This is a genomic window from Alicycliphilus sp. T452 (assembly GCF_054512775.1).
In genome coordinates this window covers 1-54,811 of record NZ_JBTNEH010000018.1, presented here as the reverse complement: position 1 = coordinate 54,811, position 54,811 = coordinate 1, and the positions used below count along the sequence as shown (strand labels likewise).

Sequence of the window (54,811 nt, the reverse complement as noted above, 5' to 3'; positions counted from 1 at the left end):
CAGTGAAATAGAGTATTCCAAAGTCTATCGGCGGAGGCAGGTGCGCGCACCCACCGTCTGGCGGCCCAAGATCCAGTCGACGACGCCGGTAGGCATCCGCGGTGCGGGCCACCCTTCGATACAGCCCGGAGATTGCGAAAAAGGCTCCAGAGGGCCGGGAAGAAGTGCATGTCCTCCCGGCGTACCTCACTTCTTGGCGACGAGCGGGCAACCTCCTTCGGCCATAGGGCGGAAGGCTTCCTCGGCCGGAATGCTCACCAGCTTCTTGTAGTAGTCATAGGGGCCTGTTGACTCGCTGGGCTTCTTTACTTCGAACAGATGGACCGGGTGGGTTTTGCGCCCATCCTCCCGGACCTTGCCCTTGCCGAAGAGCGGATCGTCGGTCGGCAGTTCCTTCATTTTGGCAACCACCTTGGCCCCATCGTCGGTCTTGACAGCTTCGACCGACTTCAGGTAGTGCAGCACGGAGGAATAGACGGCTGCGTGGTCCGCACTCGGGTACTTTCCGCCGTTCAGCGGAGCAAAGCGGGCGGTCCAGGCACGCGTCTCGTCGTTCAGGTCCCAGTAGAAGGATTCTGCGATGTTCAGGCCCTGCGCTCGTTGCAGCCCCAGGCTATGTACGTCGGGAAGAAAGATCAACAGGCCGGCCAGCCGCTGCCCGCCCTTCACGATTCCAAACTCTGCGGCTTGCTTGACCGCGTTGATGGTGTCGCCGCCCGCGTTGGCCAGGCCAATGACCTTGGCTTTCGACGCTTGCGCCTGCAGCAGGAAGGACGAGAAGTCCGGCGTGTTCATCGGTGCCTTGACGCTCCCGATCACCTTGCCGCCCGAAGCCTTCACCACGTTGGCGGTGTCGCGCTCGAGCGCGTGGCCGAACGCATAGTCGGCGGTCAGGAAGAACCACGTGTCGCCACCGCTCTTGACCACCGCGCGCCCGGTACTGTGGGCCAGCATCCAGGTGTCGAAGAGCCAGTGCACGGTGGTTGGCGAGCAGTCCTTGCCAGTGAGATCGGGGCTGCCGGCGCCCGTGTTGATGTAGGCCTTGCCTTTTTCACGTGCGACCTGGTTGACGGCCAGGGCGACCGACGAAACGGGCACGTCGACGATCATGTCGACGCCGTCGGTGTCGAACCACTTGCGCGCGGTGACCGCACCCACGTCGGGCTTGTTCTGGTGGTTGGCCGAAACCACTTCTACCTTGAGGCCCGATTTGCTGGCCCTGAGAAAATCCTCTGCGGCCATCTTTGCGGCCACGACCGAGCCTGGTCCGGCAATTTCGGAGAACGGACCGGACATGTCGTTCATGACTCCGATGCGGATCACGTTGTCCGATATCTGGGCCTGGACGGTGCTCAGGCTCAGCATGCCAACCGCGGCCAGTGCCGCGCAGATCATCTTTTGCTTCATCGTTGAGTCTCCTTCGGTTAGAGCGGATCAAAAAAAGAATCGGGAAATTTGCGCGTCGCCTCGAAAGACGATGGTGCATGTGCCGTCGGCGTCGTGGACCTATACGCTCAGGCAAACAGGGGAGTGGAGCCGGTCAGCCGTCTTCATAACGAGGTGCGCGCTTCTCGGCGAACGCGCGGATGCCTTCGTCGGCGTCGTGCGACAACAGAACGTCGGCGAACGCCCGGCGTTCGTCGGCCAATGCGTCCTGGAGTTCGTCATAGCGCGCGCGGCGGAGCAGTGCCGTGCTGGCGCGCACCGATTTGGGCGCCCGGCTCGCCACGGCGGCGGCGATTTCCAGTGCGCGGGGAATCAGTGCGTCGGGCTCCGTGATCTGGCTGATCAGCCCTGCCTCCAGCGCACGCGTCGCGCCAATGGGCTCGCCAGTGAGGATCATCTCTGCAGCCAGGGCGACCGGAATGGTTCTCGGCAGGCGGGTGCAACCTCCGCCCCCTGCCAGCACACCGACCTTGATCTCAGGCAGACCGAAGCGGGCGCTGCTCGAGGCGATGCGCATGTCGCAGGCCAAGGCGATCTCCAGGCCGCCGCCCAACGCCACACCGTTGATCGCAGCCAGAATGGGCTTGGACGTCGCAATGCGATGGGTGATGCCGCAGAACTGCGGGTCGTCGCGCTGGGCCGCCATGTTGCGCTTGAGGTGGGGAAGCAATTCGGGAATGTCGGCTCCTGCGCAGAAGGCCCGGTTGCCTGCGCCCGTTACCACGATGCAGCGCACGCCTGCGTCTGCGTCGAGCTCGGCAAAGGCCTGCGCCATCTTGCGGTCGGTCGCCGGATCGATGGCGTTGTGTTTCTCAGGACGCGAAATCGTCAGAAGCCCGACACCGGGGGCAGGCCTCGTGATCTCGATGGAGTCTTGCATGGGGGAATTCCTTTGGCTGTTTGCCTTGAGAGTCATTCGTAGGCATGCTAGCATAAACGGACGGACGACCGTATTGTGATCAATCATGAGAGAGCAACCATGAGTGCTAACCCCGAAACCATCTCGTTCAGCGCGATCGAGACTCAGCCCTGGGATGTCCTGCAGCGCGGCCAGGAAGTGCTGCTCCGGCAGCAGTTGAAGTACCTCGTCGATCATTCCGATTTCTATCAGGCCAAGATGCAGGCGGCCGGCGTCGATCTCGCTTCGGTTCTGACTCTGGCGGACATGGCCCGCGTGCCCTTCACTTACAAGCAGGAACTGCGCGAGAGCCTCGCTGCAGCGCCTTTGCTGGGCCTGCACCGGGCGGCGCCCATGTCCGAAATCGTTCAGATCCAGGCTTCGTCGGGCACGACGGGCAGTCCGGCCTACGTCGGCCTCACCCGTTCCGACCGGGCAGCCTGGTCGGAGGTCACCGCGCGCGGCTTGTTTGCCTGTGGCGTGCGCCCGCATGACCTGGTGCTTCACGCCTTCTCGATGAGCAAGGGCTTTGTCGGCGGCATTCCCATCTACCAGGGCGTGACACAGGTTGGCGCCATCGACATCCCCATCGGCGCCGATGGCGGGGCGGACCGGCTGCTGATCGCGGCGCGTGATGCACGGCCGCGCTGCATTGTCGGCACGCCCAACTTCCTTCTTTATCTGGCCGGCATTGCCAAGGACGTGGTGGGCCTGACGGCCAGCGAGCTCGGGGTCGAGCGTCTGATCGTTGGTGGCGAGCCTGGCGGCGGCAACCCGGCCATCCGAGCCGCGCTCGAGGAAGCGTGGGGTGCTACCTGCTGCGAACTGATGGGCGGTACCGATCTCGGATGCGTCTACTGGGCGGAGTCGGATGATCAGAAGGGGATGTACTTCGTCGCCCCCGATCACATTCTGGTCGAACTGGTGGACCCTGAAAGCCTGGCGCCGCTGCCCTGGACCGAAGGGGCGACGGGAGAACTGGTCTATACCTCGTTGCAGCGCCAGGCTTCGCCCGTCCTGCGCTTCCGTTCGGGCGACCACGTCACGGTCACCGCCATGGGCGGTCCCGGCGGACGCACCACGCCGGCGATTCGCTGCTTCGGGCGCACCGACGACATGCTGATCGTCCGCGGGGTCAACATCTTCCCGTCGGCCGTGCAGGACATCGTTTCGGCGATGGCGCCTCTGGTCGGTGGTGCGGTGCGGGTGCTCGCGGACTTCGAGGGGCATACGACCCAGGGCAACCTCAAGCTGCTGGTCGAGCGTGCATCGGGGCAAGGTGCCGAAGCCGATGCCCAGACGGCGCGCCAGGTCGAGGTGCGCGTGCGCAATGCGCTGTCGGTCAAGGCCGAGGTGCACATGGTGCGCCACGGCTTCTTCGCGGCACCCGGCGCGCAGAAGGTCGCGCTGACGCTGCGGCAAATGCCGGACATCAATGGCTGAGAGTGGATCGGAGCAAGCTGTGGAAACCAAGGACAGTGACGTGAATGCCCAGGCCTATCGCCTGCTGATCGAGGATCTTGCCGAGGCGCGCCAGCGTGCCTGGCTCGGCGGCAGCGAAAGCGCGCGCAAGAAACATCACGAGCGCAACCGCCTGCTGGTGCGCGAACGCATCGACCTGCTGCTGGACGAGGGCTCTCCGTTCGTGGAGCTTGCCGAGCTGGCTGGCGAAGGCATGTACGACGGCGTGGCTCCGGGCGCCGGCATCGTCACCGGCGTCGGGCTGATTCAGCAGCGCGCATGCATGGTGATTGCCAATGACCCCACGGTGAAAGGCGGGACTTACTTCGGCATGACGTGCCGCAAGCATGTTCGCGCACAGCAGTTCGCACTGCAGCACCGGCTGCCCTGCATCACGCTGGTGGACAGCGGCGGTGCCTTCTTGCCGGACCAGGCCAATATCTTTCCCGACGACGGCCTGTTCGGAAGCATCTTCCGCAACCAGGTCGAAATGTCCGCGCAGGGTATCGCGCAGATTGCCGTGGTGCTGGGTGCCTGCACGGCAGGCGGAGCCTACATTCCGTCGCTGTGCGATGAGATCGTGATCGTTCGCGGCAAGGGATTCATGTTCCTTGGCGGCCCGCAACTGGTTCAGGCGGCAACGGGCGAGGTGATCGACGCCGAACGTCTGGGCGGTGCCGAGATGCACAGCCGCGTCAGCGGCGTGACCGATCACATCGCCGAGAACGACGGCCAGGCCATGGCCATTGCGCGCCGGCTCGTGGGCGAGTTGCCGCCGATGCCCTCTCCCTTGCGTGACCGTATACCTGCGCAGGGGCCGGCACGCCCCGCGACCGACATCTATGAACTGGTGAGCGCCAATCCGAAGAAGCCGACGCCCACGCGCGAAGTGCTGCGCTGCCTGCTGGATGGCGGCGAGTTGACCGAATTCAAGGCCGAGTTCGGGCCGACGCTGATCACCGGCTTCGCGCGCATCGGCGGATGGCAGGTCGGCGTGCTGGCGAACGATGGCGTGCTCTTCACCGAGAGCGCCGTCAAGGCCACCCACTTCATCGACCTGTGCTGCAAGCGGAACATTCCCTTGCTTTTTCTTGCGGACGTCGCCGGCTTCATGGTCGGTGTGGAGGCTGAACAGGGCGGTATTGCCAAGGCCGGCGCACGGTTCATCACCGCGATGAGTTCGGCCAAGGTGCCGAAGTTCACCGTCATCACCGGCGGCTCCTACGGTGCGGGCAACCTCGCCATGTGTGGACGAGCGTTCCGGCCCAATGCCATGTTCATGTGGCCCAACGGGCGTGCGGCCATCATGGGGCCCGAGCAGGCGGCCACCACGCTGGCGATGGTCAAGAGGCAGAACCTGCAGGCGAAGGGAGTGGACTGGAGTGCCGAGGAAGAGGAGGCTTTCAAGGCACCGATCCGGCAGCAGTATGAAAGCTTTGCCGCGGCCCGCAATTTCGCGCGGCATCTGTGGGTCGACGGCATTCTGGACCCGGTGGAGACCCGCGACACCCTGACGCTGCTGCTCGACCTGGCAGCCAGAGTGCCAGCCGAGAGCACGCAGTTCGGTGTGTTTCGCATGTGAGGACGAAGATGTTCAGCAAAGTCTTGATTGCCAATCGCGGCGAAATCGCCTGCCGCATCGCCCGCACCCTTCGGCGCATGGGCGTCGCAGTGGCCACCGTGCACTCCACCGCCGACGCCAATGCCCTGCATGTCCAGGAGATCGGCGAATCGGTATGGATCGGAGACGGGCCGGCGCGGCAGAGCTACCTCGATATCGATGCCGTGCTGAAGGCCGCGCAGGCCGTGGGCGCCGATGCCATTCACCCGGGCTTCGGCTTCCTGTCGGAGAACCCGCTGCTTGCGCGGCGTTGCGCCGAATTCGGCATCACCTTCATCGGTCCCACGCCTGAAACGCTCGAACTCTTCGGCGACAAGTCGGCGGCCAAGCTGGCCGCGCAGCGGCTGGGCATTCCTACCGCCGGCGGGCTGACCAATGCGACGGAGGAAGTCGAGCGGGTGATGAGCGCCATCAGCGATCTGCCCTTGCCCTGCGTGGTGAAGGCGGTTGCCGGGGGCGGCGGAAAGGGCATGCGTGTGATCCGCAGCATCGAGGCTGCGCGCGGAGCCGTCGAGGCGGCCATCCGTGAAGGCCGCTCCTCGTTTGGCGACGGGCGGGTGATCGTCGAGCGCTACCTGAACAAGCCGCGCCATGTCGAAGTTCAGATCCTGGGCGACGGAGCCGGCAATGTGGTGCACCTCTACGACCGCGAGTGCTCGCTGCAGCGCCGCCACCAGAAGGTGATCGAGGAGGCGCCGGTCTGCAGCATCTCCGACGAACTGAGGCGGCAGCTGTGGGCGCACTCTGTAGCGCTGGGCGAGGCCGCCAGGTACCTGGGCCTCGGCACGGTCGAGTTCGCCGTCACGCAGGACGCCGCCGTCTTCCTGGAGGTCAACCCCCGGCTGCAGGTCGAGCATCCGGTGACGGAGAGCGTGCTTGGCTTCGACCTGGTTGAGCTGCAGGTGCGCACGATCGCCGATCGCCGGCTGGCAGTGGAGCAGGCGCAGGTGCCTGCGCCTTGCGGCCATGCCGTGCAGGCCCGGTTGTACGCAGAAGACGCGGCGCAGGGTTTTTTGCCCTCCACCGGGCGGATCGAGTCATTCAGCGTCGGGTTGGGCGTGCGGGCCGATAACGGCGTCATCGCGGGTTGCGAGATCAGCCCGCATTACGACCCGATGATTGCCAAACTGATCGCGCACGACAGCACGCGGGAACGTGCGCTGAAACGGCTGCGCGAAGCGCTTCAGCAGACCACGGTGCTGGGCGTGACGAGCAACCGCGCGTTCCTGATCAGCCTGCTCGGCATGCCGCAGGTGGCGGCCAACACCGTCGACACCGAGACCATCGACGAATGGCTCGCCGCGCATGCGAAGTCGCGCGAGTCCGCTGGGCATGTCGCCGCGCTGATGGCTGTCTGGCGCCATGCGGTGCATCGCGCCAGTGCTGCATCGGGCGCGTGGGGCGATGCGGCGTTCACCGGCTGGCGCATGCGGCGCGATCCGGCGGGCAAGGCGGGCACGCTCTCGATCACGCCGCGCTACGACGTCTCGACGCCGTCGGGGCGCTGGCAGGTGGGCTTCGGCGCGACCCGGCCCGATGGCCTGTGGCCTGTTCGCATCGACGATGACTTGTTCGACGTCGGAGTTGGGCAGCCGCTGGCCGATGGAAGCTGGCTGGTGACGCTGGGCCGCCGGACGATGCGCATGTCTGCGCGGTGCCAGGCCGGGCGCGCTTGGGCCGATCTCGAGGACGCCCAGTTGGCGCTGGACATCAAGCCCTTGCACGCTGCGCAGGGGGGCGGGGGCGCGGATCATTCAGGCGTCGCAGTCGCGCCGATGATGGGCCTGATGGTCGCGATCCATGTGGAGGCGGGCCAGAGGGTCGCGGCTGGCGACCGTCTTGCGACGCTCGAGTCGATGAAGATGGAAATGCCTGTCGTGGCGGCTATCGACGGCGTGGTCCGCTGGGTCGGCTGCAGCGTGGGCGGCAAGGTGGAGCGGAATCAGGAACTGTTCCGCATCGCGGACGAGGCTTGAAGAAGGAGTGTTCCCATGAGTTTGCCCATACGCATCGAAATCCACGAAGAAGGCCCGCGCGAGGGCTTCCAGATCGAAAAGCCCGGTTTCAGCATTGCCGACCGTGCCAGTCTGGTGGAGGCGCTCGCGCAAGCCGGATTGCCTCAGATACAGGTCGCGTCCTTTGTAAATCCGATGAAAGTGCCTCAGATGGCGGACGCGCCTGAGCTCTTCCGTGCCATCCGCAAGCAGCCCGGTGTGCGCTATACGGGGCTCTGGCTGAACGAAAAGGGATTCGAGCGCGCGGTGGCCGTGCCGGAAGTGGACCTTGAAGGGGTGCTGTACTTCTACACCTCGGATGCCTTCTGCCGGCTCAACAATGGCGTATCGGCGCAGGCGCAGGCGCAGGACCAGCGGCGCTGGGTGGAGCGCTACGCCGCGCGTGGCGTACAGGTTCGCAAGGCCTACGTACTGACGGCCTTCGGCTGCAACTTCGAAGGCGCGATCCCGCAGGAGCGGCTCAAGGAGGTGCTGGCCGACATGGCATCGTTGCAGGACGAGCATCGGATCCGGCTGGACGAGGTGTACCTCGCGGATACGGTTGGCTGGGCCAACCCGCGGTCGGTGTCCGAGCGGGTCGAGCTTGCACGGCGCTTCTTCCCCCATGCCCGCATCGGCCTGCATCTGCACGATACCCGTGGAACCGGAATGGCCAACGCACTGGCGGGGCTGCAGGCGGGTGTCGATCTGTTCGACGCCTCCGTGGCGGGACTCGGCGGGTGCCCCTTCAGCGGCCATGCGCACGGAGGCGCCGCAGGCAACATCTGTACGGAAGACTTGGTCTTCATGTGCAACGAAATGGGGCTGGAGACCGGGATCGATCTGGAATGCCTCATCGAGGCCGCAAGGCTGGCCGAGCGCATCATCGGGCGGCGCCTGGATGGCCGCGTCATGCACAGCGGCAGCCTCAAGGCGTTCCCGACGCGCAGCCGCTGAGCCTTGTCCCTCACCCCGACCCAGTCCCATTCCGCATGCAGGAGTCTCCCATGAATGCCACGGCCGCAGCTTCCCAGCTGTGTTTGACGGATCTGTTCCTCAAGCGCGTGCAGATGCACCCCGACAAGCCGGCACTCAGCCATGCGGACCGGACTTTGAGTTACCGCGAGCTGGAAGCCCGGGTGCGGCGCTGGGCGGCGTTCCTGCAGGCGTGTGGATTGCGGCGTGGGCAGCGGATGGCCGTATGGTCCGAGAACCGGACCGAGTATCTGGAGTTGCAGCTTGCGGCAGCAAGGCTGGGTGTGATGATCGCCTGCCTGAATTGGCGTCTTCAGGGCGCAGAGCAGTTGCACTGCCTTCGACTCGTCGAGCCGGCCGTCGTCATCGTGTCCGCCCGTTACCGGGAGCAGCTCGACACCCTGGAGCACGGCGTTGCCCGGGTGATTGACCTGGATTCGCCGGATGCTTCTGAAGAGTCCATGCGGGCGTCGGAGGATCGCGATTTCCTCAGGCCCGAAGTGCATCCCGAAGATGGCTTCCTGATCCTCTACACGAGTGGAACGACGGGTCTTCCCAAGGGTGCCGTGATCAGTCAGCGGGCCAGCATTGCGCGCGCCATGGCCTATGCCTGCGAGTACGGGATCGGGTCCGAGGACGGATTCATCGCATGGTCGCCTTTCTTCCACATGGCCGCCACGGACCATTCGCTGGCCACACTCATGCTGGGCGGCCACGTGATCGTGCAGGATGGCTTTTCGGCGCCGGAGATCTGCAAGACGCTCGAGCGGGAGCGCATCGGCTGGCTGATGGCCATGCCTGGGGTCATTGAACCCCTGATCGATGCGCTGAAGTCGGCATCGCCCTTCCTTGCGCCAAGCATGGGCATGGTGGGCGCGATGGCCGATCTTGTGCCGCGTCAGCAGATCGCCGAACTCACCTCGCTGGTGGGTGCTCCGTACCTCAACAGTTTCGGCTCCACCGAAACGGGGCTGGCCCCGGCCTCGGGCGCGCTGCTGAAAGCCGGGCAGGTGCCCGAGAGCCTGTCGAAGCGCGAGTCCAGCTGGTGCCATGTGCGGCTGGTGGACGACGACAACCAGGACGTGCCGATCGGCACGCCCGGCAACATGCTCGTGCGTGGTCCTGGCCTGTTCTCGGGTTACTGGAGCAATGGCCGCATCGAAAGCGCAGAGCTAGCCGACGGCTGGTTCCATCTGGGCGACGTGTTCGTGCGCCATGCCGATGGGTCGCTCGATTTCGTGGATCGCAGCAAATACTTGATCAAGACCGGGGGCGAAAACGTCTATCCCGCCGAGATCGAGCGCATCCTGCTGGCCCACCCCGACGTGATCGAGGCGGCCGTGGTGCGCAGAAGCGACGATCGCTGGGGCGAAGTGCCGGTGGCCTTCATCGCCCTCAAGGATGAATCGCGCCCGCTCGACTTTCTGCAGGCGCACTGCCGGGAACACCTGGCGGGCTACAAGGTCCCCAAGGAGTTCCGCGTGATCTCTGCTGCAGCGTTTCCCCGCAACAGTACCGGGAAGATCCAGAAGCGCCAGGTCGAGGCATTGCTGCGCGGCTGAGCAATGGCCGCCCGGCAATGCGGCCGCAGCGCCGAGGAGCCGGTCAGGGGTTGCGCAGCATGCGCTCCACCATCAGCTGGTAGAGCTTCGTCAGGCGGGGCTGGGAAAGGCTGCCGTCCGGCCGGTACCAGTTGCTCACGCCGGTCAGCAGTGCCAGGATGGCCTTGGCCGTGATGCCCGGGTTCTCGATGGTCCACACGCCGAGCTTCTTGCCTTTGCTCAGGATCGCCGTCAGGTGCTTCTCATACTGCTTGCGCTTGGCTGCCACGCGCGCATATTGCTCTGGCGCGAGACTGCGCAGTTCCATGTTGCCGATGAACACCTCTTCCTTACGGGCCGTGTGCCATTGCACATGAAAGCTCACGAACTGCCGTAGTGCCTCCTGCGGATCCGAGACACCGGCCATATGCGTCTCGAAGTCGGCCAGCAACTCGGTCATGATTTCGTCGAGCAGGTTGGCGAGGAACTCCTGCTTCTGCGGGATGTAGTTGTGCAGTGAGCCCACGCGCAGCCCGACATCCGCCGCGAGGCCGCGCAGGTTCATCGCCTCATAGCCATGACGATAGATGCGCTGTATGGCCGCCGCACGAATGGCCTGCTTTGTATCGGCACCGCTTACGCCGGCAGGTCTAGCCATGTCCGCGGTCCTCCATGGATGGGGCCCTGTGGACCTCGTGTGCAAACCATTGCGGACCGAAGAAACAGAATTTGGTACTCGTCATGAGCCCAATGTTACTGAAGCCGGATAGCGGCCCGGCGGGTAGCCGCACACGCGTATGTCAGGCGCGCCACGGGGGCGCTGCCTTGTTGAGGAAGGCATCAAGTCCGGCGATGGCTTCCTTCTGGTTCCATGCGTCGACAAGGGCCTCGACTGCCAGCGCTGCGCTGCGCTCGTCGGGTACCGGAGAAGCCATCTGGCGAAAGAGTACCTTGGTCAGCCGTTGTGCGCCGGTGGCGGAGCACAGCAGCTCATGCAGCAACGAATCCACGGCTTCCGCTGTGCCGCCGGGAGCCGCCACATGAGTGGCCAGGCCCAGTTCCTTCGCCTCTTGCGCGTCGATCAGCGTTCCTGCCAACGCGAGGCGGTTGGCCCGGCGCACACCGAGTGCGGCAACCACATACGGCGAAATGGCGGCGGGCACGATCCCTAGCCTCGTTTCGCTCAGTGCAAACTTCGCCCGACTGTCTGCAACGACGAAATCAGCACAGCACACCAGGCCGAAGCCGCCTCCCATGGCGGCTCCCCTGACTTCAGCTACAAGAGGCTGGGGCAGGGCATGCACCGATCCAAGCATGTCCGAGACGGCCTGTGCCCGCTCGCGCTTCACCACCTGCGAAGCCGCCAGGGTTTCCTTCATCCACTCGATGTCGCCGCCCGCGCAGAAGTGACGGCCTGCGCCGCCGAGCACCACGACCCGTGTTTCGGGGTCCTTGGCGGCGTCTCTGAAGCTCTGGGAGATGGCTTGCATCATCTCGGCGTCGAACGCATTCTTGGCTTCGGGGCGATTCAGCGTAATGCGCCGGACGCCGCCGGGCAGGCGGGTATCAATGACCAGTTGCATGTGGCCATGATACATAGAATAACGGACATCCGTACGATTAATGGCGGATGGCATGCAGGGCCTGCTCCAGGGCTCCGGGCACGAAGCCCGTTCGCATCCAGGTGCCAACCTTCCGGCCGACGATGCGCCGCGAGAGCATGTCGATGGCGAAGGCCGCGTGCAGCCAGCCCTGCCAGGGCGCGACATGCGTGAAACCCGATGACCGGTTCTCCGCTGAATCTGCTCTTCTTCATGTCCGCCATTCTTCGGCGGTTGAAAAAGAAAAGGCCGCACGTTCTTGGAACTGTGCGGCCTTATATGTGGTGCCCGGGGCCGGAATCGAACCGGCACGCCTTGCGGCGGGGGATTTTGAGGGCGAGGATCAGGACTAGGATTTGACTGCGCTGGAGTTCGCAAGTACTTGCTGTGATTGGTTTTCTTGAAATCGGATCACGCCTAACCTTACGCCTTGACCAGACCAAAAACGGCTGAGTTTCCGTTGTCGTGGTCCTTGGCGGGCTCCTGCGTTGGAGCTCAAGGAAGGAGATTTCATGACAGTCACCAAGCTCACCAAATCCGTCGTCGATACGGCGCAACCCAGCAACAAGGACTATGAACTGAGGGACACGATTGTCCCCGGGTTCCTGTGCAAGGTCACGGCTTCGGGCCGCAAGATCTTCATGTTGCACTACCGAACGAATTCGGGCGAACGGCGCAAGCCGAGGATCGGCCGGTTCGGTGAACTGACCGTCGAGCAAGCGCGCTCGATCGCGCAGGACTGGATGGCCGATGTGCGCAAGGGCAGCGACCCCAGTACAGCCAAGCAGGCGGCACGCCAGGCTCCGACGGTCAAGGGACTGTGTGCGCAGTTCATTGAGGAGTACTCCAAGACACGCAACAAGCCCAGTACGGTGGCGACCTACCAAGAGCACATCAATCGGTACATCGTGCCCAAACTGGGCAGGGTCAAAGTGCCGGAACTGACCCGGATGGATGTGGCGGAGGTGATGCGGGACATGGCCAAGATTCCCTCCACGGCCAATCGGACTCTGTCCTGTTTGAGCAAGATGCTCAACATGGCTGAGGTTTGGGGCTACCGGCCAGATGGTTCCAATCCGTGCCGCCATGTTCCGAAGTACCCAGAGAGCGGTGAGACGAGGTTCATCACCGACAAGGAACTGACGCGTCTCTATGCCTACTTGAACCGTGCGGATGCCGAGGGGCTGGAACACCCCACGCTGACGCTGGGGATTCGCCTCCAGTTCGAATTCTCGGCGCGTATGTCGGAAATCCTGACGCTTGAATGGGCCTGGATCGATTTCGAGAACCGCCGTGTGACCTGGCCGGACAGCAAGACCGGTTGCATTTCCAAACCGATGAGCGAGGTCGCGCACCGGCTGCTTTCCAACGCCGAGCGCATCGAAGATTCGCCCTACGTGTGTCCCAGCATCTATGACCCCAACCTTCCGCTGCCCACTGGGACCTACTACAACTCCTGGCGGCGAATCCTGCAGCGTGCGAAGGTGCCTCACGTCGGTACGCATGGCATTCGCCACCGTGCTGCCACGGACATCGCGAATTCCGGCATACCTCTGAAGGTCGGCATGGCGCTGACTGCGCACAAGACGGTCTCGATGTTCATGCGGTACGTCCACACGGAAGATGATCCTGTTCGGGCAGCAGCGGAGAAGGTGGCCGCTCGGCGCCAAGAAACTATCGGTAGCGCCGTTGTCACTCCCAACACAGCGCAGGAGGCGACGGGCAGGGGAGCTACGCCCACGAGCTTTGGGAACTATCGGCCGTACCGGCATCGGAAGGCGCCGACCCGCGCCGTGCCTCCCGGCACGAAGCGGGCATCGACAACACCCAAATCGGGAGCTTGATTTTCATTCGTTTATAGACGAAAATAGCCATGTATCGAATCGAGCACTACCTGACGGCCGACGGACAAAAGGATCACTACACCGACTGGCTGCGACGCTTGCGGGACATGCAGGTCAAGGTGGCGGTCATCCGGCGCGTGGCTCGTATCGAGCAGGGCAACTTCGGCGACCACAAGTTCTGCCGCGAGGGCGTGTGGGAACTGCGCATCGATGTGGGGCCGGGCTACCGGGTGTATTACGGCCAGGCGGGCCAGCGGCTGGTGCTGCTGCTGTGTGGTGGAGACAAGCGCACGCAGGATGCGGACATAGACCGAGCGGTGGGCTACTGGCAGGACTGGCAACGGAGATTGGATGATGAGAAGCAGACCCCATGACGAAGCGATGGCCGAGCTGTACCGCAGCGATCCGGCGCTCGCACTCGAAGTCATCAACGGCATCCTGGCCGATGGCGACCAAGCCGAACTGATGACCGTACTGCGCCAGCTCGCGCAGGCGGTCGGTGGTGTGCAGACGGTGGCCGAACAGGCGCACCTGAACCCGACACAGCTTTACCGCACGCTGTCGCCGAAGGGCAATCCCGCCTTGAACAGCCTAACCGCCATCCTCAAGGTGATGGGTCTGCGCTTGGCGGTGCAGCCGCTGGCTTCATCGCCGTCCGCGCGGGCGGCTTAACCCTCCGTGGGGAACACCCGCTGATTCTCGTATCACTGATACGAGAATCCAGAAGCAATCGCCGTTCCTTCGTGCCCTCCATACAGGGGAGCGAGTTCACTGATGGTAAAATTTCCTCGGATTTCCGCTCGACGCAAACCGTGAAGAAACTGCCGCCATGAATGTAGGCCAAGCCATTCGACTGTGCCGGATACGGCGGGGAGCATCGCAAAGTGTGATTGCGAACCGGGCCAATTGTTCTGTGTCGTATCTCTCTATGCTTGAAAACAACAAGCGCGATCCGACACTTTCGACGGTCACGAAGATTGCCGAGGCATTGCATGTGCCTGTCGGGCTGCTGTTCGTGCTGGCGGCCGAGCAGAACGAACTGGGTGCCATCGACGAGCACGTCGCCGATCAGTTAATGCAGTCTGTGCTGGCATCGCTGGGAACATCGGCCAACATGACAGCGCAGGTGGGAGGCCACTATGGCTAATGCCGAACAACTCAAGGCGTTGGTGAAATCCCATATCGAGCGGGATGACCGACACTTCTATTCCGTTGCCATGCAGGTTGCTGCCCGCGAAGCCAAGGTGGGCCACGGCAAGCTCGCCCAGGAACTGCGCGACATGATCGACGCGGCCAAGGCACGTGTCTCCCCGGCTGATGTGGCGGGAAATCTTGTGCCGCTGGCGCGTCCTCGTGGCGAACTGGCGAACCTGCTGACGGTCGCCTATCCGAAGAATCGGCTGGCGGACATGGTGCTCGATGAGGAAGTGGCCGAGCAGCTCGATCGCATACTGAAGGAGCAGAAGCACCACTCACGCATCCGCGAGCATGGCCTGTCGCCGCGACGCAAACTGCTGCTGGTGGGGCCGCCCGGCACGGGCAAGACGATGACGGCCTCCGTGCTGGCGGGCGAGCTTGGCATTCCCTTGTTCTCCGTGCGGCTCGATGCGCTGATTACCAAGTTCATGGGGGAAACGGCAGCCAAGCTGCGCCAGATATTCGACGCCATCAACGAGGTTCGTGGCGTTTACTTCTTCGATGAGTTCGATGCTATCGGTTCGCAGCGAGGACTCGCCAACGACGTGGGCGAGATCCGGCGGGTGCTGAACAGCTTTCTGCAGATGATCGAGAGCGACCAGTCCCATAGCCTGATCCTCGCTGCGACCAACCATGTGGAGATACTCGATTACGCGCTTTTCCGTCGATTCGACGACGTGATCGAGTACCGGCTGCCGACCGGGCCGCAGGCCGCCAAGCTTCTGCAGGCGCGGCTCGGGAAGTTCGCTCCCAAGCCCTTTCCCCTCAAGGCTCTCACGGCGAAGGCGGAGGGGTTGAGCTACGCGGAAATCAGGCGCGCCGTGGACGAGTCCATCAAGGAGGCGGTGATGCACGACGAGGACCGCGTGGAGTCGGCCGCGCTGACGCGGGCCTTCGATGAACGCCGGAAATTCAGCATCAGAATGAACGACAAGAAGGCTGTGCCAAACCATGCTGGATCAACCGCAAGCTAAGCGTCCACACTTCATTCTTCGAGACACATCGCGAGCAGTTGGATTCACGGCGAAGACTACGCCCGTGAAGCAGAAGGCTATTCCGGCTCAGCCCAGGCAGCAGCATGGCGCCTCCCTTCAAGAGCAGATCGAGGAATTGAAGCCCGCAGCGGCTGAGGCCGTGCGCGTCCAGAAGGAATTGCAACTGGAAAGCGGGCTGGGCCTACAGATTCAGTTCACCAGCCAGCCGGATGTTGCGCTGGCGTTCGAGAGTCTGGCGAACGCGACCAAGAAGATCGAACTCCTGAGCGTCCGCGAAGAAGGCAACCGCACGCTCGCCAACGTCTTCGTTCCCGATGGAGGATTCGCACACTTCGAGCAATACGTTGCAGACTACCTGGCGGAGAAGAAGGGCAGCAAGGGGCAGGCGCTCGACCATCGGAAGTTGCTTGACGCCATTGAATCCATCCGGGCGGCGGAAATCAGGGCGTTGTGGACCGATGCGCTTGAGCTGCTGCCAGCCGATCCTGCCGCTGCCTTCTGGTGGGAAGTATGGCTTCCGGTTCGTGGTGCGGGACAGCGGCAGGCCGTAGTGGAGGATTTCAAGAAGCTCGCCCGACTGGCGGAATGCGTGGTCAGCGACAAGCAGGTCAACTTTCCTGAGCGTACTGTGCTGCTGATGTATGGCTCGCAGCAGCAGCTTTCGCGTTCGGTGATGACCTTGAACTGCGTGGCCGAGCTTCGCTATGCCAAGGAGACCGCCGAGTTCTTCGACGGCATGGATATGGGAGAGCAGCGCCAATGGGCGGACGATCTGCTGCGGCGCGCCCAGTTGCAGCCAGCGGACGATGCGCCGCGGGTCTGCCTGCTGGATTCGGGCGTCGCCCGCGCGCACCCGTTGCTGGAGCCCTTGATGGATGCAGGCGACCTGCATACCGTGGAGCCTGCTTGGGGCGTGGATGACCAGGCGGATCACGGCACGGGCCTGGCCGGCCTGGCCGCCTATGGCGACCTGACCGATGCCTTGTCTTCTGTAGACGCGATCAGCGTCCCGCATCGGCTGGAGTCGGTCAAGCTGGTGCCGGCGGAAGGCGCCAACGAGGGCGATGCGCGCCACCATGCCTACCTTGTCATGGAAGGCGTCGCGCGTCCGGAAATTGCTGCTCCGGATCGCGCCCGCGTGTTCACGTCGGCCGTGACGGCTTCGGACTATCGGGATCAGGGTCGGCCTTCGTCATGGTCGGCTGCCGTTGATGGCCTCGCGGCGGATGCGGATGGCGCGGGCGAGAACCCGCGTCTGTTTGTGCTCTCTGCCGGCAACAACCGTGATGCCGATGCTTGGGTCACGTATCCTGACTGCCTAGCTACCAATCTTGTGCATGATCCCGGCCAGGCATGGAACGCCATCACCGTGGGCGCTTGCACCGACAAGATCGACACACAGGGTCATCCCTCCTTGAATCCCATTGCCGAAGCGGGTGGCCTCAGTCCGTTCACCACCACGACGCGAACCTGGGATCGCGCGTGGCCGCTGAAGCCTGATGTGGTGCTGGAAGGTGGCAATGCGGCCAAGGATGATCGCGGCGCGTCGTGGATGACCAGCCTTAGCCTGTTGACCACCCACAATCAGCCGCTGGAGCGCTTATTCACAACCAGCAACGCCACGAGCGCGGCATCGGCGCTGTGTGCGGGCATGGCGGCCCGGATCATGGCCGCCTACCCTCATCTTCGACCGGAGACCGTGCGTGCGTTGTTGGTGCATTCGGCGCAATGGAGCGAATCCATGCGCGGGATGTTCTTGCCAGCGGTGCCGAACAAGGATCACTACGTCAACCTGATCCGCCACTGCGGATGGGGAGCGCCAGACCTGGACCGCGCGCTGTGGAGCGCGGGCGATTCCTTGACCCTGGTGGTTGAAGACTTGGTGCATCCGTATGCGAAGGTTCCGGGCAAGGTTGTGACGCGCGATATGAATCTGCATTCCTTGCCGTGGCCGAAGGATGAGCTGGAGGCATTGCAGGACACGCCTGTCGAAATGCGCGTCACGCTGTCGTATTTCATCGAGCCCAATCCATCGGCACGGGGTGTCACGTCGAAGTACCACTACCCTTCGCATCGCCTGCGCTTCGATGTGCAGCGCCCTCTGGATGCATCCACCGACCACTTCATCGCGCGGCTGAATGCCGCTGCGCAGCGTGAGGACGAGGGCGATGGCGACCCGGTCAATCCTTCCGATCCGAACTGGCTGCTGGGCGGCCAGCGGCGGCACCGTGGCTCGCTGCATCAGGATGTCTGGAAAGGCACAGCCGCCGACTTGGCCAGCCGAGGATTCATCGCGGTCTATCCGTCCGCCGGGTGGTGGAGGACACGGCCTGCGCTGGAGCGCTATGCCTTGCCTGCGCGATACAGCCTCGTGGTCTCGATCCAGACGCCGCAGACGGATGTGGACCTTTACGCAGCCGTGGCTCAGAAGATCCCTGTGGCCAACGCCGTTGCCGTGGGGACATAAGGCGCGTTCCGGCGTGCCGCCGTCAGGCTCACGGGCTGCGCCCCGCGCTTCGTGCCGAATCGCGGCCATCCGGCTTTGATCCCTGACGCCTACGGCTGCGCGCTGCGCTTGCCCGATACGGGGCGTGTGGGTGGCGTGGGGCGGTCTTGCTGTGCCCCTTCAACGTATCACGGCGTGCTCGCCGTGCAAGGGCTGCGCGCCGATGGCGCTTGCGTCCTGGCGGCCGCCTGCGACCCCTGACTGCTGCACTGCGCCGTGACCGCGACGGTTCCGGGCAAATTCCGCCCGTGCAACCGGAGAACAGTCATGAACGACCAATCACAAGTTTCCCTCGAACAGCATGCTTGCCTCGTTTGCGGCACAGCGTTCGATACCGGCGCCATCCTGTTGGACAAGCGCCTGCGCGCGAGCATGGAGCGCCACACGGCGACCGGCTGGGGCCTGTGCTCCGAGCATCAAAAGCTATCCGACGATGGCTTTGTCGCACTGGTCGAATGCGATCCGCAGCGCAGCGGCTCGCAGGCCGGTGGGCGCATGAAGCCTGAGCAGACGTACCGGACGGGCCGGCTGGTCCATCTGCGGCGCACGGCGTTCGCGCAGGTGTTTAACGTGCCAGTCGAGGACGAGCAGGCTTGCGTGTTCGTTGAGCCGGGTGTCATCGACCAGTTGTAGTCGATGACGGCGCCGACGGCGAGCTGATCGCGCCACGCAGCCTTCGGTGCGTCGTCCCTGCGGGGGCGGCGATTTTTTTCGGCTGCGCCTGGTGCGAAGACTTCGCGCCTACGGCGCTGCGCGCTGCGCTTGCCTCCGGGGGAAAACCCTGCAGGCTATCCCCGTCGCGCTTCGCTTGGCGCCCCTGAAGTCCCCGAACCGGCTGCGCCGAATCGGATGGGTGCGTGCCCTGGTTGGAGGTATGGGCGGCTTGCTGTTCCCTTCATCGTGCCACGGCGTTCTCGCCGTCAAGGGCTGCGCGCCGATGGCGCTTGCGTCCTGGCGGCCGTCGTTGACCCCTGACTGCTTGCGCTGCACCGTGCCCCGGAAGGGTCGGGCAATTCCGCCCGGCAACCTTTCAGGAGTTCACCATGAACAACGCACTCATCACCGACGAGCAGCGCGTCGTGCTTTTGGCCAACGGCCGCGAATCCTTGGAGAGCCCGGACTTCGATCCGGCACCCGTGGTCAAGCTGTTCACGCCGGATGCCGGCGCGACCTGGCTGCTGACCGAGATTGATTCCGACGACCACGACCACGCCTTCGGCCTTTGCGACCTGGGCTTGGGGATGCCGGAAATCGGCTGGGTCAGTTTGGGCGAGCTGGCGACGGTGCGCGGCGGGCTGGGCCTGCCGATCGAGCGCGACCTGTCGTTCCGCGCCGAGAAGCGGTTGAGCGCCTATGCGCGCGATGCGCGGCTGGCCGGGCGGGTCGTCGTCTGACCCGGCCCTGGGGCGTCGCGGGATGCCCCTTCGCATCGCGCCCACGCGGCGCGATGCCTGCGCGCCTTCGGCTTGCTCTCCAGGGGAAAGCCCTACGGGCTATCCCCGCCGCGCAGGCTTGGCGCCCCTGAGCACCGCCGACCCGGCTACGCCGAATCGGCCAGATTCCATTCGCAGCAGATCCACGATGCCTTGCGTGTGCTCGCCCTGACCCTGTGGTTTCTTCGGCTTTGATGGTTGGGCGTCCCCGGCCCCCAAGGAGATGGCCGGTCGCGCTGTCGTGCTGCGCATCGAGCCGCCTCCGGCGTCTCGCCCCTGTCGGGCTTCCATCGTTCCTTCGCTCCGCTCGGCTGACGCCTCCGGCCCGGCTTCCAGCTTCGGGCCTGCGCGCTTCGCTTGCCGTGCGGTCTGCACATCAAGGCGGCCGTTGCCATGTCCAGCCGTCTTCCCTGACTTCATCACCTTGTCCGCGACTGTAGCCCGCGCCCGTGTGCCGTCAAGGCGCGCAGGGCCGTGTCCTCGGCTGCGCCTGCGGGCCGCACCAACCCTGCGCTTATCTCCTTGACGGCACACGGGCGCGCGCTCCTGACCGTCGCGGGCGATGAACTCAGGAAAGACGGTGGCAACAGGGCCAACCGGGTTCCTCGTGCCGACCGCACCGAACAGCCGAAAGGCTGGGCTCCGAATCTAGGAATCCGGTATGCGGTTTTTTTCAACAGCCAACTTTGTCAGGAGAAAGACCATGCTTGCAACCCGTTTCGCTTCCCACTCCCCGGTACTGCGCAGCGATTCCCCGCTGTCTGATGACCAGATTCACCGTGTGGCCCCGTCCATCTTCGCGGAAGCGCCGCACGAAAGCCGTTCCGAGCGGTACAGCTACATCCCCACCGCCGCCGTGCTGACCGAGCTTCGCAAGGAGGGGTTTCAACCCTTCATGGCGACACAGACCCGCGTGCGCGATGAAGGCAAGCGCGAGCATACGAAACACATGCTGCGCCTGCGCCACGCCAGCCAGATCAACGGCGCGGAAGCCAATGAAATCGTGCTGCTGAACTCCCATGACGGCACCAGCAGCTATCAGATGCTGGCCGGCATGTTCCGCTTCGTGTGCAGCAATGGCCTTGTCTGCGGCGACACCGTGGCGGACGTGCGCGTGCCGCACAAAGGCGACGTGGCCGGTTCCGTCATCGAAGGCGCTTACGAGGTCTTGCGCGGGTTTGATCGCGTGCGCGATTCCCGCGATGCCATGCGCGTCGTCACCTTGAACGATGGCGAGTCCGAAGTATTCGCCCGCGCTGCGCTGACCCTCAAGTACGACGACCCCGACAAGCCGGCGCCGGTCACCGAATCGCAAATCCTGATGCCGCGCCGCTTCGACGACCGCCGCCCGGACTTGTGGAGCGTGTTCAACCGCACGCAAGAGAACCTGACCAAAGGCGGCCTGTCCGGGCGCAGCGCCAACGGACGTCGCCAGACCACCCGACCCGTGCAGGGCCTTGAGTCCGACATTCGCCTGAACCGCGCCCTGTGGCTGCTGGCCGATGGCATGCGCGCCCTCAAAGCCTGACCGTTCCCCCGCCGGAGGGGCGGCTCCCCTCCATTCCCTTGTTTCACTTGATTGGAGAGTTACCATGAACGCCATCACCCAAACCGAAGCCCGTGCCATCCAAGCCCCCACGCTGGAAGCCGCCGATCCCACCAAGAACCTGATTCTGGTGCCGCTGTCGCGGCTGGCGCTGCGCCCCACGGACCGCAACGTGCGCAAGACCCCGCGCATGTCCATCCCCGAACTGGCCGCAAGCATCCAGCGTGTGGGCCTGCTGCAAAACCTGATCGTGATTCCTGCCGCCGATGGCGAGCATTACGAGGTGGTGGCCGGTGGCCGCAGGCTGGCCGCGTTGAAGCTGCTGGCGAAGAAACACCGCATCGCCAAGGATTGGGAGGTGCCTTGCCTGCAAGTGGCCGATGGCACGGCCCGCACGGCCAGCCTCACCGAGAACGTCCAGCGCGAAGCCATGCACCCCGCAGACCAGTTTGAAGCCTTCGCGGCGCTGGTGGCCGAAGGCCGGCCCATCGAGGACATTGCGGCGGATTTCAGCGTCACGCCGCTGGTGGTGCAGCGCCGATTGAAGCTAGCCAATGTCTCGCCGCGCTTGATGGCCGATTACCGGGCCGATGCCGTCACACTCGACCAGCTCATGGCGCTGGCCGTCACTGACGATCATGCTTCACAAGACGCCGCGTTCTACGATGCGCCACAGTGGCAGCGCAGTCCGTCCGCGCTGCGCGAACGCCTCACCGAGCGCGAGATTGATGCTTACCGGCATCCGCTGGTGCGATTCGTGGGGCTGGACAGCTACGAAACCGCAGGCGGCGGGATTCGCCGCGATCTGTTCGCGGAAGGCGATGCGGGCGTGTACCTCAGCGATGCGGCCTTGCTGGAACGGCTGGCGCAAGACAAGCTGGCGGGTATCGCCGCCGAGGTGAAGGCCGAAGGCTGGGCATGGGTGGATGCAGCGCCCGCCGCCCCCTATGCCGACCTGCAAGCTTTTCAACGCGCCCCGAGGGAGCGGCGCACGCCGAGCAAGCGCGATGCCGTGCGCATCGAGAAGCTGCAAGCCAAGATGCAGGAGGTGGCCGAGGCCATCGATGCCGCGATGGACGCCGACGACGAGGACAAGGCCGAAGCCTTGCAGGAAGACGGCGAGCGCCTGGGCCAGCAGTTGCAGGCACTGGAAGATGGTTTGCTGGGCTATGCCGTGAACGTGCGAGCCGCAGCCGGTGCCATCGTCACCATCGACCGCAACGGCGAGGCCGTGATTCATCGCGGGCTGCTGCGTGAGGCCGAGGCGAAGGCGCTGCGGACGCTGGAAAAACTGCGCCAGGGTTTCAGCGGCGCGGATGCCGCGAACGATGACGAAGGCGAGGAAGGCGAAGCACCCAAGGCCGCAGCGATTTCCGGCCGGCTGGCCCAGCGCCTGAGCGCCCACCGCACCGCCGCGCTGCAAATCGAAGTGGCACGGCATCCGCAAGTGGCGCTGGTCGCGCTGGTGCATGGCATGGTGCAGACCGTCTTGCAGAGTCGTTATTACGGCCACGATCTGCCGCTGGGCGTGCGCCTCACGGTGCAAGACCGGTTGGAAGGCATAGCTTCGGACTGGCCGGAATCGCCTGCCGCCGTGGCTCTGCGCGAACTGCAGCGCGCTTGGGGCGGCAAGCTGCCCGAGGACAGCATCGAACTGTTCGCCGCGCTGCTGGTGATGGAACAGGGCGAACTGGTCAAGCTGCTGGCCGTGTGCGTGGCTTCGACGGTGGACGTGGTGACGCCGCGTGCCACGGTGCGGCAGCCCGGCGCGGAACTGGCGCAGGCCGTGGGCCTCGATATGGCCGCATGGTGGCAACCCACCGCCGAAGGCTACTTCAAGCACGTTCCGAAGGCGGCGGTTCTGCAAGCCGTGGGCGAGTTCGCACCCGAGAGTGTCAACCGGCTGGCGAAGCTCAAGAAGGCCGACATTGCCAGCGAGGCCGAACGGCTGGTGAACGGTACAGGCTGGATGCCTGCCATATTCAAGACGACAGACGCGCCCGAGGAAGGCCCGCAGGATGCGGAGCAGGACGGCGCGGCCGTGGCGGCGGATGAACCCGCCGAGGTTTTGGCCGCTTGACCCGTGCCGAAAGTGAGCGCCCCGGCTTCGACCGGGGCGCTTCGCGTGGAAGGAGAACCGCCCATGACCCGCACCACCACCAGCCGCCCGCGCATGGCGGCGATCTACGCTCCCGGCGCGGTACGCGCCCGCCGCTGGCACGGCGATGGCGACGTGCGCGGCTACCGTCCGCCCTCGGGCTGGACGGCCCGCGCCGACCTCACCGACATTCACCCCATCACGGACCGCGCCTTGCTGCGTGCCGTGTGGTGGATTATCGAAACAAAGGAATGACGCCAGCACCGGCCCCAGCGCGAAACGCTGGGGCCGGTGGATTCAAAAATCCGGGCGCGGCAGCGGCCGCACCCGGTGTCGAAGCCCAACAGCCTCAACCACCACGCCGTCGTTTTCGCAGGATTCGGGCGGTGGCGTTGAAATGCGCAAGCGGCCTGCCCATGCAGCGCACCAGTCAGATTGCTGCCATATAACTGGCGTCCATTATGTGTTGCAACTTGAGCACCCCCGCTGCATTTGCACAGGCGGGCACTTGACCGATCCGTAGGAGCAGAAAACGCAGCAGTCTCCCGCCTTCGGCCGCAGCAACGTATTGCACTGCTCGCACTCGTAGAAGAACTGGCAGGCATCGGTCGGCATGGTCTCATGCCTGGCATGGCCGCAGTGCGGGCAGGTCAGCACCGACTCCAGTGTGGGCGTGTCGGTTGTCATTTTCGCTCCGTCGCAGGGTAGCCCGCGTCGGTAGTCGCCTTGACGAGTGTCGAGACCTGGGCCTGGTCTGCATCGAACGTGATGGTCGCCGTCTTCTTGGCGAAGTCGATCCTGATCTGGCTGACGCCAGGCAATCGCTCCAGGGACTTCTTCACCGTGATCGGGCACAGCTCGCAGGTCATGTTCTGCACATGGAGCGTGGCCGTCTGCGGCGTTGTGGCCAGGGCAGCGAACGGCGACAGTGCCACGAGCAGCGATGCGACTGATTTACGCATGAGGGCTCCTTCAGAGAAACAAGGGTGCCAGCCAGGGCACCGACAACAAGGCGAGAAGCACCAGCGCGACGATCCAGAAGATCAGCCGCTGGTGTTTGAGAACGCTCGATTGGGAGCAGGTGGTGCCGGGCTCGCAGACCGGCTGTTGAAAGTACAGACGCCGAAACGCCAAGCCCAAGAACAAAACTGTCGCCGCAATGAACCAAGGCCGCAGCGGCTCCAGCGCGGTGAGACTGGCGATCCAGGCGCCACCGATGCCCATCATCAGCAGTACCAGCGGCACCACACAGCACACCGAGGCGCCGATGGCAGCCAGCGCCCCGGCGGCGAGCGAATTCTTGAACTTGAAGGTGGGCATGGGCGAGCGTGAACGTCTTCGACACTTACCAATCTAAACTCCGTACCATGCTACGGAGTCAAGGGGGTCGAGCAATGAGCGAGCTGACGATAGGAGGACTGGCCGACGAGGCCGGCGTGAATGTCGAGACCATTCGCTACTACCAGCGGCGTGGGTTGATGTCGGAGCCGGACAAGCCGACCCATGGATATCGCCGCTACGACGCCACCACGGTCAAGCGCGTGCGTTTCATCAAGCGGGCGCAGGCATTGGGCTTCACGTTGGAAGAGATCGTCGGCCTGCTCGAACTCGATGAGGCCCATGCCTGTGCCGAAACGCATGAATTGGCTGCGCACAAGCTGGAGGCTATTGAAACCAAGCTGGCCGATTTGGCGGCGATGCGCAAGGCACTCATGACCCTGCTGCGCCAGTGCGATGCGGGTGCGATGAAGGGCAACTGCCCAATCATCCACGCTCTGGGAGCAGACTGAAGCCCGCGAAGATTCGATTTCGGGAGTGTCAGGATTTCTGTGTGTGAGGCTGTTGAATCCGTCACTCAATCGTGAGGCGGCTTGGTGATCTTACTGGCCCGATCTGGTAAATCGGTCCTCGTAGAGGATCGCAAATTGGTTCATCGCTGATTTCCAGTGGTTGGCCGCCCGCCCCCAGTCCGCGGTGATGTTGCGCAGCGCCAGCCAGATCAGCTTGGTGGCCGCCTCGTCGCTGGGGAAGTGGCCGCGCGTTTTGATGATCTTGCGCAGCCGTGCGTTCACGCTCTCGATGGCGTTGGTGGTGTAGATCACGCGCCGCACCTCGGGCGGGAAGGCGAAGAACGGGATGACCTTGTCCCAGGCCCGGCGCCAGGCGCTGACCACGGTCGGGAACCGCTGCCCCCAGGGGCCGGCCGCAAACGCATCCAACTCGGCCTCGGCCGCCTCGGCGCTCACCGCGGTGTAGATGGGTTTGATGGCTGCGGCCAGCGCCTTGCGGTCTTTCCATGACGCAAAGTCCAGGCCACCCCGGATCAGGTGCACGATGCAGGTCTGCAGCGTCGTCGCCGGGAACACTGCGCCCAGCGCCTCTGGCATGCCCTTGAGGCCGTCGGTGACGGCAATCAGGATGTCCTGCACCCCGCGCGTCTTCAGATCGTTGAAGACCTTCATCCAGAACTTCGCCCCCTCGGTGTTCTCGATCCAGATTCCCAGGATGTCGCGCGAGCCGTCAGGCAGTACGCCCAGCGCCAGGTAGACGGCCTTGGAGCGCACCACCGCATCCTCGCGAATCTTGACCCGCAGCGCATCGAAGAACACCACCGGGTACATCGCCTCCAGCGGCCGTGTCTGCCAGGCCGTGACCTCGCCCATCACCTCATCGGTGACACGGCTGATGAGCTCGGGCGAGACGTCCACCGAGTACATCTCAGCCAGGAAACCCTGGATCTCGCGCACCGTCATGCCGCGTGCGTACATGGCGATGATCTTGTCGTCGAAACCCGTAAAGCGCCGCTCGTGCTTGCCAATGAGCTGCGGCTCGAAGCTGCCTTCGCGATCGCGTGGGACATCGATGCGCAGCGCCCCCACATCGGTCAGTACGGTCTTGGTGCTCTTGCCGTTGCGGTGGTTGGCTGATCCGCCTGTGGGCTTGGCTTGGCCGGGCGCATAGCCTAGGTGATGACTCATCTCGGCGCCCAGCGCCCTCTCAAGAATTGACTTCTTGAACTGATCGAACAGCCCTTGGACTTGGCCCGGCGTCATGGGCCCGGTCACCAACTGGTCAAGCAGCTCGGCCGGGATGTGAAATTGCGGCTGTGCCGCCTGGTCCGCCAAAGCGGTGGGTTTGGTCTTGCGTGGCATTCATGCTCCTTGTCGACATGCTATGCCTCACATACAAAATTTCTGACAAGCTCTCGATTTCTGCTCGCTTACCGGGGCTGCGCTGATCGTGGGGCTTTGGCTCCTTCTTGTCGCACCAGTGAAATGAGCTTCAGATGCCCATCGCCAAGACCCAGCCCGCCAGCCCGGCCAGCAGCACCACGAGCGCTGGCGGTACCCGCCCCACCGTCAGCAGCCCGAACGAAAGCAACGCCAGCCCAAAATCCGCCTTGCCGTAGATTGCACTCGTCCACACCGGGTCATACAGAGCCGACACCAGGATGCCGACCACGCCGGCGTTGATGCCGGCCATGGCCGTCTGGATGCCCGCGCGGTGGCGCAGTCCATCCCAGAACGGCAGCGCGCCGACCAACATGAAGAAGGCGGGGAGAAAAATGGTGCCCAGCAGCGCCAGGCCACCGATCCAGCCATGCAGCGGCCCCTGTGCAATGGCGCCGAGATAGGCCGAGAACGTGAACAGCGGCCCTGGCACGGCCTGCGCCGCACCGTAGCCGGCCAGGAAGTCGGCATTGCCGACAATACCGCTGGGCACCACGGTGGCCTGCAGCAGCGGCAGCACGACGTGCCCACCGCCGAAGACCAGCGCGCCGGAGCGATACACCCCTTCCAGCAGCGCTATCGTGGACGAGCCCGTGGCGGCAGCCCACAGGGGCAGCCCGACGAGCGGTGCGGCGAACAACAGCAGCGCAACGATGCCCAGCTTGCGCGAGACTGGGTAGCTGTGGGCTTGGCCACCGCCGGGCTGTGCGATCTTCAAGCCCCACCAGCCCAGCAATCCCGCCACCGCGATGGCGGCGATCTGTCCCGCAGCGGAGGGCAGGATCATGGTCAGCAGTGCCGCCAGAATGGCCAGAGCGGCACGCGGACGATCCGGGCACAACGACTTGGCCATTCCCCACACGGCTTGCGCCACGATGGCCACGGCCACAACTTTGAGCCCATGCACCCACCCGGACTGGGCCAGCCCCTGGTACTCGGCGATGCCGAAGGCAAACAGGATCAGCGCAATCGCTGATGGCAACGTGAATCCTGCCCAGGCTGCCAGCAATCCCGGCCAGCCCGCGCGGCCCAGCCCCAGCGCCATGCCCACCTGGCTGCTGGCCGGCCCCGGCAGGAACTGGCATAGGGCGACCAGATCGGAGTAGCTGCGGTCATCCAGCCAGCGGCGGCGTTCGACGAACTCCGAGCGGAAGTAGCCCAGGTGCGCGATCGGCCCGCCGAAGGAGGTCAACCCTAGCTTGAGGAAGGCGCCAAAGACCTCGACCGGTGTGCCACGTGCGGCAGCGGTATCCCGTTGGATGGTGTTGGGGAGGTTTGTCATTTGTGCATTGCCTCCCCGGTGAACTCCCGGATGCGTTCTTTGGCGAGTGCCAAGCCTTCCTTGCCCTTGGGCGTGATTGAGTAGAGCTTGCGAACGGTGCGCCCCTCACGCTCCTGGCGCGACACGAGATAGCCATCGCGCTCCATCTTGTGCAGCATCGGGTACAGCGTTCCTGGAGAGAGGCGGTAGCCGTGGTGGGCCAGCTCGTCGATCATCCATTGCCCGTAGACCTCCTGTTCGGCCGCGTGGTGCAGCGCGTGCAGGCGGATCAGCCCCGACAGCAGGTCGTGGTGCTCCATGGCGCGCGGTGTTGGTTTTTCTTTCATATCGAATTACGATAACGAAATTCGATAATATCACTTGCATGGGCGCTCAATGTTGTCGGTGCGCTGTCATGCCGGGGGGATGAGCCTGACCGTACGCGCTTGGGAGACTTGACTTTTCAAGACAGTTGCTCACGCCTTCGCCCCTGCAGCGCTGCGCGCTTGACTTGCCTCCGGGAGATTGGCTCAAGGCCCATCCCCGCCGCGCTGTGCCTGGCGTTCCTGCAGCAGCGTCGATCGGTTACGCCGGCTCGGTCAGGCCCAGGTCTTACATGCGCTAATGGCTATGCCGGTGATGCACATCGGGGAAATGCGGATGGCTGTGCGTGATGGGCGCATGCCGGTGCGGATGCGAATGTGGCTCCACGCCGTCCCACGGGAAGTCGTGTGCATGGCGATGGTGTTCGTCATGCACATGTCGATGGGTGTGATCCAGCGGCTCATGCGTGTGCAGGTGTTCGTGCCGCTCGGTCAGGTGCAGCCAGACGCCGGCGCCCATCAGCGCGGCCGCCAGCCAGAACGCCATCGTGCTCGACTCGTGGAAGCCGGCGATGGCAATGACTGCGCCGATGAAGGGCGCGGTGGAAAAGTACGCCCCTGTGCGCGCGGAGCCGAGGCCGCGCAGCGCCAGCACGAATAGCACCAGACTGACTCCGTAGCCTGCCAGCCCGACGCTCATGGCCTGGGCCATGCGCGGCCAGGCGGGCAGCGTGGCGCCCAGCGCCATCGCCAGCGCAAGGTTGGTGATGCCGGCCACCAGCCCCTTGGTGCCCGCGATGAAAACGGCATCGGCGGCCGATACCTTGCGCGTCAGGTTGTTGTCCACTGCCCAGCATAGGCAGGCGCCCGCCACGGCGAGACTGCCGAGCGTGCTGCTTGATGGCGTGTCGCCGTGGCGCGGCCACGCCAGCAGCAGGCCGCCCGCCACGATGAAGAGCATGCCCAGCACGATGCGCCGGTCGGCGTTCTCGCGGAACACCACCCACGCCAGCACCGCCGTCAGCACCGATTCCAGATTGAGCAACAGCGACGCATCGGCCGCCGAGGTATGGGCCAGACCCATCATGAGCAGCACGGGGCCGAGCACGCCACCGCTGGCGATGGCGCCGAGCAGCCAGGGCCAGTCCCGTGCAGGCAGGCCGGGCGCGGCGAAGCCGCGATCCCTGATGAGGCGCACCAGCCACAGGCCGATGCCGCTGCCCAGGTACAACAGGCCGGCGAGCAGGATCGGAGCAATGTCGCCCGCAAGCTGCTTGGCGAAAGGTGTGCTGGCGCCGAACAGCAGCGCGGCCCCCAGAGCCGCGAGGATCGAGGGATGGCCCATCATGGATCAGCCGATGAATCAGTCGTCGAAAATGTCACCTTACACCGGATTCAATGGTTGCAATTCCAGTGAGCGGCCGATTGCAAAGGGCGGGCCGGCGCACGCGCCGCCGGGCTTTCGGGCTGCGCCCCGTGCCGTCTTCGTTGTCACGGCCATTCGGCGTCAATCCCTCCCGCCTTCGCGCCTGCGGCGCTGCGCGCTTTGCTTGCCTCCAGGGGATCGGCGCAAGGCCCATCCCCGCCGCGCGATGCTTGGCGCCCCTGGGGGAGAACCGAACCGGCTCGCGCTGGATCGGCCAGGCCAGCGCCCCACCACTCGGGCAGGACTTGGCGGATACGCCGGGGCTTGCTGTCGCAGGTTGCATAAATACGTGCCGCCCTCGACGCTGGCGGTTCGTTGTCTGGTCGTCACGAAGGACGGTTCTCGCGGATTCACGGATATGGCCACCCGGCCTTGCTTTGGAGTTCCTAACCACGCCTCAAGCATGGCCGCCGCACGGTGCAGGGTGCGTTGCCGCCAGTCGTTGGGGATTGGCCTTGCCCGAGTCAGAGGGCGTGCCGTTGGAGTCGTTGTGCGGGGATGCCGAGCTGGCCATGCCTCCTTTCGGAGCTGGATCGGCCCATGGCGTTCTTGTGTTGTTGTGAATCCTGGCGGTGGCGCGGGCTTCATGTCTGCAACCTTCCAGCCCAAATAATTTCCCCTGTGCTGCGCACATTCCTCGCGGGACAAATTATTGGGGCTTGCAGGTGCTTCACTGTGTTGCGCCCGCAAGCGGTGCAGCCCGCCCGTCCCCCGCCGGTCGGATCACAACAAGGACGCGATGGGCGCGAACCTTGTTCAACCGTAAGGAGATTCATCATGGCAACCATCGGCACCTTCACCGCGGACAAAGACGGCTTCACCGGCACGCTGCGCACCCTGACCCTCAACATCAAGGCCAAGCTGGTTCCCAACGACAAGGGGGACAACGAGCACGCCCCGGATTTCCGCGTGCAGGCGGCAGGCTTCGACATCGGCGCGGCATGGAAAAAGGTCAGCAAGGCCGAACGGCCCTACGTGTCCGTGACCCTCGACGACCCTTCGTTTCCGGCCACGGTCTATGCCCGGCTGATCGAGGAGGAAGACGGCACGCACACGCTGATCTGGTCGCGCAGCAAACCCCAGGCGGCCTGACGGCCGCCCAGCGCCCCGCCCGAGCGGCGGGGCGCAGTGCTGCTTTCGCAGCACGGCATGAAGGCAACATCGTCACTGGAGCGTTGTCCGTGTCGGCCTGCTTCCAAATGCGTTGAGACTATGACGACAAGGACAGTATGGCGTGCCTGTGCTTTGCGCCGTCGGGCTTTCGGGCTGGGCCCCGTGCCGGCTGCGCTGTCACGGCCATTCGGCTTCAATCCCTCACGCCTTCGCGCCTGCGGCGCTGCGCGCTTTGCTTGCCTCCAGGGGAAAGCCTTGCGGCTATCCCCGCCGCGCGAAGCTTGGCGCCCCTCGACGCCGCCGAACCGGCTTGCGCCGGATCGGCCAGGCCAGCGGCTACGAGAGATTCCCTGCGAGTTGGCCTTCGGTCTGGCTCATCAGCACCGCTGTGCTGCATTCGAGCGCGCCGGCGATCTTGAAGATGATCGCGAGCGTAGGCATATGCTCGCCGCGCTCGATCTTGCCCATGTGCGAACGCTCGATCCCGGCCTGGTGCGCCAGTGATTCCTGCGCAATTCCGCGCTCCATCCGCAGCGCACGCACCGCCGCGCCGAAGGCGTGAGCCAACTCGGCGTCATGGGTGGTGGAGCCAGCCGGTCGGCCGCGCTGAACGGATCGCTTCTGCATAGACAGAAGCGTCGAGTCGCAGCACAATTAAAACCACGTTATCTTTAACTCATTCGCCGCAGCCTCGCTGCTTTGTGCTTCTACAGAAATCCGCATTTGCCGTTCTCGACGAAAGCGCCGATCCATGGAATCACAATCGTGCTTCTCCACAAATCCGCTGATGCGGCTTGCCACCTTCACGCTTTGGCGGATTCGTGCGGCCTGAAGGAAACACCGTGAACCGGCTCACCTCCGATGACGAGCGTGCACAGTTGCTGGCCCACGGGAAGGCCCGCGCCGCTGGCAAAAACATCGATCCGATGCCCGTGGTTCGGCTGTTCACGCCGGACGCGCACGTCACCTGGTTGCTGGCGGCGCTCGATCCCGCTGATGGCGACACCGCCTGGGGTCTTATCGACCTGAGTATCGGGATGCCGGCGCAAGGCACCGTCAAGCTGTCCGAGCTGGCCGGCATTGTCGGGCCGCGCCAGCAGCCTGTGATGCGTGACCTCTACTTCCGTCCCACGCGCACGCTGTCGGAATACACCCGGCTGGCCGAGCGTGATGGAGCCATCCCGGACTGAATTCGGCTTACTGTGACTTTTTCAGTCTGATGTCATGCCGTGCGGGTCTCAATCGGGATTCTTGCGGCATAGCCGCTCCAGTTTGATCCAAATAGCCATGATGCCCGGAGCGGGCTGCGATAGCTTGGTCTGTACGGCGTCCCATGGTCGGGACACTGCCGCCGCGGCAACCGCAACACATCGGAGCCAGTCAGACAGATCCATCCACCTTCTCAACCCATGATGTTTCGACGGCGGCGATGTAGCGCGTAGTTCTGCCGTGGCGGCGATTCCTGTTCGCAGGAGGAGGCGTCATGGTCGATCCTCACCACGTCGCGCATTGGTATCCGACCGCTGCGTACCTGTATGTCCTTTGGCTGGATGCGCTCGCGCTCGCCTGGGAGTATCTGCGCAGGCATCCCGACTACCGGCTCGACTGGCTGCGCCATCGCCGCCGGCCGCGGGCGGCGCAGCAGGCGGCGCGGCGCTGGGGCTTGCGCCTGCTGGAAGATCCGGCACTGGATGCGCGCGACGCGCAACCGGCCTGGCTGCCCGGCCACGATGCCGTGGTGCAGCTCTACCCGGATGCCGATCCGCCCATAGATGCCGAACGTTTCACACTCTGGCGCATCCCCGGCCACAAGCAACTGCTGCACGACGGCAAGGGGTTGATGCTGATCGCGCGAAGCCCCGGCCATTGGCAGCGCTTCGTGCTGGCACCCGGCCTGGTAGACGGCATGGCCGTGGCCTATGCCTATCGCGGTCGCGGGGTCACGCATGCGCCCGACACGCCCGCGCCAATGGCCCGGCCCAGGCCGCCCCCCGCCGTACTGCTGGAACTGCACACCCTGCATGCACTCGACGCCACCCTGGCGGGCGCATCCTTGCGCGAGGTCGGCGAAGGGCTGTTCGGTGCCGACGCCGTGGCCGATTGGTACAGCGACGGCGGCCTGCGCTCCAAGGTGCGCCGCCTGGTGCGGCGCGGCGATGCGCTGATGCGCGGCGGCTATCGCCGCCTAGCACAACTGCCCCCGCTTGAGAAGGGTCGTTTTGAAGGCGACGCAAAACGACCCTGAGCAGAGGGGCCTCGTTTTCTGAGACTGCCTCCATCCGGTTGCGCTGTGTGGCCGGGCGTTTTCAACCGATGGAGGTTCACACTATGCGTCCCGCTCCCTTGCGGCCTGCCGCCGCTGTCTCGACCGCTGCCGCGCAGCCCCAACGCTATCTCACCAACGACGAAGCCGCCGACTACCTGCGCCTGTCGCCGCGCACGCTGGAAAAGCAACGCGTGATCGGCGGCGGCCCGCGTTTTCGCAAGTTCGGCCGGCGTGTCATGTACGCCGTGGCCGATCTCGATACCTGGGCGGCCGACCGCAGTTTCGAGACGACTTCCGATCCCGAATACGCCGAGCAGCACTCGGCCGACAGCCGTGCGCGCTGATCGGCGGCGCGCGGGTGGCCTCCGCCGTGTCCAAACCGTCGCAGGAGCGCGAACAGCTCGACCTGTTCCGCGCCTTGCCCGGCGACATGGCGCCGCGCGACAGCCAGGACTTGATGGCCTATCCGTTCTTCTCGCTCGGCAAGTCGAAGCGAGTCAAGCCCATCGACTTCCGTGCTGGCAACGTGACGATCCGCGTGGAAGGCACGCAGGAGCACGGCATCGCCACGATTTGGGATGCGGACATTCTCATTTGGGCGGCCTCGCAGATCGTGGAAGCCAAGGACGCAGGCTTGCGGCCGTCGCGGCTGATGCGCGCCACGCCCTACGAGATCCTGCGCTTCATCGGGCGCGGCAAGTCGCTGCGCGACTACCAGCGCCTCAAGGCCGCGCTGGATCGCCTGCAATCGACCACGGTGGCCACCTCCATCCGCGAGACGACGGGGCGGCGCCTGCATCGCTTTTCGTGGATCAACGAGTGGAAGGAACTGGCCGATGCCAGCGGCACGCCGCTGGGCATCGAGCTGATCCTGCCGGATTGGTTCTATGCGGGCGTGTTCGATGCGGCCCTGGTGCTGACCATCGACCCGGCGTACTTCCGGCTGACCGGCGGCATCGAGCGGTGGCTGTACCGCCTGGTGCGCAAGCACGGCGGCAGGCAGGCGCACGGCTGGCAGTTCGACTTTCGCTACCTGCACCAGAAATCCGGCAGCACCGCGAAGCCCTACGACTTCGCCTGCGACCTGCGCGCGCTCGTCGCGCGGCAGTCGCTGCCCGGCTACGTCCTGGGTATCGAGCGGATGTCGGACAACGGCATGGAGCTGCTGACCTTCCGGCCCGTGCCGCAAACGGCACGGGGATAACTCCGGGAGAGCCTGTGGATGGTGTCGTGCTATCAGGCGTGCGGAGTATCGTGCTATCGGGCGTGGGACTATCGTGCTATCAGGCGTGCCGATCGGCCGCAAACCCGCGCCAGCATTGGGTTTGCGCGCCCTCTAACTTCCCTAACTTAATTTCTCTAACTTTTAGTAGAGCAACGCCGCTGCGGTGGACAACCACCATGCGGCCAGAAACGGCAGGCAATCTCAGCCACCAGATAACAGGTTTTGCAGGCGAATCGAAGCAAGGCTTTCCAGCTTGGAGGGCCGCGCCATGATCGTCGCTCTGCTGAACCAAAAAGGCGGCGTGGGCAAGACCACGCCAGCACCACTGTGATCGGACGCGAGGCACGCGGCGCGCTCGCCGACCAGCCGCTTCCCGCGCTGCGCGCGGAAGTGCATCAACGCATCGTGTTCGCCGACAGCGTGGCCGCTGGCCGGCTTGCACGCGAGACGGCGCCTGACAGCGCCGCCGCGCTCGAAATCACCGCCCTGGTGGATGAACTGCTGCGGTGGCCGACATGACAGCAAAGCCGCCACCGAACAGCAAACGCGCAGCAAAGCGCGTCGGCATCGGCGCGCGTCCGCCTGCGAATCCGCACGCAGAAGCGTGGATTCGGCAGGGTGACGCCGATGCGCTGGGCAAGGGCGACTTCTACACCGCCCGCCTGACCCTCGACATCACGCCCGCCATGCGGGCGCGCATCAAGGTGTCGGCCTTCACGCAAGGCGTGACCGTGGCCGACCTGCTGCGCGGCCTGCTGGAGCGCGAGTTTTCAGAACACCGCAGGGAGAACACGCCATGAACGCATCCGCTTCGCTTGCCAATGTATCCATTGCCTTCGCGACCACCGCTGCGCTCGCAGCCCCTTCCGTCCAGTCTGCCAGCGCGCCGCTGACGCGCGTGGCGTTGGCCTATATCGAACCGCGCTTCAAGCTCTACCTGCGCTTCGGCGAACCTGCGCGCACGCGCCAGCTCGACCGCTGGCGGCGCTGCGCGGTGTTCCTGCCGGGCGCCATGTTCTGCCGCATCCGCTGGCAGGCCAACGACTACGGCACGATTCGCTGGCAGCTCATGGTGATGCAGGCTTGCACGCCGCTCGATGCGGCGCAGCGCATTCCCGGCGTGCAGCCGGGCGCGCGCCTGCTGCTGCACGCCGAGGGCGAGGATCAGGTGCGCGCCGTGTTGGAGCGCATCGACGCCATCGAGGCGCTAGGCATTGCGCCAGTCGCCGTCTCGCCCGCGTACTGGCGCACGCTTGCCAACCGGCTCGCCGCACGCTTGCCGCTGCCCGAATACACCGCCGAGCGGCACGCCGCCTGGCTGACCGGGAGGGCGCTGCCATGACGCTTCCATCCGCCGCTGCCGGTGCAACCAGCAGTCCGCCGCGTCCTCGCTCGCGCCTGCGCGCTCGACTCGTGCTGGCGGGCTTGTCCGCCTGTGGCCTCGCTGCGCTGGCCTGGGCGTCCTTCGTGCATCCGCTGCCGCGCCTGATCTACAACCCGTCCGACAGCGTGGCGGTCGGCTGGTATCGCGTCGATCCGCAGGGCCACGGCATTGACTCGCTGCCACGTCCTTTGTCCGTGGGCAGCATCGTCCTGACCACGCTGCCGCCAGACGCTGCCGCGCTGGCCGCGCAGCGCGGCTACCTGCCGGCGCGCGTGCCGTTGCTCAAGCGCGTGGGTGCCGTCACGCCGCAGGAGGTGTGTATCACTGGCCGCGTTGTCCGCATCGACGGCATGCCTTCGGCTGCCGTGCTGCCTGCCGACCGCTGGGGCCGGCCGCTGCCATCCTGGCAGCAATGCCGTCGCCTTGAACCCGGCGAACTGTTCCTGCTCAGTGTGACTAACCCGGCGTCGTTCGACAGCCGGTACTTCGGGCCGGTCAGCGCGTCCGCCGTGATCGGCGTCGCGCGACCGGTCTGGCTGGAGACACGGCCATGATGGGCGCCGATTCACTGCGCGTCATCGTGCTATCAGGCGTGCCAGTCCGGTGGCTTTCCACGTGTCGTCGCGCGTGCAGTGCGGGTGCATTCGCACCGCACCTCGCGCTGCCTTCGGCGCAGCCGTCCAACGTGCAGGCGTCTTGCCTCGAACGCGCCTGGGCTGCGGCCCTCATCGCGCTGGTCTGCGCGTTGGCCGGCGCGCTGGCTGCAAGCAGCGCAGCGCCGCCGGGCCGCCGACGCCCGGAGCGACAGCGAGGGGCAAAGGCGGAAGGCAAGACAAAAGGACGCGGCACTGGGCCGCGTCGAAATCCTGTCTGCACGTGGGGGTGGCGCGGCACGGAGCGGCTTTGCTGCCGTGCCGCGTGGGGCGCGAGGCCCGCGCCGATGCAGGCATGTCCGCGTGCTTCGCACGACCGCCTATGCCACAACTTCGGCCAGAACTTGCAGGGAGCGCAGCCATGACCGACCGCCGCGACGACGATTTCCGCGTGCGCCCCAGCGCCCCGAAGAACCGGGGCAAGGGCCAAGGCCAGAGCTTCGTTTCCAAGGTGCTCAGGCAGGCCGGCAAGGCCAGCAGCGGCAAGTCGGCGACGCGCCGTCCCGCCGCGTCCGGTGGCAACGGCCAGCACGCTGGCCAGCGACCCGGCTCGCGCCTCGGGCGCGGCCATACGGCGGCACGTTTCGCAGGCGCGAAGCTGACGCCCCTATCTCGGCGTGTGACCATCAAGACGCTGTTGGTCAACCAGCGCCAGGCCAGTCCGCAGTCGCTCGCCAAGCACCTGCGCTACATCGAGCGCGATGGCGTGGGGCGCGATGGCGAGCCGGGCCGGGCCTATGGGCCGCAGACCGATGCCGCCGATCTGGATGCCTTCAAGGAACGCTGCGCCGACGACCGGCACCATTTCCGCTTCATCGTCTCGCCCGAGGATGGGGCCGAGTTGGAAGATCTGCGTACCTACACGCGACACCTGATGAATCGAATGGAAGCCGACCTGGGCACGCGGCTGGAATGGGTGGCGGTCGATCACTGGAACACCGACAACCCGCACACCCACCTGATCGTGCGCGGGCGCGACGATACCGGCAAAGATCTCATCATCGCGGGCGATTACATCGCCGATGGCTTCCGGCATCGTGCGTCTGAGCTGGCGACCGAGTGGCTGGGGCCGCGCACCGAGCTGGAGATCCAGCAGACCTTGCAGTGTGAGGTGGAGCAGGAACGGTGGACGAGCCTGGATCGCACGCTGAAGCGCGAGCTTGGCGACGGCGGTCAAGTGCAGATTGAACGCTTCAACGAGCCGCGGCTGCAACGCCAGCGCCTATTGCTGATCGGCCGCCTGCAGCGTTTGCAACGTCTGGGCCTGGCCGATGAAGTGCAGCCCGGCACCTGGGCAGTCCATTCGGATGCGGAGAAGACCTTGCGCGCCCTGGGCGAGCGCGGCGACATCATCCGCACCATGCAGCGAGCCATGAATGGCGAGCCTCGCGAGCTGGCCGTATTCGAGCCGGGCGACGATGGTCGCAGGGTCATCGGCCGTGTGGCCGCCAAGGGGCTGGCTGACGAGCTGCGCGACCGGGGCTATTTGGTCATCGACGGGGTGGACGGCAAAGCCCACTATGTTGCGCTCAACGCCCGCGTCGAACTGGCGAACTATCCGACCGGCGCCGTGGTGGAGGTGAAGGGGTCGGCCGACATGCGCGCGGCCGATAAGAATATCGCGGCGCTGGCGAATGATGGCCTGTACCGCACCGACCACCACCTCGCCATCGCGCAGGGTCAGGCGGTGCCCGGACGCGACCCGCAGGAGGTCGTCGCGGCCCACGTCCGCCGGCTCGAAGCCCTGCGCCGCGCCGGCATTGTGGAGCGTGTCACCGAAGGTCTATGGAAGGTACCGGACGACCTGGCTGAGCAGGGCCGCCGCTACGACGCACAGCGCCTGGGCGGCGTGGCCGTGGAACTGAAATCGCACCTGCCCATCGAGCGGCAGGCCCGCGTGATCGGAGCCACCTGGCTCGACCAGCAACTGATCGGTGGCGGCTTAGGGCTGGGTGGCCTGGGCTTTGGTAGTGAGGTCAAGGACGCACTGCAGAAGCGGGTCGATTTCCTCGCCGAACAGGGACTGGTCGAGCGACGCGGCCAACGCGTCATCCTCGCCCGCAATCTGTTGAACACGCTGCGCAGCCGCGAACTGGCCCAGGTCGCGAAGGATATTGCCGCAGAAACTGGCCTAGAGCATCGCCCGGTGGCCGACGGCCGGCGCGTGGCGGGGATCTACAGGCGTTCCGTCATGCTTGCCAGCGGACGCTACGCCATGCTTGATGACGGCATGGGGTTCAGCCTGGTGCCGTGGAAGCCGGTGATCGAGCAGCGGCTGGGGCAGCAGATTGCGACGACTATGCGCGATGGCGTTGCGTCGTGGGATATGGGGCGGGGACGTGGGATGTCGATCAGATGAACTGAGCGAGAACATAACGTGCAGTCTCAAGCTGCAAGAGGGTTTTGTGCCCATTAATTTCGTCCTTTCTTGTTTCTGAATTCATCGAACACTCAGGTTCCGGCAAGATTCTTGCGGCAGTGCAGCGGCTGGGATGGGAACAAGGCCTCTGGCACCGAGATGCCAGAGGCCGAGGCAACGATCATGTGCACCGCTCAAATGGATGGAGCCGACTCTCTCGCCACTGTCGACAAGGGCGCTGAGTGCGCCGGTGTCGCGCGCCGCAGCAGCCGCATGGCATTGGCAATCACGATCAATACCGAGCCTTCGTGGAACAGCATGCCGGCGGCCATGGTCACCCCACCCATCAGCACACCGGTCAGCAGGAGGCCGACGGTCGCTAGAGCGATGACGATGTTCTGGCGGATGTTGGAGAGCGTGCGCCGCGCCAGCGAGATGGCCTCGGGCAGCTTGAGCAGGTCGTCGCCCATGAGCGCGATGTCGGCGGTCTCCACCGCCACGGCCGAGCCGGCTGCGCCCATGGCCACGCCGACGTCGGCGGTGGCCAGCGCTGGCGCGTCGTTGACGCCGTCGCCAACCATCGCGACGACGTGGCCGGCCCGCTGCAGGCGGGCGACGATGTCGAGCTTGTCCTCGGGCAGCAGCCCGGCGTGCACCTCGTCGATGCCGGTGGCGGCGGCGACGGCATCGGCCACCGGCTTCACGTCGCCGGTGAGCATGACGACCTTCTTCACGCCCGCCTTGTGCAGCGCGGCCACCATGGCGGCGGCGTCGCGCCGGATCTCGTCGGCCACGGCGATCACGCCCAGCACCTGGTCGTCCACGGCAACGATCATGGGCGTGCGCCCCTGGGTGGCGAGTTCGTGCGCCTGGCGGTCCGCGCCCACGGTATCGGCGACGCCGAACTGCTCCAGCAAGGCCAGGTTGCCGATCAGCACCCGCTTGCCATCGACGCGCGCGGTGATGCCCTTGCCGATCACGGGCTCGATGTGCTCGGGCAGCGCGGCCACCGGGATGCCGGCTTGCTCCGCCGCTTCCAGGATGGGCCGCGCCAGCGGGTGCTCGGAGCCGGCCTCGGCGCGCGCGGCCCAGGCCAGCACCTGGTTTTTGTCCACGCCCGGCGCCAGCGCCACCACGTCGGTGAGCTGCGGCCGGCCCTTGGTCAGCGTGCCGGTCTTGTCCACGGCCACGACGTCGATCTTGGCCGCGATCTCCAGGAACTCGCCGCCCTTGATCAGAATGCCGTCGCGTGCCGAGCGGCCAATGCCGGCGACGATGGACACGGGAATGGAGATCACCAGCGCCCCGGGGCAGGCCACCACCAGCAGGGTCAGGCCCAGCACCACGCTGCCGCTGATGAGGCCGGCCAGCAGCGCCAGCACGACGACGGCGGGGGTGTACCAGGATGAAAACCGGTCCATGAATTTCTGCGTGCGCGCCTTGGCGTCCTGCGCGTCTTCCACGCGGTGAATGATGCGCGCCAGCGTGGTGTCGGCGCCGATGCCGGTGGCCAGCACCTGCAGGAAGCCGCCGCGCGAGATGGTGCCGGCGAAGACGTGGTCGCCCTTGGACTTTTCCACCGGGATCGACTCGCCGGTGATCGATGCCTCGTCCAACGCGCCAGTGCCGGCGATCACCTCGCCATCGACCGGCACCTTGGCGCCGTTCTTGACCAGCACCACCTCGCCCATGGCGACGCTGGCGGCGGGGATTTCCACCTGCTCGCCCTTGCGCATGACGATGGCCGTGTCCGGCGCCACGGCAATCAGCTCGGCCAGCGCCGCGCGGGTCTTGTTCAGGGTGGCCGATTCCAGCGCGTGGCCGATGGCGAACAGGAAGGTGACGGCCGCCGCCTCCCAGTACTCGCCGATGACGAGGGCGCCGACGGCGGCGATGCTCACCAGCAGGTCGATGCTGATATGGCGCACGGCCAGCGCACGCACGGCGTTGCGCACGATGGGCGCGCCGGCGACGAAGGCGGCGGCGACCATCAGCCACTGGGCCGCCAGGGCAGCGCCGTAGCCCTTGGATGCGGTGAATGAAGCCAGGATCAGCAGGCCGGACAAGGCGGGAGTCGTCCAGCGGCCGTTGATCCATGCGTTGATCTTGTTCATGGGGTTGGCCTCCGAAGGTGGTCAAGCGGGACAGGGGCAGCCACCGCCGCCGGGCGCGGCGGTGTGCTGCTCGTGGAGTGAGCGGCGCGGGGGCCATGGTGGTGCGTCAGAACGCCGAGGCGCGCGCGGTGTAGCCCACCTTGGCGATGGCGGCGATGAGATCGTCCGCGCTGACGGTTTCGGGGTGGTGGTCGACTTCGATGCGCGCCGATGCGAAGTGCACCTTGACGTGGCTCACGCCCGCCATCGCGCCGACGCTTTTCTCGATCTTGGTCACGCAGGACGGGCAGGAAAAACCCTCGGCGCGCAAGGTGGTGCGGGTGTTGGTGTTGGTCATGGTTTTTTCCTTGTATGACGGTCTGGTTGAGGGATGCCTTCACTGTAGGCAGGCCCGCCGTATTGCTCCATGAGAAACGTCAATCAACAGCAGCCGACTTTGGCGCTGACTCAAACCATGCCGTCGCGCACTTGCTCCAAGCGCGCCGCATCGACGATGGCGACCCAGCGCCGGCCGGCGTCGATCCAGCCCTCGCGCTGCCACTGGCTGAGCAAGCGGCTGACCGATTCGGTGGCCGCGCCGGCCATGGCGGCCAGGTCCTCGCGCGCCAGCGGCACGTCCAGCAGCATGGCCTCGTTCCAGGGCTTGCCGACCTTGTCGGCAAGAACCAGCAGCAAGGCTGCCAGGCGCTGCTCCAGCGGCGCCCCGGCCAGCATGTGAATGGCGTGCTGCGACTGCGTCAGCCGGTGCGCCACGCCCTTGAGCGTGGCCACAGCGACTTGCGGAATTTCTTGCAGGATGGCGTCGTACTCAGGCGCATCCAGGCCCAGCAGGCAGGCCGGCGTCAAGGCGGTGGCGCTGTCGGCGTAGAACTGCTGGCCCAGCGCCGGCAGCGCGCCAAAGAAATCGCCTGGGGTGAGCAAGTCAATCAGCGACTGGCGCCCATCGGCCGCCAGCCGCGTGGTCTTGACGGCGCCGATCGCCACCACGTAAATGTGCGTCGCGGCATCGCCTTCCAGGTAGACGGGCTCCCCGGCCGCGAAGTTCTGGGCCTGGCAATGCCGGTTGACCTGCGCCAGTTGCCCGTCGTCGAGATCGGCAAAAAGAGGGACTTTGCGGCAAACGGCCATGCGCATGTCCAGCGAGCAGGCCGCCGGGTCCGGGTCTGGCATGGACAGGGGGATTTGGCGGCGTTTGTTTATGGCTTGTTTCATCGTGCTGTGGAATAAGTTCGCGGCGTCTTGAGCCGATCTGCCGGTGTTCCGGCCGGCGTCCAGATCCGGAGCTGGCAAGGGTTTTGCGGCAGCCGGTCAGCGGCTGTCTCTGGAGTTTGGGTCAAGTCGAGCCCGCCCCAGGCCCATGCGTGCCAGCGTCGTGTCGTGCATCAGGTAGTGATGCACCAGCGCCGCTGCAGCGTGTAGGCCGATCAGCCAGTACCCGAGTGTGCCGATTGCCTCGTGGACTTCTTTGAGGCCGCCTGCAAGCGCCTTGTCAGGCGCCATCAGCCCAGGCAGTTCGAGTCCGAACAAGGACACGGGCGCGCCCTTGGCGTTCAGGCTCAGATAGCCGAGAACGGGCGCCGCGATGAGCAGGCCGTAAAGCGCCCAGTGCATGACATGGGCCAAGCGGGACTGCCACGCGGGCGTACCGGCAAGCTCACTGGGTTGACCCAGCATCCACCGCAGCGGCAGCCGAACCAATACGACGACTGCGAAAACCAGGATGCCCAGGCTTTCATGCCAGCTCTTGGCCAGCGCCCGCTCGGCACTGCCCTTGGGCAGGCCATCGTGCAGCTCGATCAAGGCATAGACACCGACCATCAGCAGCAGCGTCAGCCAGTGCAGTGTGATGAGCGTTGGATGGTAGCGTTCAGTGGTTCTGGACATGAGGCTCTCAATGTGGATGCGGGCGTGAACGTGGCAGCCCGCGCTTTTGCAGGCGAGGCTGCCACGATGCCAACCCTCGTTCCGGTTCTGAAAAAGCAGCTGATGGATTCTTGCTGCCCCTGCTTGCAGCACCGTTTGTCAGCCGATGGATGCGTCGCGACCGGTTGGCTGCTGCGCCATAGCCACCCAACGCAGCCCATCGCCCTGGCTGAGGTAGTAGTGGCCGTCGGGACTGATCACCACCGCACGGGGTGCGATCGAGTCGAAGAAGTACTGCCAGCCAAACCCGGGCATGCCGGCCTGGGCCTGGTTGGCGATGGCCTGCCAGGGCGCCGTTGCCGTTTCCGCCGCTGGTTGGGCTGCGGCGATCCAGCGCAGCCCCTTGCCGCGGCTCAAGTAGTAATGGCCATCAGGGCTGATGACGACGGCGCGCGCTGCCTGCGGGTTGAAGAAATACTGCCAGCCATGTCCGGGCGAGCCTGCCTCGGCCGAGTTGGGAATGGCCTGCCAGGGTGCGTTCAGCGCTTCGATGCGCTCGGCGCGGCTGGCGTGGCGCTGCGTGCGATCGGAATGATCGCCGGCCAGGGCGGTGTTGCCCAGCAGGGCCGCGGCGATGCCGATGGAGGCGATGGTGGTGGCGACTTGCATGACGTTCTCCTTGAGTTGCAATGCAGTCACGATCGACTGTGGCTGCAGTCTGCGCGGGTGTGGGTGAACCGGTGCTGAACAGCCTCTTCACCCGCCGTTCATGCCGTACCCGCCGATGCGGCAGCGGCGAAGCGGCCCGAGCCCAACTCGACCAGCGCCTCGCCCCGGCGCAGCAGCCACAAGGCATCCAGGCCGTGCCGATGCGCCAAGGCCAGGCCCTGGCCCGAGCCCGCCACCAGCAAGGCGGTGGCCCAGGCGTCGGCGTCCATGCAACGGGGCGCCAGCACGGTGACGCTGGCGACGCCGTTGTTCACCGGCTTGCCGCTGCGCCCGTCCATGCTGTGCGCCAGGCGTGCCTGGCCCACCTGGACGAAGTGCCGGTAATCGCCCGACGTGGCCACGGCCAGGTCCTGCAGCTCGATCACCCCGTGCGCGGCGCGCAGGCCTGCACGCGGGCTCTCCAGCGCCACCGCCCAGGGCGCGCCGCTGGCCTGGGGGCCGATGGCGCGCAGCTCGCCGTCCAGTGCGACCAGGGCGTGGCACACGCCGTGTCCGGTGAGCACGGCACACATACGATCCACGGCATAGCCTTTGGCGATGCCGCACAAATCGAGCTGCAGTGGCGAGTGCTTGCGCGCCAGGCCGGCGGCCAAGTCCAGCTCAAGGGCTTGCGGTGTCGGCAGGCGTTTGGCATTGCGCGCGGCGCGGATGGCCTCGGCGTCCGGCGTGTCGCATGCCGCGCCAAAGCCCCAGGCATCGACCAGTGCGCCGACGGCGGGATCAAACGCTCCGTCGCTCAGGCGGCAGACTTCGAGCGCGCGGGCCAGCACCTCAAGGATCTGCGCCGGCAGTGCCAGCCAATCGCCTACCGGCGCACGGTTGAGCTGATTCAGTGCGCTTTCCGGCTGCCAGGGCGACATCTGGGCATCGACTTGTTCGACCGCTTCGGCCAGCGCCTGGCACAGTGCGTTCGTGTCCAGCACAGGCGGCACATCGCAGCTCACGGCCCAGCGCGTGGCCATGGTCGGCCCGTGCAGTTGCAGCCGGTGCAAGGGCTCAGAACAGGTCTTCGGCATAGCGCCCCTTGGCCTTCAGTGCGTTCACGTCAAGGCCCAGCGGCGCCAGCAGCGCATCGAGCACCTCGCCCACGCCCTGGGCCATGGGGCGGCTGCCGCACACGCGCACCGCGGCGCCGGCGGCCAGCAATTTGCGCAGGCGTTCGGCGTCGCGTTGCAGGATTTCCTGCACGTAGCCGCCGCCGGGCACGCGCGAGAAGATGGTGTTGACGCTGGCCACGCGCTGCTCGGCCTGCCAGCGCGCGATCTCGGAGCCGAAGTAGTAGTCGGTGGCCGGGTCGCGCGCGCCGAAGTACAGGTGCATCGGCGTGCGCTCGTCGTTGCGCCGAATGAAGCCTGCCAGCGGTGCCACGCCGGTGCCAGCGCCGATCAGCAGCACGCTCGGCGGTCGACCGCTGAGGGTAAAGCCCGGGTTGGCACGGATGAAGGCCTGCGTGCTGTCGCCCGGCTTGAGCCCCAGCAGGTGCGCCGAGCACACGCCGCCGGGCCACTGGCGCACGCAGATTTCCAGAAAGCCGTCGGCGCTGCCCGACGCCAGCGAGTAATAGCGCGCCACCGCGTTCCCCGGTGGCACGATACCTACCAGGTCGCCCGCCTCGAAGCGGCCCAGGCCGCAGCCGAGCAGACGCGCAAACCACGGCTGGCGCGGCCAGGCAAAGCGCAGGATGGCCGTGGGCCGATCGGCCTGGCCGGGGTAGTCGCGCCGCTCGACGAGCGTCAGCGCGGTGGTGGCGGGCAGACGGGGTCGGTAATCGATCGCCAGCGGCTGGCCCAGGGCCTGCGCCAGTGCCTCGCCCCAGCGGGCGAACTGCTGCGCCGACTGCTGGTGGATCAGCTCCAGCGGCAGTAGGCTCGCATGCCCCTGGGCACGCAGCGCCTGCTCGACGGCCTGTGCATAGGCGCAGAACGCCGGGTATTGGCGATCGCCAAAACCCAGCACCGTCACCGGCACGCCGCTGCCGCCCTGCGCGGCAATGCGCTCCAGCGCATGACACGCATGCGCCGGCGGCTGGCCATCGCCATGCGTGGCCGCCAGGATGAAGACCTGCTGCGCCGTGGGCGTGATCTGGAAGTGCTCCAGTGCGCTGCTGTGCACGCGCCGCCCGGCGCGTACCAGCGCGGCATGCAAGGCCTGGGCAAAGCCCCAGGTGCTGCCGCCCTCGCTGGCGACGAAGATCAGCACCTCGGCCTGCTGCAGGCGGGAGTTGTCGGCGATGTGCACCGCGTTGCGGCGCCCCTGCCACCAGATCAGCACGCCGCTCGCCCAGAACAGCAGCACGCAGAGGCCCGCGAGGCCCATCACCACGGCCCACGGCCAGGCGCTCTCGCCGGTGTGCAGCACGCGGGCCCAGTCGTCCAGCCGCTGCGCCAACGTCGCCTCCTGCCAGGCCAAGGTATCGCCGCTGTGGCGGTCAATCCAGCCTTGGCCGCGCGTGGTCGCCACCTGCCAGGTGTCGGTGGGGTCGCCCGCATCGGGGAGGTTGACGCGGTGCAGATCGCCGACGCCGAGGTCGCGCAGCAGCGGTAGCTGCGCCGGCGCCAGGTCGGCCCCCGTGCTGGCGCTGGAAACAACGTCGGGCTCGGGCCCGGCTTCCAGTTCGAGCAGGCCGAGTGTCGAGGCGCTCATGGTCAGCGCCGTGATCGAGGACAGCAGCAGCAGGGCCAGCACCACCCGGCCCGCCAGTACGTGCAGGCGCTGCGCCAGGGTGCCGCGCACCCGGCCTGCCACATGGCGCCAGCCGCCCATGCGGCGCACGAGCAGCACCAGGCCGGAAATCGACAGCAAGACCATGGCCAGCGCCGTGGCCGCGGCGCCCCAGCGCCCACCATCGCCCAGCAGCAGCGCGCGGTGCAGGTTCTTGACCCAGCGCGGCATGCTGGAGGGCTGGTAGTTGCCAAGCAGCTGGCCGCTGGTTGCATCGACGTAGCGCGCCTGCGCTTGGTCGCCGTCGAAGCCGAAGGCGGCGACGGCGCCCGAGGGCAGGCGACGGATTTCCTCGACGCCGGGCATGGCCTGCTGCACCTGTTGCACCAGCGTGGCCACCGGCAGGTCGGCCGGTGCTGTCGGCGCCTGCCAGGCCTCCTGCACCGGATCCAGGGCCAGCAGGGCACCGGACAGGCCCAGCACCAGGGCCACGGTGCCCAGGCTCAGACCCAGCCATCGGTGGACGGCTTTCCAGTTCATGCCTTGCTCCTTACTTCAGCTGGAAGCTGGCCGACTGGATGTACTGCTTGCCGGCCTGCGCCTTGCCGGCGCCCGCCGCCGTCAGGGGCAGCCGCACCTCGGAGGGGCTGTCACGCATGTCTTCCACGGCGGCGTCGATGCGGATCTCGTAGCCGGCGTCGATCAGCGCGTCGGCCAGATCGGCCGTCACCCTGAGCGTGCGGCCCGCGCCGACGCTGGCGCCGGTCACGCCATTGAGACGTTTGGCGTCGCCGGCCGACAGGCGGCTCCAGTCCGCCAGGTGCTTGTAGTACTTGGCCTTGCCGCCGGCCACCCAGAGCGTGCCGGCGTAGGCGCCCTTGGCATCGGTCAGGTAGACCGCCAGGTAGGCGCCGTCGCCGCCGTAGTTCTTGAGCTGGGTGGCAATGGTGACTTCGCGCGCCTGGCCGAGGGCGGGCACGGCAAGCGCGCAAGCTGCGGCAATGGCGGTGATCAGGGGTTTGGACATAGGGTTCTCCTGGAAAGAGGGGAGGCGATTCATTGCACCTGGCCGCGCGGCGCGCTGCCCGGGGTAAAGAGGGGTGAGGAAGGGGCAGTGCCCGCATCCTGCGGCGTGTGGTCGCGCCGGCGCTCGCGCTCCCGGTCCCGGTCTTTGTGGTGGTCATCGCGCTCGCGCGACTTGATCTTCAGCACCTGCAGGGTCTCGGGGTCGAGCTTGGCCTTGAAGCGCTGGCCCTGGGCGTCGGTGCCACGGATTTCGTAGCAGCCGTCGTCAATCTTCAGTCGCTCGACCTGCCAGCCCTGCTGCGCCGCCATCTGGCGCACCGCTTCGCGCGACTGCCATCGCGCGGCCGGGACATCGCAGTCGCTGGATGCCACCGCTGGCAGCGCCGCGACGGCCAGCACCAGGGTGGCCAGCCGGGGCTTGAGGTGTAGGTTTCGTTTCATCGTCGGTTCCTTTCACAGCATCAGAGCTGTTGATGCCAATAATTTTGACGAACCGGGGGTGAATCAACACTGAACCTTCTGTTCACCTCGTGTTCATCCGATCGAGCCAACGGTCAGTTCACGTTGCCACATGCCCCCATCGGACGTATTGATGAGAAGCATGAAGCGAATCGCGAGTCTGGCTGGACTGACGAAGACGGGTTCGTCAGGGCTTGCCCGAAGATGGAACTTTTGCGCTCCTCATGCGTTAACGCCCCAATGCCCCAACCGAGCCAGTTTGACGAGACTGACTGCATTGCCCGCGCCCAGCGTGGGGAGGTTGCGGCGTTCTCTGAGCTGGTGACGCGCAACCAGGATCGCATCTACCGCTTTCTGGTGCGCATGACTCGGTCACAGGAGGATGCGCGCGAGTTGACCCAGGAAACCTTTCTGAGCGTCTACCAGGCACTGCCCAGCTGGCGCCCGCAGGCGCAGCTGTCCACGTGGCTGTTCCGCATCGCGCGCAACCAGGCACTGGACCGGCTGCGTCGCGCGCGGCACGTGGAGTTCGTGGCGCTAGACGACGCGCTGCATCAGCAGGTACCGGCGGATACGCCCACGCCCGAGGCCATGCTGCAGGCGCGCCAGCGCATCGCGGAGCTGGAGCGCGCGCTGGCGCGGCTGTCGGTGGAGCACCGTGAGATCCTGCTGTTGCGCGACATCGAGGACATGCCCTACGAGGACATTGCCCAGGTGCTGGGCATCGGCCTGGGCACCGTCAAATCCCGCATCGCCCGCGCCCGCGCCGGGCTGCTGCAGCACATGCCACGCTGACCGCAAGGAGCCACCATGACCTGCCCACGCATCGAAGACCTTTCCGCCTTTGTCGATCACGCCCTGCCCGCGCGCAGACAGGCCGCGCTGCAGAGCCACCTGCGGGCCTGCCCTGTCTGCAGCCAGCAGCTCGATGCGCTGCGGGCGCTGCGCCAGGAACTGCACGCCCTGCCATCGCCCACGCTGGGCTTCGATCTCGCGGCGCAGCTGCAGGAGCGCCTGCGCGACCGGCGGCCACCGCGCGCCGCCAGGCCCCGGCGTGCCGGCTGGGACCTTCTGGGCTGGATGCCCACGGGCCTGGCGGCTGGCGCGGCGCTGGTCTCGGGCCTGTGGATGGGCGGGCTGCTGCTGGGCACGGGGGCAGCCATTCCTACCACGTTTGCGGCCGCCGACCCCGCCATGGCGCGCGTGTTCGACCCCGTGCCGCCGGGCGGGCTGTGCGCCGCCACCGAGATTTGCCGACTGCCAAGGAATCTGCCATGAAACACCCCACCTGGATCCGCACCCTGCTGGCCGTCTCGCTGGCGCTCAACCTGGGCATTCTTGCGGCGCTCGTGCTGCGCCCTGCCCGCGTGGCGCCGCCCCCGGCGCCGGCCGTGCACCTGCCGGACTACCTGGCGCTCACGCCCGGGCAACGCACGCGCTGGGAGGCGCTGGAGGCGCCGTTCCTGCACGACCTGTCATCCAACTGGGACGACATACGCCACCGCCGCGAAGCCCTGGTGCGCCACATCTTCGCCGCCGCACCCGACCGCGCGGCCATCGACGCCGAGCAGGCCGCCATTGCCCGCCTGCAGGCCGCGCAGCAGCAGCGCGTGATCACCCAATTGCTGGCCGAGCGCGAGCTGCTGGACACCGCCCAGCGCGAGCGCCTGCTGCAGCTGTTGCTGGGTCGCTACGCGCAGGAGGCGACCGAGGAGGAGCTGCTGCACCGCAAATAAGGCCGTGCACCAAAGATGCAAAACACATGGAACATTCAGACGCGCGCTTCGTTGAAGAGGGCAAGGCAGCCAGGCAACCCGCACGGCCACCTTGCATGGTTCAACTTTCAACGGAGCATTTCCATGAAACAACTCACCACACTGCTGCTGGCCGCCGCCCTGGCAGTCCCCCTGACCTCGATGGCCGCGAGCGCGCACGACAGCCACGGCAGCGCCGAAACCCACCAGTTGCAACTCAACGCCGGCAAGAAATGGGACACCGACGCGCCGCTGCGCCAGGCCATGACGGCCGTCCATGCATCGGTGACGAAAATCCTGCCCGCGGCCCATGCAGGCAAGGCCACGGCGGCCGACTACGACGCCTTCGGCAACGCCGTCGGCCAGCAGGTCGCCTACATGGTGGAAAACTGCAAGTTGCCCCCCGAGGCGGACGCCCAGCTGCACATCATCGTGGCCGACCTGGTGGCGGGCGCCGAGGCCGCCCAGGGCAAGCACGGAGAAGGCAAGCGCGCCGCCGGCGTGGTGCAGGTCGCGCAGGCCTCCAACGCCTACGGCAAGTATTTCAGCCACAGCGGCTGGAAGGCCGTCAAGCTGCCCCATTGAAGGACATGCCAAGCAGGGTGAGGGTATGCCCAAGGCAGGCCCATTCGCCCCCGTGCAAAGTGTCTAGCCACGTTCGGGCACTTGGAGGCACCACGCCGTGCCAGCACCATGGAGCGCGTGGTCGAAGGGCTATGGAAGGTGCCGAACGATCAGCCCGAGCAGGGCCGCCGCCATGACGTGCAGCGTCTGGGTGGTGTGGCCATTGAGCTGAAATCGTACCTGCCCATCGAGCGGCAGGCCCGCGTGATCGGGGCCACCCGGCTCGAATGGCAGCAGGGCGGGCCTGAGCAACCTGGGCTCCGGTGAGGGAACCAAGCAGGCGATGCAGCAGCGCGCCGACTCCCTGGACGAACAGGGACTGGATAAGCGGTGCAGGCGATGCGTGATCCTGACATGCAACCTGCTGGGCACGTTGCGCAGTTGAGAACTGGCGCAGACCGCGAGGACATCGCCTCCACCGGCCTGGAGCTGCCGGCGCACTTCATGACCGGCACAGGATTCGCGTACCTGACTCACGGGCTCAATAAATCTTTGGGATCGCCGGTGCCATCAAGAGCCGCGCGCTGCGCAGGGTCGAGCAGTGCTTCACGATTCCAGCCGGCCACGGTCGCTGCGGCATCCACCGTATGCGCCCAGGTACAGCGGTTGGCGAACAGCATGCCGGGGACATCGAAGGTGCCGCCGCGGCTGATGTAGCCGAGGGCGTGCGTCCTGGTCGGGCCGTTGTCGATGCGGCGCAGAATGCCGAGCATGGGCTCGGGGCGCGTGTGGGTGAGGATCACGCGCGGCAGGCCTTGCGGGAACAGCGTGCTGACAGTGGCGTCTTCATCGACGAACTCCGCTTCCATGGCATCGCGCGGGATGCGCAGGCGGCCAGGTTCCAGGATGACGGTGACGCAGGCGCGCTTGCCCATCCCGGCAAGGTGCTGCTGCGCCTTGATCGCCTCGTCGAGTTGGTAGGCACCCAGCGCGATGAGCTGCACTTCGGCCTCGGCGGGGTCACCGATCAGATGGGCCGCGCCGTCACGGATCAGGCGTTGCGCCGATTCGGCATCGAAGCGGTTCTCCACGTCGCGCTTGGAAACGATGAGGCAGGCCAGTTGCCCGCGTCCGGCATAGATTTCGCGCAGCGCGGCGACCGCAGTGTTGCCATCCACCGGGAACAACACGCGCGAGGTGTCCGACATCTCGCCCAGCAGGGCTTCGCCGATCGTCGGGTCTTGGTGCGACTGTTCGTTTTTGGCGTTCTCCCAGGTGTGCGAGGTGACGATGAGTGGCACCGACAGCCAGCCGGCGGGCTGGCCGACCTGACGCAGGTGGCGGGCGAAGATGATTTCCTGCCGCATCAGGCCGAGCATTTTTACGGCGAAGGCCTCGTAGCTGACGATCAGGTTCAGTCCACCCTTGTTGCCGAGTGCGGCGGCGGCCACGGCCTCTTCGTTGAGCGCGGTGATGACGGCGCCGTGCAAATCCTCAGGCACACCGGGTTCGGGCTCGTTGACGCGGTGCTTGAGCAGCGCCAGCGTGCCGCCCATCTTGTTGCTGGCCAATTCGTCAGGGTTGCCGATGCGCATGCGCAGCTCGGGATTGGCTTTGGCGAATTCAACGAACCACTGATCCAGCGCCGTCATCGCACTGCCTTCGCTGCCTGATATTTCCCAGCGCGGTTCGGGCAGCCTGGGCGCAGCGGGGTGGCGGTGCGCCATCGGATGCGCGCTTTCCAGCGGGCGCTGCTGGGCGGCGTGGGTTGCGAAGGCGGTGAGCGTCGCGTCGAGTTCGACCGGAGCAACGAAGAGCGCAGCCGCGCTTTCGTTGAACCGCCCACGCATGGCGACATCGGTGTGGGGGTTGCCGCCCAACGGCAGGTTGTGCGCGACGTTGCTGCCAGCACCGGGAAAGCCGAAGCCCTTCTCGGTCTCGGCGATCACGTAGGGCAGAGGCGCCGGATAGCGGCGATCCGGATCGGCGGCAAACGCACGCAGCGCGCCCTCGGCTTCGACGATTGCCCAGGCGATCGCGGCCGGGTCACGGCCATCGACGATCACCGGGTCGAAGCCGTTGTGGCGCACGTCGTCGGCCAGCCATTGCGCACCCCCTTCCTGCATGATCTGGGTGCGCTGCTCGATGCGGCGGCCGTTGAGGATCATCACCGGTACAGCGAAGCCGCTGTCTTGCGCGCGCCACCAGCGCGGCGCCCAGTCCGGGCCACGCTGCTCCTCGAAGGCGCCGTCACTGAGGAAGGCGACCAGCGATTCGCCAGGCAGCGGCATGTGGATGTACTGCAGTTCGGCAAAGCCGAGGTAGCCGCCTTCGGACACGGCACCGGCGGTGTTGGGGCCGGCATGGCTGCCCAGCGGCACGGCCGGGCGGCCCTGCGCATCGATGGCATAGGAATAGAAATCGGCACACAGGCGCGACAGGCCTTGCTCGCTGCGGTCGTAGCGGCCCCGCTGCGCGGGCGAGACATCGCCGGTCAGCGCATTGACCGCTTCGATGGCGGCGACACAATGGCCCTGGCCCATGATCCAGCCGCGTGTGCTGCCGGTGAGCGCGTTGGCCAGCAGGTAGCCGACGAAGGCCTGCACCATGTTCAGCGAGCCGCCGGTGTGGCCTTCGGGCGTGGGCTTGAAGTCCTCGGCTGACAGCGCCGCGCCGGAAAGGTCGATGCGGCGCGCATAGGTCATGTGCGCGACCACGTTCATGGCCACGCAGCTCAGGCGGTCGGCGGCGGCAAGCAGGGTGTAGGCCGTCGTCTCGTCGGCAACACGGCCGTCGACGATCAAACGGGCCACCAGAGTTTCCATGCGCTTGATGGTCTCGTCGCGATGGACGATGGGGCCGTGGCCGGCGAGCCAGCACTGGCGGATGGTGGAAGCGGTGGTCATGCGATTTCCCCTCTTTGATGTCGATGAATCCCTGCGTGGCTACAGAGTCAGTTGAGTTGAGCGCGCTCGGCCTGGCTGGGACATCACGCGCCGCCTATCAAATCCTGCGTATAGCGCGCTGTGATCCATTCCTCGTTGGTAGGCTCCACCGCGGCCAGCACCCGGCTGTCGGTGGTGGAGATAACCGGGGCATCGATGGCGTTGGCATCGGCATCCAGCTTGATGCCGATAAATGCCAGGTCGCGGCAGACGCGCTCGCGCACGAAGGCGTTGTGCTCACCGACACCGGCAGTGAACACGAGCAGATCCAGGCCGCCAATGACTGCGATCAGTGCGCCAATCTCCCGCACGATACGGCGCACGTAGAGCGCCAACGCGATGCGGGCGCGTTCGCCGACTTCGCCGGAATCGCTCTCGTGCTTCACCACCACGCGCGGCTCGGCCGAAATCCCGGAAACACCGAGCAGGCCGGACTGGTTGTAGAGCGTGCGGCCTACTTCTTCCAGTGAGAGCTTTTCGATCTCCATCAGGTAGAGCAGGGCGCCCGGATCGAGCGAGCCGGTACGGGTGCCCATCATCAGGCCGTCGAGCGCGGAAAATCCCATCGTGGTGGCGATGCTTTGCAGGTTCTGCATCGCGCACAGGCTGGCCCCGCTGCCGAGGTGCGCGACGATGGTGCGGCCGCGTGCCAGATCACCGTGGCGCTCGGGCAGGACGTGGCTCATGTAGTCGTATGAAAGGCCGTGAAAGCCGTAGCGGCGCAGACCGCGTTCCCAGGCCGAGTACGGCAGCGGCAGGATCTGCTCCACCTTCGGCGCCGTGCGGTGAAAGGCTGTATCGAAGCACGCTACCTGAACAATTCCGGGCCACTGCTCGAACAGCAAACTCATGGCCTTCAGGGGAAAGGGTTGGTGCAACGGCGCCAAAGGAATCAAGGCCCGCAGCTCCGCGATGGAGCCATCGGTCACCACGGTTGGCTCGAAGTACCTGCTGCCGCCATGGACGACACGATGCGCGATGGCCACGATGCGGCGGCCATCGAGTCGGGCCACGATGCGCGCTTGAATCAACGCCAGAGCGGCGGTGTGAGGGTGTTCGTGGTCCAGATGGATGCGCTGCTGCGCAGTGCCACTGTCGCTGTACTCAGGCGCGGGCCCAGCAATCCCTTGCACCTTGCCGTGCCACAGCGGCTGGCGCGGCAACGGGCACGCCTGTGCATCGAACAAGGCGAACTTGATGCTTGAGGAGCCGCAATTGAGCACCAGGATGAGGCTCGGCTGGGAGTTGCTCATCGTGATGCCCCATACAAACCGGCCTGGGACAAATGCGTGTCAGCGACTCCCATAAAACTGTTCCACGAACGATTGTCGGAAGCTTTGGTGACAAGCGAGGCAGCTTTGTTGTGTCTTGGAGAATGCGGCGATAACGGCCTGGCCGTCGCCGCGCTTGGCGGCATCCCCCATGGCGCTCGCAGCGTCCTGGACCTGTCCATCGAAACCCCGGAATTTCCCGGCATCCGTGCCAAGCCAGCCAAGAATGCGCATCTTTTCGCCCAGAGGTGGCTCGGCATGCTTGGCGATTTTGGGCGCCAACTCGGCGACCAGTGTCCATTCCTCCTTGGAAATCGGTATGCAGCTGGCGATCCCATCTTGAAAGCACCGCTTGAAGCGGGCATCGTCCCCACGATGGAGGATCGTGGAGACGATGGAACAATCTTTGAATCAAGAGCGCCCACGGCGGCGTGAATACAGCCCGCAATTGAAGGCAGAGATACTCGCCTTGTGTGCACAGCCTGGGGCCAGCGTAGGCGGAGTGGCCCTGGCGCATGGCCTGCACTCGAACATGGTGCATCGCTGGATCCGTGAACAGCGAGAGCGGCAAGCAGCGGCACCGCCCGCATTCGTGTCTTTGCCGATGCCAACAACTGCCCCATGCATTCCCGCAGCGCTGCCGGCCAGGTTGGCTGCGCCTGCTGAGGAACCGCTATTGCCTGAGGTTCATCTACAGATCCAGCGCGGCGAATTGCTGGTGCGCTTGCAATGCCCGCTGTCGCAATGCGGAGCACTCCTTCGGGAGCTCTTGCGATGATCCGCATCGACGCGGCCTGGCTGGCCACCGCCCCGCTGGACATGCGTGCGGGCACCGACACGGCGCTGGCCCGGGTAGTCACCGTCTTTGGTGCCGCCCACCCTCACCATGCCTACCTGTTCGCCAACCGGCGTGCCAACCGCATGAAGGTGCTGGTGCATGACGGCATCGGCATCTGGCTGGCCGCTCGGCGCCTGCACCAGGGCTCGTTTCTTTGGCCGGCGCCCGGCAATGACCATTGGCCGTTGGAA

The 54,811-nt window shown here is 65.8% G+C and carries 56 protein-coding genes and 2 pseudogenes; 35 read left to right on the top strand and 23 right to left on the bottom strand.

The features are described 5' to 3' along the window. Positions 1-186: 186 nt before the first annotated feature. Both ACX12L_RS16040 and ACX12L_RS16035 read right to left on the bottom strand, forming a co-directional pair. Positions 187-1,407 carry an ABC transporter substrate-binding protein gene (locus ACX12L_RS16040; protein ID WP_459263464.1) on the bottom strand — a complete coding sequence of 407 codons (1,221 nt, stop codon included), beginning with the start codon at positions 1,405-1,407 and terminating at the stop codon, positions 187-189. 133 nt (positions 1,408-1,540) lie between these two features. Then, the gene (locus ACX12L_RS16035; protein WP_459263463.1) at positions 1,541-2,326 is read right to left on the bottom strand and encodes an enoyl-CoA hydratase/isomerase family protein; all 786 of its coding nucleotides are present in this window, start codon (positions 2,324-2,326) and stop codon (positions 1,541-1,543) included. Positions 2,327-2,425: 99 nt separating this feature from the next. Here ACX12L_RS16035 and ACX12L_RS16030 point away from each other — a divergent pair, with 99 nt between their 5' ends. From ACX12L_RS16030 to ACX12L_RS16010, 5 genes are read left to right on the top strand one after another with little or no spacing between them, the layout of a single operon-like run. Continuing rightward, positions 2,426-3,787 carry a phenylacetate--CoA ligase family protein gene (locus ACX12L_RS16030; RefSeq protein WP_459263462.1) on the top strand — a complete coding sequence of 454 codons (1,362 nt, stop codon included), beginning with the start codon at positions 2,426-2,428 and terminating at the stop codon, positions 3,785-3,787. Next, the gene (locus tag ACX12L_RS16025) at positions 3,780-5,387 is read left to right on the top strand and encodes an acyl-CoA carboxylase subunit beta (protein ID WP_459263461.1); all 1,608 of its coding nucleotides are present in this window, start codon (positions 3,780-3,782) and stop codon (positions 5,385-5,387) included. Before ACX12L_RS16030 ends, ACX12L_RS16025 begins: the two co-directional genes overlap by 8 nt. Positions 5,388-5,395: 8 nt before the next feature. Beyond that, complete coding sequence (locus ACX12L_RS16020; RefSeq protein ID WP_459263460.1) at positions 5,396-7,402, top strand: acetyl/propionyl/methylcrotonyl-CoA carboxylase subunit alpha; 2,007 nt, start codon at positions 5,396-5,398, stop codon at positions 7,400-7,402. A 15-nt stretch (positions 7,403-7,417) separates the two neighbouring features. After that, positions 7,418-8,377, top strand: a complete 960-nt coding sequence (locus tag ACX12L_RS16015; protein WP_459263459.1) for a hydroxymethylglutaryl-CoA lyase — start codon at positions 7,418-7,420, stop codon at positions 8,375-8,377. 50 nt (positions 8,378-8,427) lie between these two features. Then, entirely contained in the window at positions 8,428-9,957 is a 1,530-nt protein-coding gene (locus tag ACX12L_RS16010) for a class I adenylate-forming enzyme family protein (RefSeq protein ID WP_459263458.1), read from the top strand. 43 nt (positions 9,958-10,000) lie between these two features. On the opposite strand, the gene ACX12L_RS16005 is transcribed toward ACX12L_RS16010, so the two are convergent. Together ACX12L_RS16005 and ACX12L_RS16000 are read right to left on the bottom strand one after the other, a co-directional pair. Further along, positions 10,001-10,594, bottom strand: coding sequence for a TetR/AcrR family transcriptional regulator C-terminal domain-containing protein (locus ACX12L_RS16005; RefSeq protein WP_013519696.1), 594 nt, complete (start codon positions 10,592-10,594; stop codon positions 10,001-10,003). Between the two features lie 142 nt (positions 10,595-10,736). After that, positions 10,737-11,519, bottom strand: coding sequence for an enoyl-CoA hydratase/isomerase family protein (locus tag ACX12L_RS16000; protein WP_459263457.1), 783 nt, complete (start codon positions 11,517-11,519; stop codon positions 10,737-10,739). Positions 11,520-12,049: 530 nt separating this feature from the next. Between ACX12L_RS16000 and ACX12L_RS15995 the strand changes: the two genes are divergently transcribed. The 11 genes from ACX12L_RS15995 to ACX12L_RS15945 all read left to right on the top strand — a co-directional run bounded on the left by ACX12L_RS15995 (position 12,050) and on the right by ACX12L_RS15945 (position 23,411). Then, positions 12,050-13,381, top strand: coding sequence for a tyrosine-type recombinase/integrase (locus tag ACX12L_RS15995; protein ID WP_168727977.1), 1,332 nt, complete (start codon positions 12,050-12,052; stop codon positions 13,379-13,381). 29 nt (positions 13,382-13,410) lie between these two features. Next, positions 13,411-13,755, top strand: coding sequence for a type II toxin-antitoxin system RelE/ParE family toxin (locus tag ACX12L_RS15990; RefSeq protein WP_217354759.1), 345 nt, complete (start codon positions 13,411-13,413; stop codon positions 13,753-13,755). Then, a complete protein-coding gene (locus ACX12L_RS15985; RefSeq protein ID WP_168728183.1) occupies positions 13,736-14,053 on the top strand; it encodes a helix-turn-helix domain-containing transcriptional regulator in 318 nt (105 codons plus the stop codon). The genes ACX12L_RS15990 and ACX12L_RS15985 overlap by 20 nt, the downstream gene beginning before the upstream one ends. 157 nt (positions 14,054-14,210) lie before the next feature. Beyond that, a complete protein-coding gene (locus tag ACX12L_RS15980; protein ID WP_168727976.1) occupies positions 14,211-14,528 on the top strand; it encodes a helix-turn-helix domain-containing protein in 318 nt (105 codons plus the stop codon). Further along, positions 14,521-15,552 carry an AAA family ATPase gene (locus ACX12L_RS15975; protein ID WP_168727975.1) on the top strand — a complete coding sequence of 344 codons (1,032 nt, stop codon included), beginning with the start codon at positions 14,521-14,523 and terminating at the stop codon, positions 15,550-15,552. The genes ACX12L_RS15980 and ACX12L_RS15975 overlap by 8 nt, the downstream gene beginning before the upstream one ends. A gap of 64 nt (positions 15,553-15,616) precedes the next feature. Then, entirely contained in the window at positions 15,617-18,040 is a 2,424-nt protein-coding gene (locus ACX12L_RS15970; RefSeq protein WP_217354758.1) for a S8 family peptidase, read from the top strand. 306 nt (positions 18,041-18,346) lie between these two features. Then, the gene (locus ACX12L_RS15965) at positions 18,347-18,712 is read left to right on the top strand and encodes an ATPase (RefSeq protein WP_168727973.1); all 366 of its coding nucleotides are present in this window, start codon (positions 18,347-18,349) and stop codon (positions 18,710-18,712) included. 410 nt (positions 18,713-19,122) lie between these two features. Continuing rightward, a complete protein-coding gene (locus ACX12L_RS15960) occupies positions 19,123-19,473 on the top strand; it encodes a DUF2958 domain-containing protein (protein WP_459263456.1) in 351 nt (116 codons plus the stop codon). A gap of 742 nt (positions 19,474-20,215) precedes the next feature. Beyond that, positions 20,216-21,040, top strand: a complete 825-nt coding sequence (locus tag ACX12L_RS15955; protein ID WP_459263455.1) for a DUF932 domain-containing protein — start codon at positions 20,216-20,218, stop codon at positions 21,038-21,040. Positions 21,041-21,104: 64 nt separating this feature from the next. After that, positions 21,105-23,138 (top strand): ParB/RepB/Spo0J family partition protein, encoded by a 2,034-nt coding sequence (locus tag ACX12L_RS15950; protein ID WP_168727970.1) that lies wholly within the window; start codon positions 21,105-21,107, stop codon positions 23,136-23,138. Between the two features lie 63 nt (positions 23,139-23,201). Further along, a complete protein-coding gene (locus ACX12L_RS15945) occupies positions 23,202-23,411 on the top strand; it encodes a hypothetical protein (protein WP_024540118.1) in 210 nt (69 codons plus the stop codon). Between the two features lie 204 nt (positions 23,412-23,615). Here the strand turns inward: ACX12L_RS15945 and ACX12L_RS15940 are convergent, their stop codons facing one another. From ACX12L_RS15940 to ACX12L_RS15930, 3 genes are read right to left on the bottom strand one after another with little or no spacing between them, the layout of a single operon-like run. Next, positions 23,616-23,843, bottom strand: a complete 228-nt coding sequence (locus ACX12L_RS15940; RefSeq protein ID WP_084301301.1) for a GDCCVxC domain-containing (seleno)protein — start codon at positions 23,841-23,843, stop codon at positions 23,616-23,618. Next, complete coding sequence (locus ACX12L_RS15935; RefSeq protein WP_024540117.1) at positions 23,840-24,118, bottom strand: heavy-metal-associated domain-containing protein; 279 nt, start codon at positions 24,116-24,118, stop codon at positions 23,840-23,842. The genes ACX12L_RS15940 and ACX12L_RS15935 overlap by 4 nt, the downstream gene beginning before the upstream one ends. Positions 24,119-24,128: 10 nt before the next feature. Beyond that, positions 24,129-24,476: a mercuric transporter MerT family protein gene (locus ACX12L_RS15930; protein WP_024540116.1), complete on the bottom strand. Its 348-nt coding sequence runs from the start codon at positions 24,474-24,476 to the stop codon at positions 24,129-24,131. Positions 24,477-24,550: 74 nt separating this feature from the next. On the opposite strand from ACX12L_RS15930, the gene merR reads away from it, so the two are divergent. Next, the gene (gene merR, locus ACX12L_RS15925; RefSeq protein ID WP_024540115.1) at positions 24,551-24,946 is read left to right on the top strand and encodes an Hg(II)-responsive transcriptional regulator; all 396 of its coding nucleotides are present in this window, start codon (positions 24,551-24,553) and stop codon (positions 24,944-24,946) included. Positions 24,947-25,036: 90 nt separating this feature from the next. Here merR and ACX12L_RS15920 read toward each other — a convergent pair whose 3' ends face one another. The 4 genes from ACX12L_RS15920 to ACX12L_RS15905 all read right to left on the bottom strand — a co-directional run bounded on the left by ACX12L_RS15920 (position 25,037) and on the right by ACX12L_RS15905 (position 29,318). Then, the gene (locus tag ACX12L_RS15920) at positions 25,037-26,308 is read right to left on the bottom strand and encodes an IS256 family transposase (protein WP_047350851.1); all 1,272 of its coding nucleotides are present in this window, start codon (positions 26,306-26,308) and stop codon (positions 25,037-25,039) included. A gap of 130 nt (positions 26,309-26,438) precedes the next feature. Next, positions 26,439-27,668 (bottom strand): chromate efflux transporter, encoded by a 1,230-nt coding sequence (gene chrA, locus ACX12L_RS15915; protein WP_024540113.1) that lies wholly within the window; start codon positions 27,666-27,668, stop codon positions 26,439-26,441. Beyond that, entirely contained in the window at positions 27,665-27,994 is a 330-nt protein-coding gene (locus tag ACX12L_RS15910) for a PadR family transcriptional regulator (RefSeq protein ID WP_244957569.1), read from the bottom strand. Before ACX12L_RS15910 ends, chrA begins: the two co-directional genes overlap by 4 nt. A 274-nt stretch (positions 27,995-28,268) precedes the next feature. Next, the gene (locus ACX12L_RS15905) at positions 28,269-29,318 is read right to left on the bottom strand and encodes a DMT family transporter (RefSeq protein ID WP_024540111.1); all 1,050 of its coding nucleotides are present in this window, start codon (positions 29,316-29,318) and stop codon (positions 28,269-28,271) included. Positions 29,319-30,173: 855 nt separating this feature from the next. On the opposite strand from ACX12L_RS15905, the gene ACX12L_RS15900 reads away from it, so the two are divergent. Further along, complete coding sequence (locus ACX12L_RS15900; protein WP_024540110.1) at positions 30,174-30,488, top strand: DUF736 domain-containing protein; 315 nt, start codon at positions 30,174-30,176, stop codon at positions 30,486-30,488. A gap of 357 nt (positions 30,489-30,845) precedes the next feature. On the opposite strand, the gene ACX12L_RS15895 is transcribed toward ACX12L_RS15900, so the two are convergent. Beyond that, the gene (locus tag ACX12L_RS15895; protein WP_024540109.1) at positions 30,846-31,136 is read right to left on the bottom strand and encodes a helix-turn-helix domain-containing protein; all 291 of its coding nucleotides are present in this window, start codon (positions 31,134-31,136) and stop codon (positions 30,846-30,848) included. 215 nt (positions 31,137-31,351) lie between these two features. On the opposite strand from ACX12L_RS15895, the gene ACX12L_RS15890 reads away from it, so the two are divergent. The 9 genes and pseudogenes from ACX12L_RS15890 to ACX12L_RS15850 all read left to right on the top strand — a co-directional run bounded on the left by ACX12L_RS15890 (position 31,352) and on the right by ACX12L_RS15850 (position 38,396). Further along, positions 31,352-31,699: a DUF2958 domain-containing protein gene (locus ACX12L_RS15890; protein ID WP_324529409.1), complete on the top strand. Its 348-nt coding sequence runs from the start codon at positions 31,352-31,354 to the stop codon at positions 31,697-31,699. A 293-nt stretch (positions 31,700-31,992) separates the two neighbouring features. Further along, positions 31,993-32,754, top strand: a complete 762-nt coding sequence (locus ACX12L_RS15885) for a DUF2285 domain-containing protein (protein ID WP_416400193.1) — start codon at positions 31,993-31,995, stop codon at positions 32,752-32,754. 83 nt (positions 32,755-32,837) lie between these two features. Further along, positions 32,838-33,119, top strand: coding sequence for a helix-turn-helix transcriptional regulator (locus ACX12L_RS15880; protein WP_168727653.1), 282 nt, complete (start codon positions 32,838-32,840; stop codon positions 33,117-33,119). 86 nt (positions 33,120-33,205) lie between these two features. Beyond that, a complete protein-coding gene (locus ACX12L_RS15875; RefSeq protein WP_226217076.1) occupies positions 33,206-33,979 on the top strand; it encodes a replication initiator protein A in 774 nt (257 codons plus the stop codon). 339 nt (positions 33,980-34,318) lie between these two features. Beyond that, positions 34,319-34,519: pseudogene (locus tag ACX12L_RS15870) on the top strand (ParA family partition ATPase); the annotation flags it as partial. Further along, a complete protein-coding gene (locus ACX12L_RS15865; protein ID WP_059401222.1) occupies positions 34,516-34,800 on the top strand; it encodes a hypothetical protein in 285 nt (94 codons plus the stop codon). The pseudogene ACX12L_RS15870 and the gene ACX12L_RS15865, both read left to right, overlap by 4 nt. Next, positions 34,797-35,342 carry a DUF2840 domain-containing protein gene (locus ACX12L_RS15860; RefSeq protein ID WP_168727656.1) on the top strand — a complete coding sequence of 182 codons (546 nt, stop codon included), beginning with the start codon at positions 34,797-34,799 and terminating at the stop codon, positions 35,340-35,342. The genes ACX12L_RS15865 and ACX12L_RS15860 overlap by 4 nt, the downstream gene beginning before the upstream one ends. Further along, entirely contained in the window at positions 35,339-35,938 is a 600-nt protein-coding gene (locus ACX12L_RS15855) for a S26 family signal peptidase (protein WP_459263454.1), read from the top strand. Before ACX12L_RS15860 ends, ACX12L_RS15855 begins: the two co-directional genes overlap by 4 nt. 460 nt (positions 35,939-36,398) lie before the next feature. Further along, complete coding sequence (locus ACX12L_RS15850) at positions 36,399-38,396, top strand: DUF3363 domain-containing protein (protein WP_416400190.1); 1,998 nt, start codon at positions 36,399-36,401, stop codon at positions 38,394-38,396. A 194-nt stretch (positions 38,397-38,590) separates the two neighbouring features. On the opposite strand, the gene ACX12L_RS15845 is transcribed toward ACX12L_RS15850, so the two are convergent. From ACX12L_RS15845 to ACX12L_RS15805, 9 genes are all read right to left on the bottom strand, one after another. Continuing rightward, a complete protein-coding gene (locus ACX12L_RS15845; protein ID WP_024539912.1) occupies positions 38,591-40,510 on the bottom strand; it encodes a heavy metal translocating P-type ATPase in 1,920 nt (639 codons plus the stop codon). A 106-nt stretch (positions 40,511-40,616) separates the two neighbouring features. Further along, positions 40,617-40,847: a heavy-metal-associated domain-containing protein gene (locus tag ACX12L_RS15840; RefSeq protein ID WP_013519689.1), complete on the bottom strand. Its 231-nt coding sequence runs from the start codon at positions 40,845-40,847 to the stop codon at positions 40,617-40,619. Between the two features lie 110 nt (positions 40,848-40,957). After that, entirely contained in the window at positions 40,958-41,680 is a 723-nt protein-coding gene (locus ACX12L_RS15835; protein ID WP_168727965.1) for a Crp/Fnr family transcriptional regulator, read from the bottom strand. Between the two features lie 138 nt (positions 41,681-41,818). Continuing rightward, positions 41,819-42,394, bottom strand: coding sequence for a cytochrome b (locus tag ACX12L_RS15830; RefSeq protein WP_013519687.1), 576 nt, complete (start codon positions 42,392-42,394; stop codon positions 41,819-41,821). 138 nt (positions 42,395-42,532) lie between these two features. Continuing rightward, complete coding sequence (locus ACX12L_RS15825; protein WP_013519686.1) at positions 42,533-43,042, bottom strand: hypothetical protein; 510 nt, start codon at positions 43,040-43,042, stop codon at positions 42,533-42,535. Between the two features lie 98 nt (positions 43,043-43,140). Beyond that, a complete protein-coding gene (locus ACX12L_RS15820; protein ID WP_024539910.1) occupies positions 43,141-44,118 on the bottom strand; it encodes an FAD:protein FMN transferase in 978 nt (325 codons plus the stop codon). Then, a complete protein-coding gene (locus ACX12L_RS15815) occupies positions 44,099-46,303 on the bottom strand; it encodes a PepSY domain-containing protein (RefSeq protein ID WP_168727964.1) in 2,205 nt (734 codons plus the stop codon). The genes ACX12L_RS15820 and ACX12L_RS15815 overlap by 20 nt, the downstream gene beginning before the upstream one ends. Before the next feature lie 10 nt (positions 46,304-46,313). After that, positions 46,314-46,790, bottom strand: a complete 477-nt coding sequence (locus tag ACX12L_RS15810) for a DUF2271 domain-containing protein (protein ID WP_013519683.1) — start codon at positions 46,788-46,790, stop codon at positions 46,314-46,316. A gap of 29 nt (positions 46,791-46,819) precedes the next feature. Then, complete coding sequence (locus ACX12L_RS15805) at positions 46,820-47,230, bottom strand: PepSY domain-containing protein (RefSeq protein ID WP_024539908.1); 411 nt, start codon at positions 47,228-47,230, stop codon at positions 46,820-46,822. 258 nt (positions 47,231-47,488) lie between these two features. Here ACX12L_RS15805 and ACX12L_RS15800 point away from each other — a divergent pair, with 258 nt between their 5' ends. From ACX12L_RS15800 to ACX12L_RS15780, 5 genes and pseudogenes are all read left to right on the top strand, one after another. Then, on the top strand, positions 47,489-48,043 hold the full coding sequence (locus tag ACX12L_RS15800) for a sigma-70 family RNA polymerase sigma factor (RefSeq protein ID WP_013519681.1): 555 nt from the start codon (positions 47,489-47,491) through the stop codon (positions 48,041-48,043). 15 nt (positions 48,044-48,058) lie between these two features. Next, complete coding sequence (locus ACX12L_RS15795) at positions 48,059-48,526, top strand: anti-sigma factor family protein (protein ID WP_013519680.1); 468 nt, start codon at positions 48,059-48,061, stop codon at positions 48,524-48,526. Next, positions 48,523-48,984: a Spy/CpxP family protein refolding chaperone gene (locus ACX12L_RS15790; protein ID WP_013519679.1), complete on the top strand. Its 462-nt coding sequence runs from the start codon at positions 48,523-48,525 to the stop codon at positions 48,982-48,984. Before ACX12L_RS15795 ends, ACX12L_RS15790 begins: the two co-directional genes overlap by 4 nt. 123 nt (positions 48,985-49,107) lie before the next feature. Then, on the top strand, positions 49,108-49,587 hold the full coding sequence (locus ACX12L_RS15785) for a hypothetical protein (protein WP_013519678.1): 480 nt from the start codon (positions 49,108-49,110) through the stop codon (positions 49,585-49,587). A gap of 30 nt (positions 49,588-49,617) precedes the next feature. Continuing rightward, a pseudogene (locus tag ACX12L_RS15780) lies at positions 49,618-50,008 on the top strand (DUF3363 domain-containing protein); the annotation flags it as partial. Between the two features lie 91 nt (positions 50,009-50,099). On the opposite strand, the gene ACX12L_RS15775 reads toward ACX12L_RS15780, so the two are convergent. Both ACX12L_RS15775 and ACX12L_RS15770 read right to left on the bottom strand, forming a co-directional pair. Then, positions 50,100-52,472 carry a phosphoketolase family protein gene (locus tag ACX12L_RS15775; protein ID WP_168727963.1) on the bottom strand — a complete coding sequence of 791 codons (2,373 nt, stop codon included), beginning with the start codon at positions 52,470-52,472 and terminating at the stop codon, positions 50,100-50,102. An 83-nt stretch (positions 52,473-52,555) separates the two neighbouring features. Then, positions 52,556-53,764, bottom strand: a complete 1,209-nt coding sequence (locus ACX12L_RS15770; RefSeq protein WP_103044768.1) for an acetate/propionate family kinase — start codon at positions 53,762-53,764, stop codon at positions 52,556-52,558. Positions 53,765-53,800: 36 nt separating this feature from the next. On the opposite strand from ACX12L_RS15770, the gene ACX12L_RS15765 reads away from it, so the two are divergent. From ACX12L_RS15765 to tnpB, 3 genes are all read left to right on the top strand, one after another. Continuing rightward, the gene (locus tag ACX12L_RS15765; RefSeq protein WP_459263453.1) at positions 53,801-54,217 is read left to right on the top strand and encodes a hypothetical protein; all 417 of its coding nucleotides are present in this window, start codon (positions 53,801-53,803) and stop codon (positions 54,215-54,217) included. Next, a complete protein-coding gene (gene tnpA / locus ACX12L_RS15760) occupies positions 54,177-54,560 on the top strand; it encodes an IS66-like element accessory protein TnpA (protein WP_172739475.1) in 384 nt (127 codons plus the stop codon). Before ACX12L_RS15765 ends, tnpA begins: the two co-directional genes overlap by 41 nt. Further along, the coding region (tnpB, locus tag ACX12L_RS15755) for an IS66 family insertion sequence element accessory protein TnpB (protein WP_459263452.1) at positions 54,557-54,811 on the top strand (255 nt) is incomplete at its 3' end. The genes tnpA and tnpB, both read left to right, overlap by 4 nt.

Bases quoted from the DNA above. Each gene is read 5' to 3' on its own strand.
- ACX12L_RS16040 (WP_459263464.1), bottom strand. From the start codon at position 1,407: ATGAAGCAAAAGATGATCTGCGCGGCACTGGCCGCGGTTGGCATGCTG.
- ACX12L_RS16035 (WP_459263463.1), bottom strand. From the start codon at position 2,326: ATGCAAGACTCCATCGAGATCACGAGGCCTGCCCCCGGTGTCGGGCTT.
- ACX12L_RS16030 (WP_459263462.1), top strand. From the start codon at position 2,426: ATGAGTGCTAACCCCGAAACCATCTCGTTCAGCGCGATCGAGACTCAG.
- ACX12L_RS16025 (WP_459263461.1), top strand. From the start codon at position 3,780: ATGGCTGAGAGTGGATCGGAGCAAGCTGTGGAAACCAAGGACAGTGAC.
- ACX12L_RS16020 (WP_459263460.1), top strand. From the start codon at position 5,396: ATGTTCAGCAAAGTCTTGATTGCCAATCGCGGCGAAATCGCCTGCCGC.
- ACX12L_RS16015 (WP_459263459.1), top strand. From the start codon at position 7,418: ATGAGTTTGCCCATACGCATCGAAATCCACGAAGAAGGCCCGCGCGAG.
- ACX12L_RS16010 (WP_459263458.1), top strand. From the start codon at position 8,428: ATGAATGCCACGGCCGCAGCTTCCCAGCTGTGTTTGACGGATCTGTTC.
- ACX12L_RS16005 (WP_013519696.1), bottom strand. From the start codon at position 10,594: ATGGCTAGACCTGCCGGCGTAAGCGGTGCCGATACAAAGCAGGCCATT.
- ACX12L_RS16000 (WP_459263457.1), bottom strand. From the start codon at position 11,519: ATGCAACTGGTCATTGATACCCGCCTGCCCGGCGGCGTCCGGCGCATT.
- ACX12L_RS15995 (WP_168727977.1), top strand. From the start codon at position 12,050: ATGACAGTCACCAAGCTCACCAAATCCGTCGTCGATACGGCGCAACCC.
- ACX12L_RS15990 (WP_217354759.1), top strand. From the start codon at position 13,411: ATGTATCGAATCGAGCACTACCTGACGGCCGACGGACAAAAGGATCAC.
- ACX12L_RS15985 (WP_168728183.1), top strand. From the start codon at position 13,736: ATGAGAAGCAGACCCCATGACGAAGCGATGGCCGAGCTGTACCGCAGC.
- ACX12L_RS15980 (WP_168727976.1), top strand. From the start codon at position 14,211: ATGAATGTAGGCCAAGCCATTCGACTGTGCCGGATACGGCGGGGAGCA.
- ACX12L_RS15975 (WP_168727975.1), top strand. From the start codon at position 14,521: ATGGCTAATGCCGAACAACTCAAGGCGTTGGTGAAATCCCATATCGAG.
- ACX12L_RS15965 (WP_168727973.1), top strand. From the start codon at position 18,347: ATGAACGACCAATCACAAGTTTCCCTCGAACAGCATGCTTGCCTCGTT.
- ACX12L_RS15960 (WP_459263456.1), top strand. From the start codon at position 19,123: ATGAACAACGCACTCATCACCGACGAGCAGCGCGTCGTGCTTTTGGCC.
- ACX12L_RS15955 (WP_459263455.1), top strand. From the start codon at position 20,216: ATGCTTGCAACCCGTTTCGCTTCCCACTCCCCGGTACTGCGCAGCGAT.
- ACX12L_RS15950 (WP_168727970.1), top strand. From the start codon at position 21,105: ATGAACGCCATCACCCAAACCGAAGCCCGTGCCATCCAAGCCCCCACG.
- ACX12L_RS15945 (WP_024540118.1), top strand. From the start codon at position 23,202: ATGACCCGCACCACCACCAGCCGCCCGCGCATGGCGGCGATCTACGCT.
- ACX12L_RS15940 (WP_084301301.1), bottom strand. From the start codon at position 23,843: ATGACAACCGACACGCCCACACTGGAGTCGGTGCTGACCTGCCCGCAC.
- ACX12L_RS15935 (WP_024540117.1), bottom strand. From the start codon at position 24,118: ATGCGTAAATCAGTCGCATCGCTGCTCGTGGCACTGTCGCCGTTCGCT.
- ACX12L_RS15930 (WP_024540116.1), bottom strand. From the start codon at position 24,476: ATGCCCACCTTCAAGTTCAAGAATTCGCTCGCCGCCGGGGCGCTGGCT.
- merR (WP_024540115.1), top strand. From the start codon at position 24,551: ATGAGCGAGCTGACGATAGGAGGACTGGCCGACGAGGCCGGCGTGAAT.
- ACX12L_RS15920 (WP_047350851.1), bottom strand. From the start codon at position 26,308: ATGCCACGCAAGACCAAACCCACCGCTTTGGCGGACCAGGCGGCACAG.
- chrA (WP_024540113.1), bottom strand. From the start codon at position 27,668: ATGACAAACCTCCCCAACACCATCCAACGGGATACCGCTGCCGCACGT.
- ACX12L_RS15910 (WP_244957569.1), bottom strand. From the start codon at position 27,994: ATGAAAGAAAAACCAACACCGCGCGCCATGGAGCACCACGACCTGCTG.
- ACX12L_RS15905 (WP_024540111.1), bottom strand. From the start codon at position 29,318: ATGATGGGCCATCCCTCGATCCTCGCGGCTCTGGGGGCCGCGCTGCTG.
- ACX12L_RS15900 (WP_024540110.1), top strand. From the start codon at position 30,174: ATGGCAACCATCGGCACCTTCACCGCGGACAAAGACGGCTTCACCGGC.
- ACX12L_RS15895 (WP_024540109.1), bottom strand. From the start codon at position 31,136: ATGCAGAAGCGATCCGTTCAGCGCGGCCGACCGGCTGGCTCCACCACC.
- ACX12L_RS15885 (WP_416400193.1), top strand. From the start codon at position 31,993: ATGGTCGATCCTCACCACGTCGCGCATTGGTATCCGACCGCTGCGTAC.
- ACX12L_RS15880 (WP_168727653.1), top strand. From the start codon at position 32,838: ATGCGTCCCGCTCCCTTGCGGCCTGCCGCCGCTGTCTCGACCGCTGCC.
- ACX12L_RS15875 (WP_226217076.1), top strand. From the start codon at position 33,206: ATGGCGCCGCGCGACAGCCAGGACTTGATGGCCTATCCGTTCTTCTCG.
- ACX12L_RS15865 (WP_059401222.1), top strand. From the start codon at position 34,516: ATGACAGCAAAGCCGCCACCGAACAGCAAACGCGCAGCAAAGCGCGTC.
- ACX12L_RS15860 (WP_168727656.1), top strand. From the start codon at position 34,797: ATGAACGCATCCGCTTCGCTTGCCAATGTATCCATTGCCTTCGCGACC.
- ACX12L_RS15855 (WP_459263454.1), top strand. From the start codon at position 35,339: ATGACGCTTCCATCCGCCGCTGCCGGTGCAACCAGCAGTCCGCCGCGT.
- ACX12L_RS15850 (WP_416400190.1), top strand. From the start codon at position 36,399: ATGACCGACCGCCGCGACGACGATTTCCGCGTGCGCCCCAGCGCCCCG.
- ACX12L_RS15845 (WP_024539912.1), bottom strand. From the start codon at position 40,510: ATGAACAAGATCAACGCATGGATCAACGGCCGCTGGACGACTCCCGCC.
- ACX12L_RS15840 (WP_013519689.1), bottom strand. From the start codon at position 40,847: ATGACCAACACCAACACCCGCACCACCTTGCGCGCCGAGGGTTTTTCC.
- ACX12L_RS15835 (WP_168727965.1), bottom strand. From the start codon at position 41,680: ATGCCAGACCCGGACCCGGCGGCCTGCTCGCTGGACATGCGCATGGCC.
- ACX12L_RS15830 (WP_013519687.1), bottom strand. From the start codon at position 42,394: ATGTCCAGAACCACTGAACGCTACCATCCAACGCTCATCACACTGCAC.
- ACX12L_RS15825 (WP_013519686.1), bottom strand. From the start codon at position 43,042: ATGCAAGTCGCCACCACCATCGCCTCCATCGGCATCGCCGCGGCCCTG.
- ACX12L_RS15820 (WP_024539910.1), bottom strand. From the start codon at position 44,118: ATGCCGAAGACCTGTTCTGAGCCCTTGCACCGGCTGCAACTGCACGGG.
- ACX12L_RS15815 (WP_168727964.1), bottom strand. From the start codon at position 46,303: ATGAACTGGAAAGCCGTCCACCGATGGCTGGGTCTGAGCCTGGGCACC.
- ACX12L_RS15810 (WP_013519683.1), bottom strand. From the start codon at position 46,790: ATGTCCAAACCCCTGATCACCGCCATTGCCGCAGCTTGCGCGCTTGCC.
- ACX12L_RS15805 (WP_024539908.1), bottom strand. From the start codon at position 47,230: ATGAAACGAAACCTACACCTCAAGCCCCGGCTGGCCACCCTGGTGCTG.
- ACX12L_RS15800 (WP_013519681.1), top strand. From the start codon at position 47,489: ATGCCCCAACCGAGCCAGTTTGACGAGACTGACTGCATTGCCCGCGCC.
- ACX12L_RS15795 (WP_013519680.1), top strand. From the start codon at position 48,059: ATGACCTGCCCACGCATCGAAGACCTTTCCGCCTTTGTCGATCACGCC.
- ACX12L_RS15790 (WP_013519679.1), top strand. From the start codon at position 48,523: ATGAAACACCCCACCTGGATCCGCACCCTGCTGGCCGTCTCGCTGGCG.
- ACX12L_RS15785 (WP_013519678.1), top strand. From the start codon at position 49,108: ATGAAACAACTCACCACACTGCTGCTGGCCGCCGCCCTGGCAGTCCCC.
- ACX12L_RS15775 (WP_168727963.1), bottom strand. From the start codon at position 52,472: ATGACCACCGCTTCCACCATCCGCCAGTGCTGGCTCGCCGGCCACGGC.
- ACX12L_RS15770 (WP_103044768.1), bottom strand. From the start codon at position 53,764: ATGAGCAACTCCCAGCCGAGCCTCATCCTGGTGCTCAATTGCGGCTCC.
- tnpA (WP_172739475.1), top strand. From the start codon at position 54,177: ATGGAACAATCTTTGAATCAAGAGCGCCCACGGCGGCGTGAATACAGC.